This window comes from Chitinophagales bacterium (genome assembly GCA_016787225.1).
Taxonomy (GTDB): Bacteria; Bacteroidota; Bacteroidia; order Chitinophagales; family JADJOU01; genus CHPMRC01.
Window position 1 is genome coordinate 115,343 of sequence record JAEUUY010000008.1, and the last position, 52,389, is coordinate 167,731.

General features: G+C 35.1%; 48 protein-coding genes and 1 tRNA gene (1 of these 49 running past the window's edge). 28 read left to right on the forward strand and 21 right to left on the reverse strand.

All coding sequences use genetic code 11. The annotated features are described in order from the left end of the window. A protein-coding gene (locus tag JNL75_02435; protein MBL7788674.1) for a lipocalin family protein crosses the window boundary here: on the reverse strand, nucleotides 1-14 show its 5' end (the start). 352 nt of this gene lie to the left of the window's left edge; only the first 14 of its 366 coding nucleotides appear in the window; the start codon lies at nucleotides 12-14; its stop codon lies off the left edge, out of view. Nucleotides 15-104: 90 nt separating this feature from the next. Continuing rightward, on the reverse strand, nucleotides 105-1,463 hold the full coding sequence (locus tag JNL75_02440; protein MBL7788675.1) for a hypothetical protein: 1,359 nt from the start codon (nucleotides 1,461-1,463) through the stop codon (nucleotides 105-107). A 225-nt stretch (nucleotides 1,464-1,688) separates the two neighbouring features. On the opposite strand from JNL75_02440, the gene JNL75_02445 reads away from it, so the two are divergent. The 10 genes from JNL75_02445 (at nucleotide 1,689) to JNL75_02490 (ending at nucleotide 11,147) form a co-directional block, all read left to right on the forward strand. After that, nucleotides 1,689-3,014 (forward strand): adenosylhomocysteinase, encoded by a 1,326-nt coding sequence (locus JNL75_02445; GenBank protein MBL7788676.1) that lies wholly within the window; start codon nucleotides 1,689-1,691, stop codon nucleotides 3,012-3,014. Between the two features lie 94 nt (nucleotides 3,015-3,108). Further along, nucleotides 3,109-3,612: a hypothetical protein gene (locus JNL75_02450; GenBank protein ID MBL7788677.1), complete on the forward strand. Its 504-nt coding sequence runs from the start codon at nucleotides 3,109-3,111 to the stop codon at nucleotides 3,610-3,612. A 123-nt stretch (nucleotides 3,613-3,735) separates the two neighbouring features. Continuing rightward, a complete protein-coding gene (locus JNL75_02455; GenBank protein ID MBL7788678.1) occupies nucleotides 3,736-4,449 on the forward strand; it encodes an RluA family pseudouridine synthase in 714 nt (237 codons plus the stop codon). A 179-nt stretch (nucleotides 4,450-4,628) separates the two neighbouring features. Beyond that, nucleotides 4,629-6,440: a translational GTPase TypA gene (typA, locus tag JNL75_02460; GenBank protein ID MBL7788679.1), complete on the forward strand. Its 1,812-nt coding sequence runs from the start codon at nucleotides 4,629-4,631 to the stop codon at nucleotides 6,438-6,440. Between the two features lie 58 nt (nucleotides 6,441-6,498). Beyond that, nucleotides 6,499-7,248 (forward strand): peptide chain release factor N(5)-glutamine methyltransferase, encoded by a 750-nt coding sequence (gene prmC, locus JNL75_02465; protein ID MBL7788680.1) that lies wholly within the window; start codon nucleotides 6,499-6,501, stop codon nucleotides 7,246-7,248. A 183-nt stretch (nucleotides 7,249-7,431) separates the two neighbouring features. Beyond that, the gene (locus JNL75_02470; protein ID MBL7788681.1) at nucleotides 7,432-7,755 is read left to right on the forward strand and encodes a transposase; all 324 of its coding nucleotides are present in this window, start codon (nucleotides 7,432-7,434) and stop codon (nucleotides 7,753-7,755) included. Nucleotides 7,756-8,034: 279 nt separating this feature from the next. After that, complete coding sequence (locus JNL75_02475) at nucleotides 8,035-8,415, forward strand: hypothetical protein (GenBank protein ID MBL7788682.1); 381 nt, start codon at nucleotides 8,035-8,037, stop codon at nucleotides 8,413-8,415. Further along, nucleotides 8,412-9,779: a hypothetical protein gene (locus tag JNL75_02480; protein MBL7788683.1), complete on the forward strand. Its 1,368-nt coding sequence runs from the start codon at nucleotides 8,412-8,414 to the stop codon at nucleotides 9,777-9,779. Before JNL75_02475 ends, JNL75_02480 begins: the two co-directional genes overlap by 4 nt. Further along, nucleotides 9,736-10,242, forward strand: coding sequence for a hypothetical protein (locus tag JNL75_02485; GenBank protein ID MBL7788684.1), 507 nt, complete (start codon nucleotides 9,736-9,738; stop codon nucleotides 10,240-10,242). The genes JNL75_02480 and JNL75_02485 overlap by 44 nt, the downstream gene beginning before the upstream one ends. 356 nt (nucleotides 10,243-10,598) lie before the next feature. Next, nucleotides 10,599-11,147 (forward strand): transposase, encoded by a 549-nt coding sequence (locus tag JNL75_02490; protein MBL7788685.1) that lies wholly within the window; start codon nucleotides 10,599-10,601, stop codon nucleotides 11,145-11,147. 141 nt (nucleotides 11,148-11,288) lie between these two features. Here the strand turns inward: JNL75_02490 and JNL75_02495 are convergent, their stop codons facing one another. After that, nucleotides 11,289-11,888, reverse strand: coding sequence for a Uma2 family endonuclease (locus tag JNL75_02495; protein MBL7788686.1), 600 nt, complete (start codon nucleotides 11,886-11,888; stop codon nucleotides 11,289-11,291). Nucleotides 11,889-11,932: 44 nt separating this feature from the next. Here JNL75_02495 and JNL75_02500 point away from each other — a divergent pair, with 44 nt between their 5' ends. The 9 genes from JNL75_02500 (at nucleotide 11,933) to JNL75_02540 (ending at nucleotide 20,970) form a co-directional block, all read left to right on the forward strand. Further along, nucleotides 11,933-12,595: an HAD-IA family hydrolase gene (locus JNL75_02500; protein ID MBL7788687.1), complete on the forward strand. Its 663-nt coding sequence runs from the start codon at nucleotides 11,933-11,935 to the stop codon at nucleotides 12,593-12,595. Nucleotides 12,596-12,661: 66 nt separating this feature from the next. Beyond that, nucleotides 12,662-15,028, forward strand: a complete 2,367-nt coding sequence (locus tag JNL75_02505) for a TonB-dependent receptor (GenBank protein MBL7788688.1) — start codon at nucleotides 12,662-12,664, stop codon at nucleotides 15,026-15,028. 12 nt (nucleotides 15,029-15,040) lie between these two features. After that, the gene (locus JNL75_02510; protein MBL7788689.1) at nucleotides 15,041-15,826 is read left to right on the forward strand and encodes a DUF4249 domain-containing protein; all 786 of its coding nucleotides are present in this window, start codon (nucleotides 15,041-15,043) and stop codon (nucleotides 15,824-15,826) included. Nucleotides 15,827-15,900: 74 nt separating this feature from the next. After that, on the forward strand, nucleotides 15,901-16,407 hold the full coding sequence (locus JNL75_02515) for an OmpH family outer membrane protein (protein ID MBL7788690.1): 507 nt from the start codon (nucleotides 15,901-15,903) through the stop codon (nucleotides 16,405-16,407). Nucleotides 16,408-16,514: 107 nt separating this feature from the next. Then, on the forward strand, nucleotides 16,515-17,099 hold the full coding sequence (locus JNL75_02520) for an OmpH family outer membrane protein (GenBank protein ID MBL7788691.1): 585 nt from the start codon (nucleotides 16,515-16,517) through the stop codon (nucleotides 17,097-17,099). A gap of 8 nt (nucleotides 17,100-17,107) precedes the next feature. Next, nucleotides 17,108-17,905 carry a glutamate racemase gene (murI, locus tag JNL75_02525; GenBank protein MBL7788692.1) on the forward strand — a complete coding sequence of 266 codons (798 nt, stop codon included), beginning with the start codon at nucleotides 17,108-17,110 and terminating at the stop codon, nucleotides 17,903-17,905. Nucleotides 17,906-17,964: 59 nt separating this feature from the next. Beyond that, on the forward strand, nucleotides 17,965-19,134 hold the full coding sequence (locus JNL75_02530; protein MBL7788693.1) for an AhpC/TSA family protein: 1,170 nt from the start codon (nucleotides 17,965-17,967) through the stop codon (nucleotides 19,132-19,134). Between the two features lie 9 nt (nucleotides 19,135-19,143). After that, a complete protein-coding gene (gene rfbA / locus JNL75_02535) occupies nucleotides 19,144-20,013 on the forward strand; it encodes a glucose-1-phosphate thymidylyltransferase RfbA (protein ID MBL7788694.1) in 870 nt (289 codons plus the stop codon). A 3-nt stretch (nucleotides 20,014-20,016) separates the two neighbouring features. Then, nucleotides 20,017-20,970 (forward strand): NAD-dependent epimerase/dehydratase family protein, encoded by a 954-nt coding sequence (locus JNL75_02540; protein MBL7788695.1) that lies wholly within the window; start codon nucleotides 20,017-20,019, stop codon nucleotides 20,968-20,970. Nucleotides 20,971-21,002: 32 nt separating this feature from the next. Here JNL75_02540 and JNL75_02545 read toward each other — a convergent pair whose 3' ends face one another. Beyond that, nucleotides 21,003-22,373 carry an OmpA family protein gene (locus tag JNL75_02545; protein ID MBL7788696.1) on the reverse strand — a complete coding sequence of 457 codons (1,371 nt, stop codon included), beginning with the start codon at nucleotides 22,371-22,373 and terminating at the stop codon, nucleotides 21,003-21,005. 62 nt (nucleotides 22,374-22,435) lie between these two features. Then, nucleotides 22,436-23,317 (reverse strand): thymidylate synthase, encoded by an 882-nt coding sequence (thyA, locus tag JNL75_02550; GenBank protein MBL7788697.1) that lies wholly within the window; start codon nucleotides 23,315-23,317, stop codon nucleotides 22,436-22,438. Between the two features lie 179 nt (nucleotides 23,318-23,496). Between thyA and odhB the strand changes: the two genes are divergently transcribed. The 6 genes from odhB (at nucleotide 23,497) to JNL75_02580 (ending at nucleotide 30,488) form a co-directional block, all read left to right on the forward strand. Continuing rightward, a complete protein-coding gene (gene odhB, locus JNL75_02555) occupies nucleotides 23,497-24,768 on the forward strand; it encodes a 2-oxoglutarate dehydrogenase complex dihydrolipoyllysine-residue succinyltransferase (protein MBL7788698.1) in 1,272 nt (423 codons plus the stop codon). A gap of 2 nt (nucleotides 24,769-24,770) precedes the next feature. Next, complete coding sequence (locus JNL75_02560; GenBank protein MBL7788699.1) at nucleotides 24,771-26,126, forward strand: hypothetical protein; 1,356 nt, start codon at nucleotides 24,771-24,773, stop codon at nucleotides 26,124-26,126. A 75-nt stretch (nucleotides 26,127-26,201) separates the two neighbouring features. After that, complete coding sequence (locus tag JNL75_02565) at nucleotides 26,202-27,995, forward strand: ABC transporter ATP-binding protein (GenBank protein ID MBL7788700.1); 1,794 nt, start codon at nucleotides 26,202-26,204, stop codon at nucleotides 27,993-27,995. Beyond that, nucleotides 27,995-28,348, forward strand: coding sequence for a group III truncated hemoglobin (locus JNL75_02570; GenBank protein MBL7788701.1), 354 nt, complete (start codon nucleotides 27,995-27,997; stop codon nucleotides 28,346-28,348). Before JNL75_02565 ends, JNL75_02570 begins: the two co-directional genes overlap by 1 nt. 66 nt (nucleotides 28,349-28,414) lie before the next feature. Further along, complete coding sequence (rmuC, locus tag JNL75_02575) at nucleotides 28,415-29,758, forward strand: DNA recombination protein RmuC (protein ID MBL7788702.1); 1,344 nt, start codon at nucleotides 28,415-28,417, stop codon at nucleotides 29,756-29,758. A gap of 10 nt (nucleotides 29,759-29,768) precedes the next feature. After that, the gene (locus JNL75_02580) at nucleotides 29,769-30,488 is read left to right on the forward strand and encodes a hypothetical protein (GenBank protein ID MBL7788703.1); all 720 of its coding nucleotides are present in this window, start codon (nucleotides 29,769-29,771) and stop codon (nucleotides 30,486-30,488) included. Here JNL75_02580 and JNL75_02585 read toward each other — a convergent pair. The 6 genes from JNL75_02585 to JNL75_02610 form a co-directional block, all read right to left on the reverse strand. Further along, nucleotides 30,450-31,106, reverse strand: coding sequence for an NUDIX domain-containing protein (locus JNL75_02585; GenBank protein ID MBL7788704.1), 657 nt, complete (start codon nucleotides 31,104-31,106; stop codon nucleotides 30,450-30,452). The genes JNL75_02580 and JNL75_02585 overlap by 39 nt on opposite strands. 4 nt (nucleotides 31,107-31,110) lie before the next feature. Then, entirely contained in the window at nucleotides 31,111-31,686 is a 576-nt protein-coding gene (locus JNL75_02590; protein MBL7788705.1) for a hypothetical protein, read from the reverse strand. 154 nt (nucleotides 31,687-31,840) lie between these two features. Beyond that, on the reverse strand, nucleotides 31,841-36,721 hold the full coding sequence (locus tag JNL75_02595) for a T9SS type A sorting domain-containing protein (protein MBL7788706.1): 4,881 nt from the start codon (nucleotides 36,719-36,721) through the stop codon (nucleotides 31,841-31,843). 65 nt (nucleotides 36,722-36,786) lie between these two features. Next, nucleotides 36,787-37,326 carry a YbhB/YbcL family Raf kinase inhibitor-like protein gene (locus JNL75_02600; GenBank protein ID MBL7788707.1) on the reverse strand — a complete coding sequence of 180 codons (540 nt, stop codon included), beginning with the start codon at nucleotides 37,324-37,326 and terminating at the stop codon, nucleotides 36,787-36,789. Nucleotides 37,327-37,955: 629 nt separating this feature from the next. Next, complete coding sequence (locus JNL75_02605; protein ID MBL7788708.1) at nucleotides 37,956-38,594, reverse strand: Type 1 glutamine amidotransferase-like domain-containing protein; 639 nt, start codon at nucleotides 38,592-38,594, stop codon at nucleotides 37,956-37,958. Between the two features lie 44 nt (nucleotides 38,595-38,638). Next, on the reverse strand, nucleotides 38,639-39,445 hold the full coding sequence (locus JNL75_02610) for a TonB family protein (GenBank protein ID MBL7788709.1): 807 nt from the start codon (nucleotides 39,443-39,445) through the stop codon (nucleotides 38,639-38,641). A gap of 166 nt (nucleotides 39,446-39,611) precedes the next feature. Between JNL75_02610 and JNL75_02615 the strand changes: the two genes are divergently transcribed. Then, nucleotides 39,612-42,584 carry a hypothetical protein gene (locus tag JNL75_02615; GenBank protein ID MBL7788710.1) on the forward strand — a complete coding sequence of 991 codons (2,973 nt, stop codon included), beginning with the start codon at nucleotides 39,612-39,614 and terminating at the stop codon, nucleotides 42,582-42,584. A gap of 226 nt (nucleotides 42,585-42,810) precedes the next feature. Here JNL75_02615 and JNL75_02620 read toward each other — a convergent pair whose 3' ends face one another. From JNL75_02620 to JNL75_02635, 4 genes are all read right to left on the reverse strand, one after another. Beyond that, nucleotides 42,811-43,389 (reverse strand): porin family protein, encoded by a 579-nt coding sequence (locus JNL75_02620; GenBank protein ID MBL7788711.1) that lies wholly within the window; start codon nucleotides 43,387-43,389, stop codon nucleotides 42,811-42,813. Nucleotides 43,390-43,670: 281 nt separating this feature from the next. Beyond that, complete coding sequence (locus JNL75_02625) at nucleotides 43,671-44,033, reverse strand: nuclear transport factor 2 family protein (GenBank protein MBL7788712.1); 363 nt, start codon at nucleotides 44,031-44,033, stop codon at nucleotides 43,671-43,673. A gap of 69 nt (nucleotides 44,034-44,102) precedes the next feature. Further along, nucleotides 44,103-44,606, reverse strand: a complete 504-nt coding sequence (locus JNL75_02630; protein ID MBL7788713.1) for a hypothetical protein — start codon at nucleotides 44,604-44,606, stop codon at nucleotides 44,103-44,105. Nucleotides 44,607-44,848: 242 nt separating this feature from the next. Further along, a complete protein-coding gene (locus tag JNL75_02635; protein MBL7788714.1) occupies nucleotides 44,849-46,162 on the reverse strand; it encodes an aminotransferase class III-fold pyridoxal phosphate-dependent enzyme in 1,314 nt (437 codons plus the stop codon). Nucleotides 46,163-46,226: 64 nt separating this feature from the next. Here JNL75_02635 and ung point away from each other — a divergent pair, with 64 nt between their 5' ends. Beyond that, nucleotides 46,227-46,895 carry a uracil-DNA glycosylase gene (gene ung / locus JNL75_02640; GenBank protein MBL7788715.1) on the forward strand — a complete coding sequence of 223 codons (669 nt, stop codon included), beginning with the start codon at nucleotides 46,227-46,229 and terminating at the stop codon, nucleotides 46,893-46,895. 20 nt (nucleotides 46,896-46,915) lie between these two features. Here the strand turns inward: ung and JNL75_02645 are convergent, their stop codons facing one another. From JNL75_02645 to JNL75_02655, 3 genes are read right to left on the reverse strand one after another with little or no spacing between them, the layout of a single operon-like run. After that, complete coding sequence (locus JNL75_02645; GenBank protein MBL7788716.1) at nucleotides 46,916-47,464, reverse strand: outer membrane beta-barrel protein; 549 nt, start codon at nucleotides 47,462-47,464, stop codon at nucleotides 46,916-46,918. After that, complete coding sequence (locus tag JNL75_02650; GenBank protein MBL7788717.1) at nucleotides 47,464-48,711, reverse strand: hypothetical protein; 1,248 nt, start codon at nucleotides 48,709-48,711, stop codon at nucleotides 47,464-47,466. The genes JNL75_02645 and JNL75_02650 overlap by 1 nt, the downstream gene beginning before the upstream one ends. A 1-nt stretch (nucleotide 48,712) precedes the next feature. After that, nucleotides 48,713-49,432 carry a hypothetical protein gene (locus tag JNL75_02655; GenBank protein ID MBL7788718.1) on the reverse strand — a complete coding sequence of 240 codons (720 nt, stop codon included), beginning with the start codon at nucleotides 49,430-49,432 and terminating at the stop codon, nucleotides 48,713-48,715. An 85-nt stretch (nucleotides 49,433-49,517) separates the two neighbouring features. Here JNL75_02655 and JNL75_02660 point away from each other — a divergent pair. After that, nucleotides 49,518-49,599, forward strand: a tRNA-Leu gene (locus JNL75_02660). Nucleotides 49,600-49,658: 59 nt separating this feature from the next. On the opposite strand, the gene JNL75_02665 is transcribed toward JNL75_02660, so the two are convergent. From JNL75_02665 to JNL75_02675, 3 genes are all read right to left on the reverse strand, one after another. Beyond that, nucleotides 49,659-50,297: an SdpI family protein gene (locus JNL75_02665; protein MBL7788719.1), complete on the reverse strand. Its 639-nt coding sequence runs from the start codon at nucleotides 50,295-50,297 to the stop codon at nucleotides 49,659-49,661. Nucleotides 50,298-50,302: 5 nt separating this feature from the next. Then, complete coding sequence (locus tag JNL75_02670; GenBank protein ID MBL7788720.1) at nucleotides 50,303-50,557, reverse strand: winged helix-turn-helix transcriptional regulator; 255 nt, start codon at nucleotides 50,555-50,557, stop codon at nucleotides 50,303-50,305. A gap of 103 nt (nucleotides 50,558-50,660) precedes the next feature. After that, nucleotides 50,661-51,905 (reverse strand): DEAD/DEAH box helicase, encoded by a 1,245-nt coding sequence (locus tag JNL75_02675; GenBank protein MBL7788721.1) that lies wholly within the window; start codon nucleotides 51,903-51,905, stop codon nucleotides 50,661-50,663. Between the last annotated feature and the right edge of the window lie 484 nt (nucleotides 51,906-52,389).

Consider the following 52,389-nt stretch of genomic DNA (forward strand, 5'->3'; position numbering starts at 1 on the left):
ATTGTTTTACTCATTACGTTGGTTGATTTTAAAAATATTAAAACCCATGAACTCAATTTTTATTGTGTTCATGGGTTTATCTTGAGTTATTTAAGTATCAGAAACTATTTGAATCGCTTGCCAAATCCAGCTCTAATTCCAAAATGTACATCAATTGCCTTATTCGTATTGGATGCAAGGGCTGAAACTATACTACTAGACCCTGCATATAGCGGACCTAATTTAAATCCAGCTCCTATAGTAGTTCCTTGAACATCCGCAAAGGTAAATGGAACATATACTTCTACGAATCGAGAGGCAATCCTTGGTGTGACTGTGAGATAATTCAAAGCTTGTAAACTTCTTGGATCATCTGAACTGGTCGCTCGTCTATTTAGATTTAAGGTTAGGAATAGAGGTTTCCAAACATGAATATCAGCTTGAAAATTAAAAGCCATCGGTAGTTTTACTAAGACATTGCTATCAGTTGGTATTTCGGTAGCCACATTATTAGTTTTTACACTGGCTATAAATGCATCCATACTACTTAATTGTATTTTAGCTGGATCATGTGGACCTGGATTGAAAACAAATTGTCTGGAATTTGTTCTATTTAAACTGAAATTCATAGAACCGACATCTAGTATGGAAGCACCTAGCTTTAGTCTATATTCACCTGGCTTTTCTCCTAACAACTGATAAGAAATACCCGCATCAAAAGCTATACCTGTAGGACCACCAACTAAATTACTAGAAATATTGTTAGTAGGATCTCCTGAACCATTGTATTCGACGCCTAATTGACCAGAAGCATTGTTTATTAATATTTTATTACTAGAATTTTTATTTAAACTAAATCTAAAATTGTTCAAGTATGCATTCGCATAGAGTCCAGAGAAGAGTGCCTTCACGGTTCCACCTATTTTTAATGAGCTTTGCTTGTCTCTATATATTTCTCTTGACCCAGTAACACCTATTTCAGCCCAACCTACCATATTCATAGACATATTGTTTATATTGGGTGATGTGTAAGGCAAGGTAAAACCATTCGCTACAGAACCATCTATGAGTGACTGCGCCAATGCTACATCGACATTATTCAAATTAACAAACAAACGACCTCTCGTAATCAATCCTATTGTCGTCTTTTTATTTAATGCTATAGCCAATGAAGGTCCTATGATATCAGCATCAACTCTCATATTGAAACCAGCTATTGAAGTTTGATTAAGAAACCGCTGTTTAATATCATCTGAATTGCTTAATTCACTAGATGTGAAGTTGATCATGTTATTAGAAATGTTCATATCAAATCCTATCAAATTGATATCAAATTTTTGAGGCATTCCTGCCAGTTCTGCTGGATTGACTAGTGTTGTTAAAATACCTCCTCGATTAGAAGTCTTAATTGCATTGAATGAGTTTTGACTAAGTAACATTGTCGTACATCCAAAAATTGAAATGATGAGCGCTAATTTTTTCATGTTAAATATTTAAGTTAAATGATAGATTAAATAGTTTTATTCTTTAAATGTTGAACCTTTATTCATAATGAATTGATTCAAACTAAGTTTAATTATATACAAATTTTAAGTTAATAGGCGTAAAAATAGACAAAATTTATATAATGTATCTTTTTTGTTAATTTTCAGTCGGTTTTAATGAGAATAGTTATATTTTTGTATTCGTAAATTTTAAATTACAAATAAATGACAACTCAAACACAATCAACAAACAATGCCATGAATTACAAGGTAAAAGACATTTCCTTAGCAGAATGGGGAAGAAAAGAAATCAAATTGGCAGAGGCCGAAATGCCGGGTCTTATGGCTCTTAGAAAAGAATATGGAGCCTCTAAGCCTTTAGCAGGTGCTAGAATAGCCGGATGTTTACACATGACTATTCAGACCGCTGTATTGATAGAAACATTAAAAGAATTAGGTGCTGATGTCACTTGGTCATCGTGTAATATATTTTCTACCCAAGATCATGCTGCTGCGGCTATTGCTGCCGCAGGTATTCCTGTTTTTGCATGGAAGGGTCAGAATGAACAAGAATTTGACTGGTGTATAGAACAAACTTTGAATGCTTTTGAAGGTGGTCAATATTTGAATATGATATTAGATGATGGAGGTGATTTGACCAATATGGTTTTAGATAGATACCCTCATTTGGTCAAAGATATTAAGGGAATTTCGGAAGAGACTACGACAGGTGTCCATAGACTGCACGAAAGAGTCAAAAAAGGAACACTTCCTTTACCTGCCATTAATATCAACGATTCTGTTACTAAATCAAAGTTTGACAACAAATATGGCTGTAATGAATCGCTTGTAGATGCAATCAGACGAGCTACAGATATCATGATGGCTGGTAAAACGGCTGTGGTATGTGGATACGGAGATGTAGGAAAAGGTTCTGCAGCTTCGTTGAAGAGTGCTGGTGTGAGAGTAACTGTAACGGAGATAGATCCTATCTGCGCATTGCAGGCAGCTATGGAAGGTTTTGCGGTGAAGAAATTAGAAAATTGTGTAGGAGAGGCTGATATTATCGTTACAGCTACTGGGAATAAGGATATTGTCACTAAGGATGCTTTCTTAAAAATGAAAGATAAAGCTATCGTTTGCAATATCGGACACTTTGATAATGAAATCGATATGGCATGGTTAAATAAAAACTATGGTTCTAGCAAGGTAGAAATCAAACCACAAGTAGATTTATACAATGTAAATGGCAAAGAAGTCATCGTCTTGGCTGAAGGTAGATTAGTAAATTTAGGCTGTGCCACCGGTCATCCTTCATTTGTTATGTCGAACTCTTTCACGAATCAGACCTTGGCTCAAATTGAATTGTGGACTAATGCCAGTGCCTACAAAAACGATGTTTATGTATTGCCTAAACATTTAGATGAAAAAGTAGCTCGATTGCATTTGGAGAAAATTGGTGTAGAGTTGGAAACTTTGAGACAAGATCAGGCCGAATATATTGGTGTAACGGTTGAAGGACCTTATAAACAAGAGTTTTATCGATACTAGTATTCAGATATTAGTTTCTAGAAAATAATTAAAGGGTAGCAAGTGATTGCTGCCTTTCTTTTTTATGTAGCGAAATCAATTTAATTGTATACTAATGATAAATAATGAAGAATTTAATTTCATAACTGAAAAAATGATGATTGATGGATTAGACTATCATTACAATAACTATATTGAACACAGGGAATCTCTTCATTATTATATAAAAGATATGGCAATTGAAAAGCTTGACTTCAATCGACAAAAATTTTATTCAATGAGACATGAAGTGGTATCATATATAAATAGAATGGGACAATTTAAGGCTTTTGCAGATTATCATAATAAAAGTGAATTATTACCCACTATTTTAAAGTTTATGCCCTTAAGAGATAAAATAACTGCTCACAGAGCGATTGATAAACCTCGCAAAAATGACAATGTACCAAGTGTAATAATGGCAAATAATCAAGTCCATGGACCAGTTGTTGCATTGTGGGGTGGTAATAGATTTATATTACAATATAAAACTGATAAAGGAGATTTATTGAATTTCGATCTAATTGAAGAGCATCAAAAGATTTATAAAGAAGCTTTACTCTTATTTAATGATATATAGATTTTTAATTTGTCACGAATTTACATACTCCTAGAAAAACATGTTGTTTCTGAAAATGTTTAAAAAAAAATATCAAGTGGATAAACTTTAGATTGTTATTAAAATTCTACAATTTTTACACCAATGAAACCCATTATTACCCTTTTCGAAGATGATTATTACTTAGCAGTAGATAAGCCTAGTGGGGTGCTATCAATTCCTCCCCGTGCAGGGCAAGAAGCCGATGTATTTTCTTTTTTCAAAACGAAGTATGAAGACTTGCGTTTAGTTCATCGAATAGATAAGGAAACATCAGGTGTCTTGATTTTTGCGAAAGGAGAAGAAGCTCAACGCGCCTTGTCCATGTTATTCGAAGATCATTCTATCTTCAAAGAATATAAGGCCATCGTGTCGGGAATCCCCAAGGAAGCTGAAGGCACCATAGAAAACTATATAGACGAACACCCCAATATAAAAGGAACCTATCGAATCGCTTATCAAGGTAAAGGAAAAATAGCCATATCACATTATCAGGTAGTAGAGACATATAAACGACATAGTTTACTCGCCTTTCAGATAGAGACTGGTCGTACGCATCAAATAAGAGTACACTCACAGTTTTTAGGTTGTCCATTGGCTTATGACCCTATATATAATCCTCAAAACGGAATTTTTCTCTCTCGATTTATCAAGAATTATAAAGGCAAGGAGGATGAGCGGTCTATCATCCAACGATTATCACTCCATGCGGAAATTCTTAGATTCTACCACCCATTTACCAATGAAGTGGTAGATATTCAATCTCCACTACCTAAAGATTTTCAGAAGGCTTTGGAGATACTGAGAAAGTATAGTTGATTTATTTTTTTGACTTTGAGCATTAAGGAATCGTCAATTTCTAATTTTTAGTCTCTGTTCTATTTAAATTACGCTACTTTTGCACCCCACTAAAAAAGGTAATTATTAATTTTCAATTACTTAGTTGCAAATAATTGAAAAATTACTAGTTGCTAGTTATTCATTATTAATTAGAAAAAGTGAGTGTAGAAAAAATTAGAAACATAGCTATCATAGCCCACGTTGACCATGGTAAGACTACCTTAGTAGACAAAATGCTGCATGCAGCTATGCTTTTTCGAGATAATCAGCAGATGAATGAATTGATACTCGACAATAATGATCAAGAACGTGAGCGAGGGATTACTATTTTGGCAAAAAATGTGGCGGTCAACTGGAAAGGTTATAAAATCAATATCATAGATACACCTGGCCACTCTGACTTCGGAGGAGAAGTAGAGCGAGTATTAAATATGGCCGATGGAGTATTACTATTAGTAGATGCTTTTGAAGGCCCAATGCCACAAACGAGATTTGTGACGCAGAAGGCATTGTCACTTGGTAAAAAAGCAGTGGTTATAGTCAATAAAGTAGATAAGCCGAACTGTACTCCAGAAAAAGCGCATGAAGACGTTTTTGATTTGTTTTTCAATCTAGAAGCTAGTCAAGAGCAGCTGGATTTCAAAACCATTTATGGCTCAGCTAAGCAGGGTTGGATGAGTGATGATTACACTAAGCCAACCGATAACGTCAATATTATTTTTGACACTATCGTAAGTGAAATACCGCATCCAAAAATCGATGAAGGTAATTTACAATTACAAATTACTTCGCTTGATTTTTCAAGCTATACAGGTCGAATAGCCGTAGGTAGAATACAGCGAGGCTCTATCGAAGAGAATCAACCTATTTCTCTTATGAAAGCAGATGGCTCTATCAAAAAAATGCGCACGAAAGAGGTATATCTTTTCGAAGGAATGGGTAAAACCAAAGTAGCTAAAGCCGAAGCAGGTGAAATCGTAGCCGTGACTGGTATCGAAGACTTTGAGATAGGTGATACCATAGCCGATTTTGAAAATCCAGAGGCGATGGAGCGCATCAAAATCGATGAGCCGACCATGAGTATGTTATTTACGATTAATAATTCACCATTCTTTGGCAAGGAAGGGAAATTTGTAACTTCTCGTCATATACGAGAAAGATTATATAAGGAATTGGAGAAAAATTTAGCACTTCGCGTTCAAGATACGCCTTCCCCTGATTCTTTTCTGGTATATGGTAGAGGTATTTTGCATTTATCGGTATTGTTAGAGACCATGCGCCGTGAGGGCTATGAATTGCAGGTAGGACAGCCGCAAGTCATTATTAAGGAAATCGATGGCAAAAAATGTGAACCCATAGAGACTTTGACAGTCGATGTACCCGAAGAATATGCAGGTAAAATCATAGAATTGGTATCGCAGCGAAAAGGAGAGATGAAAGCCATGTACACCAAAGGCGATATGCAGCGCTTAGAGTTTGAAATACCTACGAGAGGTCTTAATGGCTTCAGAAGTACCGCCTTGACTCAGTCTGGTGGCGAGGCTATTATAGCGCATAGATTCAAATCTTACGAACCTATGAAGGGTGAAATTCCAGCGAGAATCAATGGCGTAATGATATCGAAAGAAGCTGGTATGGCTACGGGCTATTCCATGGATAAGCTCAAAGACAGAGGACGATTTTTTATAGAACCCGGCGACCAAGTTTATACTGGACAGGTAATCGGCGAACAAATACGCCCTGGTGACCTCGTAGTCAATGTGTGTACGGCCAAGCAATTGACTAATTTCCGTGCAGCAGGTAAGGATGATAATGTAGGTCTGCCACCCAAGGTCAATTTTTCACTCGAAGAATCTATGGAATATATCGAAAAAGACGAATATTTAGAGTTAACTCCTGTTTCAATGCGTTTGCGTAAAATTCATTTAGATGAAAACGACCGCAAGAAAGCGGCAATGAAGGCAGGATAGTTAATTGGAAAATGAATTAATTTGAAAATGAAAGGTTTCAATTTTAATTCGTGAATTTGTGGCCCTGTTATCCGATATTTTTTCCGAATCTGAAAAACGCTTTCTTTTACAGTATATAGAAAAGGAGAATCCAACGATTCCTTTTGTTGAAATAATAACTCGCTTGAACCTTGGCGAACCGATAGACTATATACTTGGGTATACTTATTTCTATGGATTAAAAATAGAGGTCAGTGAGGATACTTTGATTCCACGTCCAGAAACCGAAGAATTGGTCGAACTCATCGTAAATGAAAATAAAACAAAGTCAGGTTTGAAAATTCTTGATATTGGCACGGGTAGTGGTTGTATTGCTTTAGCTTTAAAATCTAAACTAGTGAATGCAGAAGTTTCTGCCATAGACGTCTCCAGTGCAGCATTGGAAATAGCTAAGAGAAACTCAAGTCAACTAGATTTAAATATCAATTACATTCAACTAGATATATTAAATTATAATCGTTGGTCACAATTAGACAACTTTGATATTATAGTCTCCAATCCTCCCTATATTCCTATTCATGAGAAGGAGGAGATGACGGCTTCTGTCTTAAATTATGAACCTCATTTAGCTTTGTTTGTAGAGAATGATCCTCTCATTTTTTATCGTAAAATTTTAGCATTCGCTTCTCATTATTTAAATAGGGATGGTCGTGTATATTTTGAAACCAGCCAAACGTTACAGTTAGAAGAATTTGAGAATTTTCGAATCGAAAAAAAGAAAGATTTGAGCGGAAATTGGCGGTTTTTGAAGTGTTCGGTAAATAATTAAATTATGAAAGAAATAAAAGCTATATTCTTCCCTCTCTAGTGCGAGTTTGTAACCCCGCTATCGGTAGTCTGCGATTAAATGCTAGTGCACGAGTTCGGCAGCGTTTGGCGAAGTTTTTAACTTCGTCAGTGCGTTAGTAAATTTGTAATTTACAAAAGAAAAGCTATTTTTGTAACTATAAAAATGAGCACAGGATACAAGATTTTAGACCAGAATGCATTATTCTATTTGACGTTCCAGATAGTAGATTGGGTAGATATATTTACACGAAAAATTTATAAAGATATTGTTATAGAAAGTTTCAGTTATTGTATGGAGCATAAGGGATTGAACTTATATGCTTATGTCATCATGTCTAATCATATTCATTTGATAGCTAGTGCTAGAGAAGGATTTGCATTGAGTGATATCATCAGAGATTTCAAGAAGCATACTGCTAAACGATTTTTAGAAGAAATAAGCAAGCCAACAGAAAGTAGAAATGACCCCGCTAGCGGTAGTCTGTGATTAATTGCTAGTGCACGAGTTCTGCAGCGTTAGGCGAAGTTTGCAACTTCGTCTAAGTGTTAGTAAATTTGTAATTTACAAAATAAAAAAGCTAATTTTGTAACGATAAAGATGAGCACAGGATACAAGATTTTAGACCAGAATGCATTGTTTTAATTGACGTTTCAGATAGTAGATTGGGTGGATATTTTTACACGAAAAATTTATAAAGATATTGTTATTGATAGCTTCTTGTATTGTATGTAGCATAAAGGATTGGATTTATACGCTTATGTAATTATGTCGAATCATATTCATTTGATAGCTAGTGCTAGAGAAGGATTTGCATTGAGTGATATCATCAGAGATTTCAAGAAGCATACTGCTAAGCAATTTTTAGAAGAAATAAACAAGCCAACTGAAAGTAGAAATGATTGGATGTTAAAACGATTTGAATTCGCTGCTAAAAGGCACAAAAGAAACAGTGAGTTTCAAATATGGACGCACGAGAATCATGCTGTGGAGCATGTTTCGAATAAGTTTATTGATCAGAAACTGAATTATATTCATGAAAATCCAGTAAGAGCAGGTATCGTATATAAAGCAGAAGACTATATGTATAGCAGTGCGTCGAACTATATTTTAGGAGAAGGAATTATAAATGTCAAGATATTGGAATGAAATCAAAGATTTCAATACACAGCGACGCAGTCAGAGACTGCGCCGAACAGGGGAGCCTGACCGCTTTTCAGAGTGTAGTATTCGAAGAGACCGTAGTGACACCAAGGTATGCCCCAGAGAATCTCATGTGGCGTGAGCAGCACCTCTATGGCAGCAGTAGGTTAGGTATGCTGAGACCCGATCTAGATATAGTCGATATCACGGCGCTGCCACCAGCAGACTGGTTAGCCATGAAGCAGTACGAACTCACCAATCACCTCGGTAATGTCCTCTCTACCGTCAAAGACGAAAAACTACAGCTAGACCTCAACTGCGATGGACTGGTAGATGCCTACGAACCTATTGTGCTTAATGCTACGGATTACTACCCCTTCGGTATGCCGATGCCGAATCGGACATACTCCTTATCTTCAAGCAATTATAGGTTTGGGTTCAATGGGAAAGAGAAAGATAATGAGATATATGGAGATGGGAATGCAGTCGATTTTGGTGCGAGAGTGCACGACCCAAGATTAGGAAGATGGTTATCAGTTGACAAAAAATTCCAAAATTCACCTTATTTTACTCCTTATAATTTTGCAGCTAATAATCCAATCGTATATATAGATCCCGATGGGAATACTGAATTTTATTTTAATGGAGAACACATTGGGTCTGATAAAATAGAAAATGGTCTTATTGGAATAGTTACAGATTTAGCTATTAAAATTGAAATTGGTGAAAAAAAAGTATATCCTTCATCAATTGAAAATGGAAAAGCATTTAATGGGGGATTTGCACTTCATTTAGATGTTTTGAAACAAGGTCTTGAAGATTTTAAAAGAGCTGAAAAGTCATGGAAAAAGGGGAAAATTCGAGAACAAACTTCTGTAATGATAAAAAATTCGTCAGGAGGTTACGATGTAACCTTTACAGGCGAAGGTCCAGATGCAAAAAAATCTGATTCAAGGGCTTCAGCATCAATTCCTCCTGGCGACGTCTCAAGTCATTCTCATCCATTGGACGTAGAGGTAAGTAAGGATGGTAAATCATCTTATTATGACGCTCTCATACCATCTCCACCTAGAGCGGATGGAAAAGGAGGAGATAAACTGGCATTCAAAGAATATTCAATTAATTTAATTGTAGGGAAAAATGGAGTGCCCAAAATTCATAGTGAATATGAGCAACAAACAGATATTAATGGAGCACCGAAAAAAAATAGCGATGGAGAGCAACTATATACAAAAAAAATTAATTATACAATTATCGATGGGAGGGAATCAGCAATTAATGTATTTGACTCTCAATCACAATTAGTTGGTACCGTAAATGTAGATCATGCAAAATCCATTGTTAAGAATGAGAACAAAAGAAAGAAATAGATTTTTCATAAGGCTTATTCTTTTTTGGTTTCTAGTATTAAAATTTAGTCTAGTTTTTGGAATTGAAATTAAAGTAGTTTCAGGAGATGGAATTGAAGTTGTTGATTCAATTTTAATTTTTTCGAATCAAGATAAAATTACTTACAAATTCGAAGCTATTACTAGGGAAAAACTCAATAAATTAGATTGTGTAACAATTTTAGCGATAAAAAATAAAAAAATTTGTATTCGAATTGATTATGATAAAATATTTTGTGATACAATTAAAATCAAATTAAATCAATTCCCTGATTGCACGCCAACAAGTAATCTTATTGGAACCTATCAATCTTGTCAGGGTATGGGTCATACTTATGGTTTTTTCTCATTTGATTACCCCTGTTGCCCTAATGTTGAACTTGCTCCATATTACTACATAGGAAAGAAAAAGTATTATTTTTCAAAAAAGAAGAAAAAACGATAAGCCTTCCTAGCTCGGCGTAGTGTGGCGTGATTTTTTGGCGAAGTTTGCAACCTAGCTCGGCGTAGTGTGGCGTGGTTGTTTGGCGAAGTTTGCAACTTCGTCAGTGCGTTAGTAAATTTGTAATTTACAGAAAGAAGTTAGAAGTGTCAGGCATTGCGCTTGATATTTTTTATTGCGGATATTTATCGGGGTCCTTAGCTCGGCGCACTGTGGCGTGGTTGTTTGGCGATCCCGATAACCTAGTTCGCCGTATAGTGCAGTCGAAGTCGTGCTGTGTTCGGCATAGTTTTTAACTATTTCGGAGCGTTCGTAAATTTGTAATTTACAAAAGAAAAGCTATTTTTGTAACTATAAAAATGAGCACAGGATACAAGATTTTAGACCAGAATGCATTATTTTATTTGACGTTCCAGATAGTAGATTGGGTAGATATATTTACACGAAAAATTTATAAAGATATTGTTATAGAAAGTTTCAGTTATTGTATGGAGCACAAGGGATTGAACTTATATGCTTATGTCATCATGTCTAATCATATTCATTTGATAGCTAGTGCTAGAGAAGGATTTGCATTGAGTGATATCATTAGAGATTTTAAAAAATATACTGCTAAGCAATTTTTAGAAGAAATAAACAAGCCGACAGAAAGTAGAAATGATTGGATGTTAAAACGATTTGAATTCGCTGCTAAAAGGCACAAAAGAAACAGTGAGTTTCAAATATGGACGCACGAGAATCATGCTGTGGAGCTTGTTTCGAATAAGTTTATTGATCAGAAACTGAATTATATTCATGAAAATCCAGTAAGAGCAGGTATCGTATATAAAGCAGAAGACTATATGTATAGCAGTGCGTCGAACTATATTTTAGGAGAAGGAATTATTAATCTCAAGATATTGGAATGAAATCAAAGATTTCAATACACAGCGACGCAGTCAGAGACTGCGCCGAACAGGGGATTCGTACACGTGTGGTTACAAACTCGGGCTAGCATGGGGCTACCAAATAAAAATGATTACATTACCAATTAAACTATCCCTTATTACCTACTTCACTCCCACAAATAATTTCTTCAATGGAAATTTCAATTTTGGAAATAGATAAGAAATGGCATTTTCTGTTTCAATTATAGGTTTTTTACCTATAAATTTTCCATTTTCCAATACATAGATAAGCAATTGGCGCTCTGTAGGGTGAATCATCCAGTATTCTTTAACACCTGCTTCTTCGTAGAGTTCGTATTTGATATTCATTTCCTTATTCGAATTGCCTGGCGACAAGATCTCTACGACTAAGTCTGGTGCACCTAGGCAGCCTCGTTCATCGATTTTATCTTCATCACAAACGACAATCAAGTCTGGCTGAACTACATTATAGATATCTTTATCTTTAGTTGATTGTTTTTTGTTTAGCAATCGAACATCGACGGGCGCAAAAAATAAACTACAAGAATGGTTAATGAAATAAGCATCAAAAATTCTAGTAAGATTAAGTAGAATTCGCTGATGTGTGGTACTCGGCGCAGGGGACATCTCTGCTATTATTCCTTTAAACAGTTCTACCCTCTCTTTGATTTTCCACAAGAGATAGTCTGCATAAGAGTATTTCTTAGTTAGGTCTAATTGGGAGAGTTTAGTGATATTCATAACACAAAAATAAATAAAATTAAATACCTTTATCCAAAAATCAAATGCAAAAAATTCAAGCTATTTTATTTGACATGGACGGGGTTCTCGTCTTCTCTGAGCCTTTTTGGAGAGAGGCGGAGCATAAGATTTTCAAGGAGAGATTTAATATCGAACTCACGGAAGAAGATGTGAACCAAAGTACAGGATTGAAGACTACTGAAGTGGTCAATATGCATATGTCAAAATATGGTTTTACCTGTGATCTATCGGAGATAGGACATGAAATAGAAAAAGAAGTAGTGCGGTTAGTCTATGAGCGAGGCGAGCCTATGGATGGACTGAGAGAACTCACAGAATGGATAAAAGAAAAAGGATGGCGACGCTGCCTAGTCACTTCGTCCTCGCAGTATGTGTATGAAAGCATTGTCCGTTTTGTGGGCTTAGATGACTATTTTGAGCGTAAATTTACAGCTTATGATGAGGAATGGGGCAAGCCTCATCCTGCGGTCTATCATTCAGCCATAAACTACCTAGGACTGGCAAAAGAAGATATCATAGTCATCGAAGATAGTATGAATGGCGTCAAAGCTGCCTATGCTGCTGGATTGAAAATTTTAGGACTTCCAGAACAACACAATAGAAGCAATGAAATCTATAATTCAATGATTTTAAATTCATTTCAGAGCCATAATGAAATATTAAATTATTTGAAATCTAATTGTTAAAATCTTAAAGATTTTTACTCTATTTCTCTGTAGCGTACCTCTTAAATTTGTTCTCTATTTATTTTTATGTCATACAGATTATTATTCTCCTTTTTTCTATTACTATTTTCATTTAGTATACAAGCTCAAAATGTGAATCTCAGTGGAACAGTTTCTGATGCAGAGAGCGGAGAGACTATTACAGGTGCTATCGTTTCCATCATGGAACTTCAAGGTGTAGGCACAGCCACCAATGCCTATGGTTTTTATTCCTTATCCATACCAGTGGGTTCTTACAAAGTGCGTATAAAGTTTTTAGGTTATGATGAAAAGATAGAAGAGATAAATGTATCTGCGAGTCAGAAGAAAAATTTCACTATAAAAAAGAAGTCTACAGCTATAAAACAAGTGACAGTTTCTGGAAAGAAAAAACAAAAACTTACAGAAGAAGTACAGATGGGAAAAATTCAAGTGGATTTGAAGGAAATTGAAAAAATTCCTGTTATTCTAGGTGAACGCGATATTTTAAAATCTATTCAACTCTTACCCGGAGTCATGCCTCAGCAGGAAGGTGCTTCTGGTATTGTCGTGCGTGGAGGCGGTATTGATCAAAATTTGATATTACTCGATGAGGCACCAGTTTATAATGCCTCCCATTTACTTGGTTTCTTTTCTACTTTTAACTCTGACGCTTTAAAAGACTTGACTTTGTACAAAGGGAATATGCCGGCGGAATATGGCGGTAGATTATCCTCGGTCATAGATGTGAAAATGAAAGAAGGTAATAATAAAAATTATGAAATAGGAGGAGGTATAGGACTTATCGCTTCACGATTGTATGCCGAAGGTCCTATCCAAAAAGATAAGAGCTCATTTTTTGTTTCAGGCAGACGAACCTACGCAGATGCTTTCTTATTTCTCGCTTCAGATTCAGTAGCTAAGAAAAGTACCTTATATTTTTATGATTTAAACTTAAAAACAAACTTTAAAATCAGTGAGAAGGATAGAATTTATTTTTCGGGATATTTTGGGAATGACCATTTCGGACTGGCAGATGCCTTTGGAATACAATATGGTAACGTAACGGCTACCACTCGATGGAATAGAATAATAAATGATAAGTTATTCTCCAATACTTCGTTTATATATAACAATTTTAATTATCAGGTCAAAATAGGTATCAATAACTTTGATTTAAAAGTTAACTCTATCTTGAATAATTATAGCTTAAAGCAAGACTATGACTACTTTTTAAATAGTAAAAATAGAATTAAAATTGGAGGTATTTCTACCTGGTATAATGTAGTACCAGGCGATATAGAAAGCAATGATACCTTGGTAGCGAAGCGTGGTCTTAATAGAAGCAACGGCTGGGAAAACGCTGTCTATATTCAAAATGAACAAACAATAAGTTCAAAGTTAAAGATTAATTATGGACTCAGATTATCATTATTTACAGTAGCTGGAAGTAATAATTTATATTCTTTTGACGCATCAGGACGTGTGCTCGATACTACTATTTTGAAAAATAGGCAATTGGATAGAAGTTATTTCAATCCTGAACCTCGTATATCTTTAAACTATAGCCTAGCCGAAGACAAATCTATCAAATTTGCTTATTCTAGAAATGTGCAATACATCCACCAGTTAAGTAATACGAATGCTGGATCTCCCACAGATCGATGGGTATTATCGACTAGAAATGTGCGCCCAGCTATATCAGACCAAGTTTCAGCGGGATATTTTTTCAATTTTGGGGGTGATATGTTTGAGGCTTCTATAGAGGGTTATTTTAAATATATGCAGAATCAGATAGATTATAAACCAGGAACCATCCTCACTGCGAATGAAACTGTGGAGAAAGATTTGGTTTATGGAATCGGTAGAGCCTATGGCGCAGAATTTTATGTGAAAAAACGAGTAGGAAAATTGACGGGCTGGGTTAGTTATACCTTAGCTAGATCCGAGAGAAGTTTTGACGGTGTTGATGGTGGAGAATGGTTCCCGTATCGTTTTGACCGCACACATGATTTAGCTGTGGTAGCCATGTATGACTTATCTAAGAAAATTAATATTTCAGGAACTTTGGTCTATTACACAGGAAATGCTACAAATTATCCAACAGGGAAATACAGTATTTCGGGCGATGTCTCTGCTGATCCTACTTCCAATGGCTTGGTTTATACCTCTTATGAAAAAAGAAACAAAGATAGATTCCCTAATTATACAAGGGTAGATTTAGCTCTGAACTGGTTACTTAAAAAGGGTAGAACTTGGGAGCATGAATTGAGCTTCTCTGTTTACAATGTGTTAGGAGCTAAAAATGCCTTTGCCATTGATTTTCTAAATAACATTCAAACAGGTGAAACCTTTGCTGAAAAAACTTATCTTTTTGCACAGGTTCCTTCCATCACTTATAATTTTAAATTTAAACCTAAGAAAGCAGTCAAATAAAATTTAATGAGTATGCGAGTCAAATTATTATTACCATTAGGATTATTGTTAGTCCTCTATTCATGCAAGGAGCGTATAGATGTATCACTAGCTGAGAATGCCAATAAACTGGTCATTGAGGGTGAAGTTCACGATGGACCAGGTCCTTATTTTGTAAAATTGTCTAGGTCTGTAAACTTCAATAACACTTCAAATCTTGTTCCACATTCACCAAATTGGGTTTTGATATCTGACAATGAAGGAAATCGTGACTCTTTAATAAAGCATGCAGACGGCTTATATAAAACGACTACCCTTCAAGGTAAGGTAGGTAATACCTATTATCTTACGGTAAATGACCCTAGTGGAGTCTATCGAGCAGAATCTAAATTAAATCCTAGTCCAAAGATAGATAGCTTTTATTACTTCTTTTTTCTGACACAGGATAATATAAACCCAACGATAGTGATTAATGATCCTATTAATGAAGAAAATTTTTATCGATATTTCTCACGAAAAAACGGAAAGACCGCAGAATTTCAGTATGTCGTAGAAGATAGACTCATCAATGGTTCTCGTTGGAGATTTTCTACTTTTCGGGAAGATTTTAAAAAGGGCGACTCTGGAGAATTTGTTTTCTTAGGCATAGATAAGGCCAATTTTAATTATTGGAAAATATTGGTGCAAAATCAGGCAGTCGTCAGTGGTGGAAATGAAAGTGCTGCGCCTACAAACCCTCCTACCAATATATATGGAGGAGAAGTTTTGGGATATTTTAGTGCCCATTCCAGACAAACTTTGAAGTTTAAGGTCCCATAAACATTTAAGCATTTTTAAAGGTCATCTAATAAACCTTGTTTAAATTTGAGTTTCTAAATATTAAAATTAACTATATGAATAGAATTTATTTTATACTAGCGTGCTCGCTATTTATTAGTATGGCAAGTGCTCAAAAGGTTGCTATTGTTGAATCTGAGTACATTTTTTCCAAATTAAAATCTTATCAAGCTGCTAACGAGAAAGTGGAAAAACAATCACAAGAATGGCAGAAGGATATCGAAGATCGCATGAGTGAGTTAGAGTCTATCTACAAGAAATTTCAAGCAGAACAATCGCTTTATACAGCACAAATGAAGCAGGAGAAAATTCTAGAAATAGAAGCAAAGGAAAAGGAGGTAGCTGCCCTCCAACAAAAAAGATTCGGACCTAATGGAGAGTTGTTTAAAAAGCGCCAAGAGTTATTACAGCCTATTATGAGTCGTATGATAGAGGAAATTCAAAAAATAGCTCAAGCTAAGTCTTATGACCTCGTTATAGATAAAAGTAGCGGTAACACTGTCCTTTATAGTAATCCGAGATTAAATATAAGTGAAGATGTCATAAAAGCAATGGGGAATTAGATTATTTCCGTATAATTGCACCAAAAATAATTACAATTAATTTTAATAAACAACAAATGATCACCATGAAATGGAAAACGAATTCAATTTTTAATAAAATCAACACAATGAGTAAAAAACAATTTTTTATTTTACTGGCAGCTATGATGACTCTTTCTGCTAGTGCACAAATGAAAACGGCTACCGTCAATTCAAACGAATTAGTTATGAGTATGCCGGAAACAAAAGCGCTTCAAGCTAAAATTCAAGAAAAAAGTGCTGAATTGAGCAAGCAGCTTGAAACCATGTATAAGCAGTATGAAACTAAGATGGCAGAGTTAAAGGGTATCAATCCTCAGAAAATGACGGCTATCGAAGAAGCTAAGGTTGCTGAATTGCAAGATCTGCAGAAGAGAATTGAAAAGTTCGAGCAATCTGCCCAAAAGGAAGTTCAGCAGATGGAGCAGACGCTTTCAGTTCCTATCCTCGAAAAAGCAAAGAAAATGATAGAGCAAGTAGCGGCAGAAAGAGGCTATACACATGTTTTTGATGTATCTGCAGGTGGTATGATCGTTTTTCCTAAAGGAGATGACATCACAGATGCTACTAAAACCAAAATGGGCATACCATTGACACCAGCTAATGCTACTCCAGCCGCTGGAACTGGAACTGCTCCAGCATCTGTGCCAAGCATGGCTCCTAAGAAAAAGTAATATTTTCCATGAACTCTCAGAGTATTGGGATTTTTGATAGTGGTATTGGCGGCCTTACGGTCGCCAATGCTATTTCTAGTCTACTCCCAAATGAACACATCGTTTACTTTGGAGACTCTGAGCACATGCCCTATGGTGAAAAGTCACCTGAATTGATTCAAGAATTTGCTGTAAAAATTACAAACTATCTCATAGAAGAAAAGAACTGCAAAGCGGTGGTCATTGCCTGTAATACCGCTTCTGCTGTTGCCTATAATCATCTAAAGAAAGTTTATGAAGGTAGAGTTCCTATTATAAATGTAATTGACCCTATGATCGAATTAGTAGTAGCTAACCCCTTTGAAAAGGTTGGCATCATTGCTACAAGAGGTACTGTAGATTCAAGTGTGTACCAGGATAAGCTCGATAGACGAGCTCCAAACCAAAAGTATGCCGTGCTAGCTACACCACTTTTAGCCTCCATGATTGAGGAAAACTTTATCCATGATGAAATCTCTTCTACAATTATAGCGAAATATCTAAGCGAACCAATCTTGAAAGGAATAGACGCATTGGTCCTAGCATGCACACATTATCCCTTAATAGCGGACGATATATCGGAATTTTATCATCATAAAGTTAAATTATTACTTTCAGGTCCTGTAGTAGCAGATAAATTGAAATATATTCTGGAAAAAGAAAGTATGCTCAGTGTAAAACGCAATAGCGAAAATGAATACATCGTATCTGATTTAGCTAAAAATTTTGAAAAATCAGCTGAAAAGTTCTTTGGAACTAAGATAAATCTAAAAGAAGTCAAGCTTTAATCGAATATTCAATATTTTTGTCTATATAATAAACTGGAATAATTAAAATCAAATTTAAAATGCAAAGAATACTTTTAGCCTTATTGACCATAATTCTCACCAACTGTAATGCCATAGGGGGAGACGATTATGTCATCAACGGAAAACTTAACAATGCCAATGCCAAGTCTATTTATCTAGAGCGCATCTCGCATACCGAAATTAAAATGATAGATAGTGCTGTATTGAAGAATGGAATTTTCACATTGAAAGGTCCAATTGAAGGCTTGGGTTTCTATAGATTGAGAATAAAGTCAAACACTCCACAGGGTGAACTTTTTTGGTTTATGAGTTTAAACAAAAAGGAATTAGTCCAAGTAACACTAGACGAAAAGAGCCCAATGAATTACACTATTACCAGCAATGAATCTCAGAAAGAATTTCAAGATTTAGTAAAGAATTTTAATGCGCAACAATCAGAAACTATGCAGCTGTATCAACAGTACAATGCGTTAGCTCAGAAAGACCCAAATTCAAAAGAGGCTCAGGAAATAGGTACACAAATCAATGCTAAAACTGAAAATTTTAATCGTTATTTGACGGGTGTGATTCAAACATCAAAGAATTCCATGACTAAGTATTATCTTTATTCAGTGATGCTTCAGCAGTTTCAAAATCAGCCAGTTCCAGAGCAGTTAACTCAAGACATTCGCGTTTTCGCAGAAAAATTGAATAAAGAAATGCCTGGTTCGAACTATGCCAATGATTTTCAGGCAATCGTCAATAATTTAGATGCACAAAAGAGAATGGCAGAAGCCAAAACTAAGCTGGATGTAGGAGCTCAGGCGCCAGATATTGATTTGGTTAAGGAAGATGGATCGAAAGTGAAATTATCCTCCTTTAAAGGAAAAATAGTATTGATGGATTTCTGGGCAAGCTGGTGCAGACCATGCAGAATGGAGAATCCAAATGTAGTGGCAGCTTACAATAAGTATAAATCCAAAGGATTAGTAATTTTAAGTATCTCTCAAGACCAAGATTTAACTAAGTGGAAGGCAGCTATCGGACAAGATGGATTGACATGGACAACTCATTTTTCAGATAATCTCGCAGGAGGTATAGCTTCTAGTACCTATGATGTGAGTTATATCCCTAAGACCTATTTATTAGATAAAAATGGGAAAATAGCAGCAAAAGACCTAAGAGGTCCTGCTCTGGAGGCAGAAATAGAAAAGTTGACTAAAAAATAATAAGAACGAATGAAGGGAATCATCCTTGCAGGAGGTAGTGGGACAAGACTCTATCCTATTACCTATGCTATTAGTAAACAAATCATGCCTATCTATGATAAGCCTATGATATACTATCCATTGTCAACTCTTTTGTTGAGTGGTATCAGAGAGATTTTGATTATTTCTACACCCTATGATTTACCGCAGTTTGAAAGATTGCTTGGTGATGGCAGTCAGATTGGTTGCAAGTTTTCCTATGCTGTACAAGAAATTCCCAATGGATTGGCACAGGCTTTCGTGATTGGTGAGAAGTTTATAGGAAATGATAAATGTGCTTTGGTATTAGGTGACAATATTTTTTATGGCGCAGGATTAGGAAAATTGTTGGAAAAAAACAATGATTTAGAAGGTGGAATGATATATGCATATCGAGTATCAGACCCAGAAAGATATGGGGTTGTAGAGTTTGATGTAAACAAAAAGGCAATAAGTTTAGAAGAAAAACCTAGTAACCCAAAATCAAATTATGCTGTTCCGGGTTTGTATTTCTATGATAATTCAGTAGTAGAATATGCTAAAAATTTGAAGCCAAGCGCAAGAGGCGAATATGAAATAACCGATTTGAATAAAATATATTTAGAAAAAGGGAAACTTAGTGTAAGCATATTGGAGCGTGGCACAGCTTGGCTCGATACGGGTACGCATGAATCATTGATGCAGGCGTCACAGTTTGTACAGGTCATTGAAAATAGGCAAGGATTTAAAATTGGATGTATCGAAGAAATAGCCTATCGTAAAGGATTCATAGATAAATCACAACTGCTCAAAATTGCTGAACCATTGACAAAAAGTGGATATGGACAGTATCTATTGAATGTAGCTAACGAACAGTTTTAAATAATGCCACATAGTCATCAACACAATTTTGAGCGATATATTTTAGTAACAGGCGCAGCAGGTCAAGTTGGCAGTTGTCTTGTAGATAGATTAATTGAGAATCCTCATAACTTCGTAGTAGCAGTTGATAATTTTTTAACAGGAAAAAAGGAAAATTTACCACAAAATTCACCTATTAATTATAAATTTATTGTCTGCGATGTCAATGATAAGAAGCAGATAGGAGCAGTGATGACATCCTTCCAGTTTGATTATGTTTTTCACTATGCTGCGGTAGTAGGTGTAAAAAGAACAATTGAAAATCCATTATGGGTTCTTAATGATATTAACGGTATTGAAGAGATTTTAAAACTCAGTGTTTCCACTGGCGTTAAACGAATTTATTTTTCATCCAGCAGTGAGGTTTATGGAGAGCCATTTGAACATCCCCAGAATGAAAAAACGACTCCACTAAACTCACGATTACCTTATGCGATAGTAAAAAATGTCGCAGAAGCCTATATAAAGAGCTATCAAAAAGAATTTGGATTAGACTATACGATATTCAGATTTTTCAACACCTATGGACCCAAACAAAGTAATGATTTTGTAGTAAAGAAGTTTCTTAACTTGGCTCTCAAAAATGAGCCTATAACTATTTATGGCGATGGTAGTCAATCAAGAACACTTTGCTATATCGACGATAATATTGAAGCTACTGTAAACTGCTTATATCAAAATTTGTTTATTAATGAAACCATAAATATAGGTAATTCTAATGAAATTTCGATACTGGAGTTAGCAAAGTTTATCATTCAAAAAACAAACTCGAAATCAGAAATATTACATTTACCTGCTTTAGAAGAAGGCGATATGACTCGTCGCTGCCCTGATATTACCAATATGAAAGTTGCAATAGGGCATGAATTGACAGATTTGAATCAGGGATTAGATAAAATTTTATCATTTCGTTTGTAGGAACACACCTAGAGGCGAGCCCTAACGGGTTGTTATTCCAATACTACAATCTCTACACGTCTATTTCTAGACCTACCATGTTCAGTTTCATTACTAGCGAGAGGATTGTCGTAGTTATTTCCAATATAATTAATCCGATCTTCTGCCACTCCATTTTCTACTAACAAGTTTTTCACCGCCTTGGCCCTTTGTTCTGATAGCTTTTGGTTATAATCCATGGTACCTATATTATCGGTATAGCCAAGCAGGTGTATTCGATAATCTTTATTTTTATTGAGGTAAATGGCTAATTCACGAATATTAATCTGACTAGAATCTGGAATTTCATATTTATTATATTCAAAATTGATGTTTGTAATTTCAAATTTTTCCTCAATTTGTTTAGGGGAATCAATAACAATCGGTGATTCAATTTTCAGCTGAAACAGACTATCAAAATTAATTTTAGCGCTAATGTTCTCATAGTTTTTGAAGAAAGGGGCATTTTTATTCTTCTGAGCTGTAAAGGATTGGTACTCCAGAAATACTCCACTATCAAACATAGGATCTCCTATATCTCCTATGGCTATTTTCATATGGTATACTTTATAAGGTATCAAGAAACAGCTAGCTGTCAATTTTCTCGTCAATCCATCGAATTCAAAATTATTGAAGAGCTCATCATTTAGGTCTTTTCGCTCTGTTTCATTCACTGCAAAATCTTTGGATTTAGCCCCAAATAATTTTATTATAAGTTCTTTGAAAAAAGGTTCTCTTGGTTCTAAATCATCTACAATATCCTTCTTAATTTTTGAATTAACAAAGCATTCATTATTGATAAACAATTCATTTTTTCTAAGGTGATTGATATTATTGATGGTAACAGGAGTATTGGTTTCAGGTACCAGTGCTATATTTCTATAGAAATTGCCATCGCCAGTAATTATAAATCCGAATACGTCGTTAAAACGACTACCGACATACTCTTTGTATTCTTCTGAGGCGAAAATATAATTGAATTTAATCTCATTTTCCAATGCTATAAAGTCAAATTCGATATATGCTTGATCACAAACTTTACCTTTGGAAAGTTTACCTAAATCTCTATCACCTTTGAATCTATAATTATTATCCCAGGCAAGTCCGCTGGTGCCAGGGGTTTTATTTCCTCCTCCTATAGTACCTAGATTTCCTGTTGATAGTACTATCCCATCCTTAATCTCAAATTTATCCAAATGTATATTGAATCGGCCAAGTGCAGATTTTAGTCCTCTATATTTGAAATTGTTAATTTTAATTTTGGTTGTATCTAAGATATGGTATAGATATTGTATGGGTCTTAGACTCGTATCAATTTTAATTTTTTTCTGAGCACAAAGATTCGAACTAATTATCAGAAATAGTAAGAAAGAGACCTGCTTCATTTATATAAAAGGTTATTCTACTTTAATTTGATGATGATACTATTTATACGATATTTTTTGTATTAAACGGCAACTTCTGCTTTTATTTTAGGGTGAAATCTATAATTGAGAATCTCGATATCATCGTATTGAAAATCAAAAATAGATTCAATTTTTCTTTTAAAGTGCAGACTGGGAAGTGGCAAAGGCTCTCTGGTTAATTGAAGTTTCGCCTGCTCAAAATGATTATGATATAAATGCACATCGCCAAAACTGTGCACAAAATGTCCTAGTTCTAAGTCTAAAACATGCGCAATCATGGCGGTAAATAATGCATAAGAGGCTATATTGAAGGGAACACCAAGAAATACATCGGCACTTCGCTGATAGAGCTGACAACTTAGCTTATTATTAGCAATATAAAATTGAAATAAGCAATGACAAGGTGGTAAAGCCATATTCCCAATTTCTGTAGGGTTCCATGCCGATACGATGTGCCTGCGCGAATCAGGGTTGTTTTTTAATTGATGCATTAAGTCAGCAATTTGGTCGACTTTTACACCATTTAGACCTTCCCAATGCCGCCATTGACGACCATATACAGGTCCTAATTCTCCCCATTGATTGGCAAAATCACTACTTTCCTTTATTTTATTAGCAAATTCTTTGATAGTTTCCCCTTGAAAAGCTTGCGATTTTTTATATTTCTCATATGGCCAATCATTCCAAATTCCTACACCATTATCAACGAGGTATTTGATATTGGTATTCCCCTGAAGAAACCATAACAATTCATGGATAATTGACTTTAAGTGAAGCTCCTTTGTCGTCATAAGAGGGAAACCCTGACTCAAATCGAATCGCATTTGATAGCCGAAAAGACTCCGTGTACCCACTCCCGTGCGATCACTTTTGTCCGCGCCTTCCGCGATAATTCTCTCTAATAATTCATGATAAACCTGCATACACTATAGCTTAGATGACAAAGATACAATCCTAGTTTAAATTAAAGAAGAAGAACATCCACAGGCTAGGCATTAAGTGTGGGTGATATACTATACAGTTTGTCCTGTATTTCAATTTAGCAAATCTTAGCGACAAAATTTCGGTTTTCAATTTATCTTTGTGTTTTATTTTAAGAAAAATGATATTAGACGTCGTTATCCCCAATGTAGCTGAATCTATCACTGAAGTAACTCTTGGAACTTGGCTAGTGAAAGATGGTGATTATGTAACACTAGACCAGCCTTTGTGTGAGGTGGAAACGGATAAGGCATCACAGGAACTGATAGCTGAAAAGGCTGGGAAGATAAAGCTGATATTGAGTGAAGGCGAGGATGTCAAAGTGGGAGGATTGATAGCTCAGATAGATACATCTGTTAAGGCACCAGAATCTTCATCTGTGCCTATTATTGCTGCCGATGAGAAACCATTTGTGACTCAAGAAGCAGAGAAAAAAGAGAATAAGAACGATATAGTTTCAACCAATCATTATGCTAAGGGTACACCATCGCCATCTGCTCAGAAATTGATTACAGAAAATAGACTCGATGTATTCCAAATAAAAGGTAGCGGTAAAGATGGTCGAATTACCAAGGAAGATGTCATAACTGCTATCAAGAATGGCACTAGTTCTGCACAGGAAGGCTTTAAAACGCTATCCCAATCTCAGGCTATCTTTAGCAGAGGCGAAGAGGTGAAGAAAATGCCACGGATTCGCAAAGTCATATCCGAACGATTAGTTCACGCAAAAAATAGCACGGCAATGCTCACCACGTTTAACGAAGTGAATATGCAGCCGATTATGGATATTCGTGCGAAGTATAAGGATAAATTTAAGGAGGTACATGGAATAAATCTGGGTTTTATGAGCTTTTTTACGAAAGCTTGTAGTTTGGCTTTGATGAAATATCCAGAAGTGAACGCCTATATTGATGTAGAAAAAGGTGAACTTATATATCACAATTATGCAGATATATCCATAGCGGTATCGACACCAAAGGGTCTTGTAGTACCTGTTATTCGCAATGCAGAGAGCTTGACTATGGATGGCATAGAAAAAGCTGTAGCTAATTTAGCAGCTAAAGGAAGAGATGGCAATTTATCTATGGAAGATATGGAAGGAGGTACTTTTACTATAACGAACGGGGGTGTTTTTGGTTCGCTGATGAGCACACCTATCATCAATCCGCCACAATCCGCTATCCTAGGTATGCATAAGATACAAGAGCGCACTATGGTCGAAAATGGTCAAATAGTCATAAGACCTATGATGTATGTCGCCTTGAGTTACGATCATAGAATTATTGATGGTAAAGAAAGTGTAGGCTTCCTAGTCACAGTAAAAGATTACCTCGAAAATCCAGAGAAAATGCTGATCGGTTCTGATCCCGTGGAAGCGTTGTTAATGCTCTAGCCATGCGATTTATCAGGTGGTTTGGGGTGTTATCTTTTTTTGTCTATAGTTTATTAGCTAATTATTACTACCTAGAGCGGGCTACCATGCTCGATAATGCTTTTCAACTGTGTGAAATCATTCGAAATGGAGATTTGGCAATTCAGGTTAATAGGTATTTAGCGTTTTTTACACAAATCTTTCCTTTTATTGGTTACAAGCTTGGCTTGGAATTAGACACTATTGCTAGGATTTATACCTTATCCTTCCCTATAATTTATGGATTGTGTTTTGTCTTGATAGCTTTCGTATTTTCGAACAAACGTATATCCATTTTATTTTTATTGTATCACTATTTAATAGTTTCACATTCTTTTTTTTGGCCGCAGTGTGAATTGGTTCAAGGAGTTTCTTGGTTTTTTGTTTATGTAGCTCTATTAGAGTGGCTTTTAGTAAAAGTGCGTTTTAATTGGTTTACTATATTTTTCGGACTTTTATTCTTAGTGTCATTAGTGTTCATGCACCCGTTATTATTTTTTGTGGGCACATTTTATTTTGCCAATCAAATACTTAAGGATGTTAAAAACCGAAAGTTTTATTTGATTCAGTTTGTAGCGTTAATTACTATAACTATTGTAAAAAAACTTTTCTTTGAGAATGCATATGACGACAATTTCACAAAAAAACTTTTAGAATTTATTTCTAATTTTTCTCAAGAAAGGAAGGGCATTAAAATAGAAACAATTTATAGTAATTTTATATCGAACTATATATTCTTGAACCTCTATCTAACGATAGGATTCTGTTATCTTCTGTACATCAAAAAATGGTGGCAGTCAGCATTGATGCTTTTTTACAGTGTTGGATTTTTGTTGTTAATTTATATTGCCTATGAGATACAGATGGATTTGTTTTATGCTGAGGTACAATACAATTTAATATCATTGTTTATCTCCGTAGTACTTATTGACTATTTCTCTTTTCAAAGTAGACCTACGATAACAAAGTTGTTTTTGATAGTCCTGATAATAGGTTTTTGTTTTAGAGTTATAAATGTATCAAGAATATATACGAAGCGTCTAGCCTATTTAGATAGTATAGTAAATAAGTATTATGGTGAAAAAGTGTTGTTGAAGGAAGACCATTATAATAGAAATATTTTAAAATTGAGCTGGGGTAGTTCATTTGAAACTTGGTTATTGTCTACCATAAGAAAAGGAAAGTCCAGTTCTATCATTGTCACCTATCAATCACATAAATATTTAAATGATTTAAATAAGAAAAATTCATGGATTACAGAGTGGGAAACAATTGATTATGATAAGCTAAATCCTAAATACTTCTTATTTAAAGATACTAGTTGCTACGTTTTAAAGTAAATTAGATTGAATTAAATTCAATTATTTATTTTTACCATACTTTAAAGTAACTGCCATTAATTATTAAGGACAATCATGGAAAAGAAAAAACTCTTAGAAGTAAAAAATTTAGTCACTACATTTAAAACAGATGAAGGAGAGGTGCGCGCGGTCAATGATGTGAGTTTTACACTCTATAGAGGAGAGACTATAGGAATTGTAGGCGAATCAGGTAGTGGTAAGTCGGTGACTTCCTTGTCTATTATGCGCCTCATACCCAATCCGCCGGGAAGGATAGAATCAGGTGAAATTTTATATTACACAGATGATGGAGAAGTGATAGATATAACCAAGCTTGGCGATAAAGATTTAAGAAGAATTCGAGGAAATGAAATATCTATGATATTTCAGGAACCTATGACTTCGCTCAATCCTGTATATACCTGTGGTGATCAGGTATCAGAAGCCATTATATTGCATCAGAATAAAACAAAAAAAGAAGCGGATGAATTGACGTTAAAGTTATTCGAACAAGTTAAACTCCCCGATCCAAAACGAATTCTAAAGGCTTATCCTCACCAGTTATCAGGGGGTCAGAAACAACGGGTTATGATTGCTATGGCTATGAGCTGTAAGCCTGGAATATTGATAGCAGATGAACCAACCACCGCATTGGATGTGACTGTTCAGAAGACTATTTTGAATTTGATGAATGATCTCAAAAAAGAGATAGAAGCCTCTATTATTTTTATTACACATGATTTAGGTGTTATAGCTGAAATAGCAGATCGAGTCATTGTTATGTATAAAGGTAAAATTGTCGAAGAGGGCAATGTCTTATCTATTTTTGAAAAGCCTCAGCATCCATATACCAAAGGACTATTAGCATGTAGACCTCCATTGACCAAGCGACTCAAAGTATTGCCTACTGTTAAAGATTTTATGCGTAAGGATGAAACAGGAAAGTTAGTAGAGATAGAGTCAGATTTGAATAAGGCGATAGAAAAGGTAATTGTAACACCTGAAGAAACTATTCAAAGAAGAAAGAAATTAGAAGAAGCTCCTAAGCTTTTAGAGGTAAAAGATTTGAGGGTTTGGTTTCCATCAAAGTTAGACTTTTTTGGGAATCCAAAAGACTATATCAAAGCTGTCGATAAAGTCAGTTTTAAAATGAAAGAAGGGGAGACCCTTGGTTTAGTGGGTGAGAGTGGTTGTGGAAAAACCACTTTAGGTAAGGCTATTCTTAGATTAAATCCTGCATATGATGGTGAAATAATTTACAAAGGTCGCAATGTTTTGGATCTTTCTAAATCTGATTTAAAAGAGTTGAGAAAAGAGATGCAAATTATTTTCCAAGATCCTTATTCATCCCTTAATCCAAGAATGACTATAGGCGATGCTATCATGGAACCTATGACTGTTCATGGGATATATAATAATCCTAAAGAGCGCAAGGATATGGTATTATCCCTACTCAATAAGGTTAATCTATTACCAGAGCAATTTAACAGGTATCCACATGAGTTCTCTGGTGGTCAGCGTCAAAGAATTTGTATAGCGCGAGCTTTGGCTCTTAACCCTAGTTTTATTATTTGTGATGAATCCGTATCCGCCCTTGACGTATCTGTACAAGCCCAAGTCCTTAATTTGCTCATAAAACTCAGAGAGGAGTTTAAGTTTTCGTATATTTTTATTTCGCATGACCTCTCTGTAGTGAAATTTATTAGTGATAGAATTGTGGTTATGAATAAAGGCGAAATCGAAGAAATTGGGTATGCCGATGATATCTACAATCATCCAACCACGGATTACACAAAAAGGCTCATTAATGCCATACCTAAAGGTGAAGTAGAAGATATTCGGCGTAAAATGGGTTTAGCTTCTGCCTAATGCCCCGCGATATAGGATCTGAGGAGGACGTAAAATTGTTTTCCGATTTATTTTATAAAAAGCTATTGTCAGATGATAGAATAAATCACCTATTTCTGGATTTAAATCTAGAGGAACATATGCCTAAAATTTATGATTTCTGGAATACATTGCTTCTTGGAACGAATAGCTACAGGAGAAATATGATGGAAGCGCATCAGCATTTAGTATTGAAAAAAGAAGATTTCCCTATTTGGTTACGTCATTTCGAATCTACTCTTAGAGAAAATTTTGAGGGTGATAAAACAGATGAGGCTATCTCCAGAGCTAATACAATAGCTATGACCATGCGTTACAAATTGTTAGGCTCATAATAATTTATATAAAAGACATTTTTTGACACTTGGTTGTAGTATTCTTGTGATTTAAAAATCAAAATTATGCAAGAAAGTATCGTATACTATTTAATTCCATTCCTAGCATTTCTGGGTGGATTAGTTATCGGTTTTCTTTATTCAAGAACTAAGATTGAAAGGCAACTTAATACCACCGAATCGAGTTTGAAAATTAGCCAAGCAGAATTGGATTATCTAAAGAATGAACTCAACTTATCCAAGGCTTCTCTAAATGCGTTAAGTATAGATAAAGAGTCTTTATCTATTGCCTTGGCCAAAAAAGAAAGTGAAGAGCTTAATTTACTTACAAAATTATCAGAACAAAAGTTGGAGCTACAAAATCTCCAAGAGCGTTTGACCAAAGATTTTGAGATATTGGCAAATAAAATATTAGAAGAAAAGTCCAATAAATTTACGGAACAAAATAAGGAAAATTTAAAAACGATTTTATCACCGTTGCAGGAAAAAATTCAGCTTTTTGAAAAGAAGGTAGAAGATACACATAAAGAAAGTATCGGATTTAATGCAGCCCTGCATCAGCAGATAAGGGGATTAAGAGAAGTTCATGAGCAGATGAGCAAAGAAACACTCAATCTTACGAAGGCACTTAAAGGCGATAGTAAAATGCAAGGTAACTGGGGAGAAATGATTCTTGTGAAAGTACTTGAAAAATCAGGGTTAGAAAAAGATCGCGAATATTTTGTTCAGAAAAGTTTCGAAACTGCTGATGGCTCTCGGGTGTTTCCAGATGTCATCATCAATTTACCGGATGGTAAAAAAATGATAGTAGATTCTAAAGTATCTATGGTCAGCTATGAACGATATGTTAACGAAGAAGAGGATGCACCTCGTGAAGAAGCATTGGCCTCACATTTACAATCTATCAAAAGACATATAGAACAGTTAAGCGAAAAGAATTACCATGACCTTTATCAAATGGAGTCCCCTGATTTTGTACTTATGTTTATACCTATAGAGACTGCATTTTCTATTGCCATAAATTCTGATGCGAGCCTTTATAATAAGGCATTCGAAAAAAATATTGTCATCGTGACACCGTCAACGCTGCTAGCTACACTAAGAACAATAGATACGATGTGGACCAATCAAAAACAACAAGAAAATGCAATAGAAATTGCTCGTCAAGCTGGAGCACTTTACGATAAGTTTGAAGGGTTTATAACAGACTTGATTCAAATTGGTAAAAAAATAGATGACTCTAAAAAAGAGTATTCAGAAGCCATGAATAAATTAGTAGATGGGAAGGGCAATATTGTAAATAGTATAGAAAAACTTAAAAAAATGGGTGCCAAGGCGAAAAAGTCTCTGCCAGAAAGTGTATTACGAAGGGCAGATATGGCGTCAGAAAATCCTGAACTAGATTCTTAAACAAGTAAATATGCGAATGAAGATTACTTATTCATTTTTAACCATCCTTATTTTCGGAAGTGCAAAATCCGAGTATAAATTGACCTATTCAGATACCTTGATGCTTAAGGGTACAAAATCTTATAAAACTCTTGATTTGATCAATGCTAAGGAGAAATTGGATAGCTGCATCATGCTGAATCCCAAGAACGATGAATGCAAGTATTATCGTGCTAAGATTGAATATGACATGCAGTCATATCAAACGGCTTCAATTATGTTTAAAAATGTTCTAGCACTCAATGAAAAAGATGCAAGTAGTTGGCATATGCTAGGTTTATGTTTTACTCATCTGAAACATTATGATTCAGCGGAATTTTGTTATAGAAATGCAGTTAATTTGAACTCTAAGCGCTCAGATTTTTTTGCCAACTGGGCTAATAACCAATTTCTACGGGGCAGACTTGATCATTCCGAGGAATTATATAGTACCGCAATTCTTCTTGATGATAAGAATCCTGCCTACTACACAAATAGATCTGAGGTCAGGGAGAAAATGGGTGATAAGGTAAGCGCTAAAGACGATTTGGAGTTAGCACTTCAACTAGACCCAAATAACCAAGCGATTAAAGGGAAATTAAATAGTTCAGTAGGTATATCTACTAAGATAATCTATGGAATTGTTTTTTGTGCCTTATTTATTTTCACTGTTTTATGGATTCTTCGTCGAAAGAGAGGCGGTTCTTTCTAGTTTAAAGTACCTTGCCAATAATTCTGCTATGGACTCATAGCATTGTGGTAAAATTGTTTCAATATTTTTATAATCCACCCATTCTACTCTGTCTATACCTTCCTCTGTCTGTGGGATTAATTTTTGATTGGAATCTGCGTGCATTATATACCAATAATTGGATTTTAAAATATGTTTATTCTCAAGTATATATGTATGGTATGTGATATTTAATAAAGAATCAAGCTTGGTTATTTTTATTCCACATTCTTCTTCTACTTCTCGTACTGCGCCTAATTCTGCAGTTTCATTTGCTTCTACTTTTCCCTTTGGTAAATCCCACTTTCCATTTCGAAAGATAAATAGTATTTGATTTTTTTCATTCAAAACCAAGCCTCCACCTGCCTGAATACGAGTAAATTTTTTTGCTAATTCTTCAAATACATGTTCAGTGTTTGAATGAAAAATGATGTGATTTTTAATTGGAGAGTTGTTTAGTTCTCTAATAATTTCATGCAGTTTTTTAGGTTTCGTATAATTATAGATAACCGCTTTGTTCTTTCCAATTTCTTCAAAAGAAAAAGAGCATACATTACTTATAATTCGCAATGTATGCTCTCCAAATTTTATGTTGAACATGGCTTTATTCTTCAATAACCATTGCCTTACTTTTCTTCGAATTGATATTTAATTCTCCAGATTCTGCGTTATAGCTAGGAGCTGGCCTAGTTTGTGCAGGAGGATTGTAGCTTGGTTGTGGCTGGTTTGGGTCATATCTATAGCTATAATCTCTTACGCCATTGATATATCTAGTCACAAATGAACCAGCTAAGTTTAATTTTCTTAACTCTTGTGATAGACTAAATGCATCATTTGGATTTTGAAATCCTCCGATATCATATATCATTTTACCATTGACCATAGCTCCTGCTACTACTTTAGGACTTGCTAATGATGCTATAGCACTATTTTGAATTCCTAGTTGAATTCTATATTCTTCCCCTCGGTTTGAAGAACTGTTTGAATTTGATTTAGCAGATTCTTCCCTTTCTGACATAGTAGATTTCAGGCGATTAATCTCATCTCTTAATTCTTCATTTACTCTTATTAAACTCTTTATTTCATTTCTCAATGCGGAAATAGTTGCATCCTTATTATCTTGAGCAGATAGACCTAAACTATAGAATAATGCTAGTATTATTAAAATATTTTTCTTCATATAATTTCTTTTAAATTAAAAATTTTGTGTACACCTTTCAATTGAAAGCAAACTCAAATATATTCTGCAAATATACATTTACAGAGCTATTAAGCTAAAAAAAATATAAGGGAACTCAACAGTGTATACAAATAGCTACATGGTTGATTGTGCATTATCTTTCAATCGTAATTTTATGAATATAAGAGTTCTCTTTGTTGGAAATCAATACCATATAATTGCCATTAGGAAGAAATCCAAGATCTAATTCTAAAGGAGTTATGCCTATGAAATGATCCTGAGAGAACAATTGTACTCCCTCAATATTGTAAATACTGATGGTAGAATTTAAATTTGTACTATTTGCAGGTAATTGTATGAAAATCTTATCTTTGATGGGAATAGGATAGATACTGATAGTAGAGCTTTCAGAGTTATTTATACGACTACGCTCCATGAAGAATTCATTCGAAGCAGAATAACAGTTGTTGCTGTCCAATCCAGATACACTATAAGTTCCAGTGACCCCTACTTCTAAATAGTGTCGTTTTTCTTTTGGTAAAAATACTTTATTTAAGTACCAAAAATAAGATTTAAAACCCATGTCTGTAATGAGAACAAAAGGTGTGTACTTTGATAGTGTTAATGGTTTTGGTGTATGAACAATTAAGTTTAAGGTTACGATACTATCACATCCACCTGAATTTTTTATGGTATCGATATAAAGTCCAGCCTTTTTAAGAAACTTGCCATGAAAGTTGAAACTATCATAGGAGCATATTGCTCTAGTTATAGAGGTGTTGTGCACGGTATCTATATATAGCACCATGGTTAAAAAACTATCGCAGCCCTTAGAGTTCACAAGGGTATCCATATAGCTACCATTGTTATTGCGATAGACTCCATTAAACCAAACACCACTATTAGAACAGAATTTTCTATAAATCGTATTATATGAGGGGGGGAAATATTTAAGCCTCAAAATAATAATGCTATCACAATTTAGGAAAGTCTTTAAGGAATCGGTATAGATACCAGGAGTGGAAATGAAACCGCCTTTAAAAAATACAGAACCACCTATACAAACGCTCGTATCGATGATCCTTGTATAGGTAGGATAGACCGCTAGATTTAAGGTGACAAAACTATCACAACCTTGAGAATTGGTTAATGTCAGTTTATATATCCCGGAAGTAGATCTCGGTACACCACCAAAAATATAGCTGTTGCCTTGGCAAATAGAGGTAGAAAATGTGAAACTAGTAGTATCTTTCGAAGTGTAATTTAATGTAATGAAGCTATCACATCCATATTGGTTAACTAAGGTATCTCTATAAATACCAGTGAAACTAAGAAATGACCCATTGAAGAAGTATGGGTTGGTCTTACATCGAGACTCGCTATAACTATAGAATGACGGACTTCTTACTAAAAGATTGAGGTCGAGAAAACTATCACAACCATTTGAATTCATAAGCGTATCTCGATAAAATTCTGTAGTCTTTCTATATACACCATTGAATAGAATAGAGTCTCCAAGGCATATCTCTTTGTTCAAAGTATTAAAACTCGTGGTATTGACAAATAAGTTTAGGGTAATAAAGCTATCGCAACCTTTACTATTTGTTAAGGTATCCAAGTAGATTCCAGCAGTATTACGCGGTTGTCCATTGAAAAAATAACTTGAGTTTGAACAAATCGTCTGATTGAAACTGAAATTAGAGATGGATTTCACGAAGAGGTGCAGTGTAATGATACTATCGCAATTTTTGCTATTGATAAGGGTGTCATAATAAGTCCCAGCTGTATTTATGTTGTTTCCATCAAATAAATAAGTCTTATTGGAACATATAGTATCATAAATGGTTCTATACGTTCTTGGATTTACAGTCAAGTTTAATGTTATAATACTATCACAGCCTGTTGCATTCACTAGCGTATCACGATAAGTGCCTGAAGTATTTCTAGGAATTCCTTTAAAAGTATATGTTTGATTATCACATATTGAGACTGCGAGATTCGTGCTCGAAAGTGATTTGATAGTTAAATTTAGAATGACAAAGCTATCACACCCTTGACTATTGACCAAGGTATCTCTGTAGGTTCCTGCAGTGGTGCGATTCTGTCCTTTAAACCAATATGCCAAGCCATTGCATATCGCCGTGTCAATAGTTTTTGTACTATTCAATTTGACGGTTAGGTTAAGAGTAAGGAAACTATCACAACCTCTTGAATTAATAAGTGTATCCAAATAAGTGCCACTAGTGGTTCGCCATATCCCATTAAAAAAATACGGGTTTTTTGGACAAATGCTAGTATCTATGGTACGATTGCTTGTGTTTTTAACAAATAAGTTTAGATATAAGAAACTATCACATCCAGAAGAATTTGTTAGTGTATCTCTATATATCCCAGCTATTGTTCTAGGTAGTCCATTAAAGAATAAAGATTGATTAGAGCAAATAGTATCAAATCTTGTAAAAGAAGTCGTATCTCTCACAGTCAGATTGAGGGTAATAATACTATCACAGCCTTTACTGCTCAATAATGTATCTCTGTATGTGCCAGAAATAGTTCTCTGTTGTCCTTTGAAAAAATAGGAAGCAGGTCTACAAATATCGATATTTAATGTTGTAAATTTTTTAGGGTGCACAAAAAACCTGATAGCCAAACTCCAAGCAGAATCGTAAAGAAGTCCAGCAGCATTGCTTATCATTAAGCATTTGACACTATCCCCAGTAGCAAACCCACCCGCTTTAAAACTAGTGGTTGTGTCGACTAAGACATTATTTCGAAGCCATCTATATCTTGGGTTACTACCACCATTGACATTACTTTGTGTAAAAATTATGGAGTCTCCTTGACATATGGTATCCCCTTTATTGCTAAAAATCTCAATGTAAGGTATAGGATCTTCAGACATTTTGACTAAGAAAACATCACCTGCTCCACCATAGGTATTCTGATGACCTGATGACGAAATTTGCGTGCTGGAAAGTGTTTGACCAGAATAGTAAGTATTGCCAAAGCCATCTGGTACACTTGATAAAAGATAATCATCGTTGGTGCCACCATAATAACTTCCCCAGAATCGAAAGCCAGAAGGATTGAATTTAACGATGTATCCTTCAATATTCCCCTTAGACGTATTAAATAATCCAGCAGATGCTATGGCATTCGTGGACAAGGTGTAGCCAGAAAGATATACATTTCCTGCTTTATCCGTAATGCAATGTGGTCCATAGTCCCCATTCGTCCCTCCATAATAGGTCCCCCATAGTCTAGAACCAGAGGTATTAAATTTCACTAGATAAGCATCATTACTGCCGCCAAAGGTATTTTGAAATCCTCCATTGGCTATATCGCTGGTAGAATATGTAAATCCTGAAAGGTATACATTGAGGAAAGTATCGACACAAACCGAATTGCCATAATCTGGTTGACTGCCTCCATAATATGTGCCCCATGCTCTAGTGCCATTCGGATTAAATTTGACTAAGAACGCATCTCGTGCCGCATTCTTAGTATTCTGAAATCCGCTACCTGAAATATTCGTCGTAGAAAGTGTAGTACCGCCTAGATAAACAGAACCATTTTTATCCACTGCGCATTGTCCTCCTTCATCCAAGGCCGTTCCTCCATAAAATGTACCCCACTGTCTAACCCCAGAGGCATTAAACTTAACTAAAAAGGCATCCGAAAATCCACCAAATGTGTTTTGAAAACCTCCCGCAAAAATATTGTTGTTTGATTGTGTCGTACCTGCTAGATATACATTGAGTCCTGTATCTGTAGCGCAGGTGACATGTTCCTCTATATTTCCTCCGCCATAATAGGTGGCCCATTGACGAGTACCACTGGAGTTGAATTTGACTACAAATGCATCGAAGTCTCCACCATGAGTGGTCTGGTGAGCACCTGTTGAAGCTATACTTGCTGTGGACATAGCTCTACCTGCCAGATATACATTGTTGTTTTTATCTACATGACAGTAGGTGCCTCTATCATCATCTGCACCTCCATAATAGGTCGCCCATTGGCGAACTCCCGATGAATTGAACTTCACGAGGAAAGCATCATTGACAGCAGAGAAGGAGGTTTGATGACCACCAGAGGCTATGCTGGTAGTAGAAGCAGTAGCACCACACAAATATACATTTCCAGAACCATCTATAGTTATATAACCACCTGTCTCAGCATTGCTCCCGCCATAATAGGTAGCCCACTGAAGTATAGGGTCTATAATCAAAGTTTCTTTCTTATTATAGTCCCCGAGCCTGAAGCTGAGGACATCTTGATCTAGACTAAAATATGTCTCAATTTTAGTATCTCCTTGAAAACTTATCGGTTTCGCTTCACTTATCTCACCAAGAGAGTTTTTTAAAAGCAACTGACCATCTTGGTTAATTGTCATTTCCTCTGCCCATTTAATTTTGAATCGTATGTGAGCGGGATTGCCACCAGGATGCACAACAAAGTCGTATTTTATGAAGTTATCGGTGGTTAGTGATGCGTGATCAGTATTTTCTGACCTTTCATGTGACTGGCTGCTGATCGCTAACTTCTGAGTATTAACTTCTGACGACTGTGGACTGACAGCTGAGGACTGATATATAACCCAATCAATATTGGGGTAAATATTTTTGTAAATTATTTTTCGGTAGCTCGGTACCTTGAGCACATTATATTGGTAATAATTCGTATAATCATAAGTAGAGTCTTCGTTTAGTATTTCAGCATTTGAATTGACTCCTTCCAGTAACATATCCATTCGGTATGTCTCACGTTTTAAATTAGCTATATCTTTAGAAAATGGCTTTAAATTTTCTATTTTCTCAAACTGATAGGTTAGTCCTTGTTTTGTTAAGAAAATTGTAAGTTGACCAGACTTGTAGAAATAATTGACTAGATTCTTATCTTCACCAAGGACTTGTCCCATATTTTTTTCAAAGCCGGAGGAAGATAATCGGTAAGGACTTGGATTTATTGAATTAGGATTATTTGCAATTAAATTGCAAAAAGTAAAAGCAACAAATAAGGTTAGAATTTGCTTCATCTTGTCTTTTACCTTTTATTTTTACCTAGGAGTAAATTGACTATCACAAAGATAGGGAAATTATCCTATCTTCTATAATAAAAAACTAGACTCGCTTTTTCTATCGTATGCGCATTGATGTTAAAGCCTACAATGGCTGCATTCGTATCTCTATTTAGGTCGAGCTTATCAGTATCCAGGGCATAGATGGTAATAGTATATTTATGAATGCCATGCCCCACTGGGGGACAAGGCCCACCGTAACCATAGCTCCCATAATCCGTTTTGCTTTGTACAATAGATTCTGGCAATAGTTTCTCAGAAACATCACCTGCTTTTTCCACCAACTCCTTCATATCAGCAGGTATATTAAATACCAACCAATGCCACCAACCACTGCCGGTAGGAGCACTCTCATCGTGAAGGGTGATGGCGAAGCTCTTGGTTCCCTTAGGAGCATGCTCCCAGTAGAGTTGTGGTGATATATTCTCCCCTTCACAGCCAAAGCCTTTAAACACATTTTTCAACGTTGCCTGTCCGCCTAGATCTTTACTTTTCAGGGTAAAGGTTTGAGAAAAAATACTAAAAGCGGAGAATAGAAAAGCGAAAGTGATATAAAACTTCATATGATGTGATTTTAAAAATGAGATAAACAAATTTAGGGAAAATAAATTAAGTAGGGATTTGAACTGCTAGCCTAAGTCAAAGGTCGAAGTAAACTTCGTCTGAGTGTTCGCAATTTTGTTATTTAGGGTCTGCTGAAAAACGCCAAAACAATTGATAGCCATAAGATTGCAAAAACTTTTCCCCCCTGAATATGCAAATTGTAAAAACAAGTTTACTGGAGTTCACGCCCAAATATTTTGCAATTACCGACAAGAATTTTAGGCTACTCAGAAGCACACCAACTACTTCGCCATCTTCTACCAATAGCGGTTTTAAAATGGTCCAACCCATTTTAAAACCTTGCTATGGTAAATGCCGTAGCAGTATTTGTTTAGTACAATGAGCCATGCGACATTGGACTATTACTAATACGCTTACGGTATTCACCTCGCAGTATGTCTATACAGCTTCGGCTTGATGGCTCGTATTTGGCTCATTTCTGAGTTTTTCAGCAGACCCTATTTAATAAAATCAAGTTAGCTTGGTGCTAAAATGAGAAAGAGAAATTCAATCAGAGATTTCAATACACTTTTACGCATTCCTGAGATTGCGCCGAAAGGGGATTGTCAAATTGGACTTAGTTTCAGAATTAATCAAGAGTATCCTCCACAATCCACACTTCTCCATCACGCATGACTTTAAAAAGCCAACCATTATCTATACAACGCTGCACTTCTTTACCTATCATTTCGGACTCGTGATGATCAGAATTATAATGCGGCAGAATGCCATAATCGAACAAGCCTAGTCCTTCCCAGATATTTTCTTGCATCTGTGGATAGGGGAAATCATTGGGCATATCTACTTCGGAAATATATTTCAAGGAATCACATAGAATACAAACGCCCGCACTATACCCTCCCCAGAAAAAGTTTTTTCGATAACGAAGTTTTTTCTGATAGATTTCATCAAAACCACTCAAACGCATAGCCATACGAAGAATAAAAGTGTGCCCACCAGCTAACCATATACCGTCTAGTTCTGATAGCTTTTTATTCAAAGCACCTCTCTTTCCAAAATAATCTTTCAAATCTAAGTGTTCGTTATGATATCCTAAATTATCTAAGAATTCCATTTCCTCTTTTAAATGCCTTGCTCGTATTTCAGGACTCGCTGTCGTCCAATCTTTAGAGTTATTAATATGCCCAATGCGTGCTCCTTTTGGCAGCATATTTGAAAGTTCATAGACTTTTTTGCCGAATTTATAGGAGGAGAGGTAGTATTTCATATCCCTATTTTAATAAGGTTGAGCAATAAAGATTTTCTAACATATTACTTTAGCGAAAAATTGATAGGGATATCAAAAAACACGGATACAGGTATATTGTCCTGTAACCCTGGTTTCCACTTAGGCATTGATCGAACTACTCGCAGTGCCTCTTCATCTACCTCTGGCGACACAGCTTTTGTCACTTTCGCATCTGTCACCTCACCATTGGGTGTAATGACAAATCTCACAATTACATTTCCTTCTATTTCCTTTTTTAAAGCACTCTTTGGATATTTTATTTTTTTCTGAAGATAGGTCATCAAAGCATCATCGCCGCCCGGAAATTCTGGCATTACTTCATATGGAAAGAAATCAATCTCTTGTCCAGTGGAGTCATAACATTCACCTCTCAGAAAACCATCGGCCTTATAAACTTCCTTTCTTTTTAGTTTGCCATTAGGATAGTACATTTTTAACAAACCATCTAACTCCCCGTTTCGGTATTCTTCTGTCTTATATAAAAATTTTAAGCTGTCATAAAACTTCCATTGACCATGCTTCTTATCTAGTATATACTCTCCTTCAGATTCTTTAACGCCGTTCTTATCATAATACTCAAAATGACCAAATCTACCATCTGTTTCCAAATTCTTAACTTGACCTAGCATTTGAATTTTACCACTTAAGTAAAAGTCTCGCACTACATAAGATGTATCTGGATTTAAGCTTAATTTTGCCAATCGATAATAGGTAAAACTATCTCGATTTTTCGTTTTTTGCCAATCTGCATTGTAAAAAATAGTATCTATATCTTGGCTAAGTGCATTATGGTATAAAAATAGGCCGATAATAAGGTAAAAGAAATTCATTTGTTTATTCTTATAAATTCTACAGATTTTTAAATTCTAATTGATTGAAAGTTTAAATAGTAAAAATACTACAGTTCGTTATCTTGTTGTGAATTTTTAATGAAACTACTGGTCTTTAAATGAGAATTTTTCAGTTATTTTGCATATTCAATTGATTCGAAGCATTTTGAAACTTATAACTTTTATTCTTGCCACTATTTTTTATCTTTCATTGAGAGCTGGGGATGCTCCTAATAAAGAAAACGAGATATTGGCTCTAATAGAAGCAGAATTTCTTAAGGCATCCATTAACTATAACTCAAAAGATTCTTTATTTTTTAATGATTTCGAAGAAGTCCTTGTATCTCTGGCTATTACAGACCAATATAATACAGATACAAAAATGGACTATTATAATTTTCTTTTTTTACTGATTAAAGATGTCAATACGAATCTTTTTGCAGTAAAGAAGTTGGAAGAACAAGATTACAGAAGAGCCATACGCATGATGCCTTCTATATTTTATTATAAGCAACAAGGCTTGCTGGAAGAATACCTCAGACAGAATCAACAAGAGGCTATAAAAACACTTCCTTATATCTACAAAGATGTAGATGCTAAGAAGTTTTTAGTTCAGTTTGCGATAGAAAAGCCTAAGCTATTTTATGGTCAAATAGAGGATTTTTCTCAGTTAAGTGACTTACAACAAATATTAAACTTAGTCATAAGTTTTGATCCTGTATCCTGGGTTCGTATGCTCGACAAGAATCCATTTCTTTCAGATATGGCAGCTAGCTCACAAAGCCAATTGGTCAAAAAAGTCTTGGATATAAAATCAAGAATGGGAGTCCATTCTGAATTGTATTATTTACTAGATGATATTGTTAAAAATTCATTTAATGACTCCCACGAATGGGATTTTAAGCAAAATCAGTTCATACTTACAAAAAAGTTATTGGCTGCTGCCCTTGATAATAATGCTTATGCCAGATATTCTGCGATGAATTTTCTATCCAAAAAGGGGGTATGGGTATTCGATGATTATTTTGACAATGGACCAGGCGGTATGAGTCAATTTAGTACCAAAGAGATTATGACTCTTTTAATCTTAACTTCTGAATCATCCAATCCGTCTGAATTAGGAGCCGTGCTTGAGTATTTATCAAAGTTTGATGATGATTTAACTTCCGTAGAGACTTTACAGCTTATATCTTCTGATGCATTGAAAATTTTTATTCAAAAAGTATATAAATCTAATCTTGAAAATGAACTAAAAAAAGCCCTAACAGAATCTGCTTTCAACTACTGCTCGGATATAGTTAATAATAACAAAGTGCGATTAGCAGAGAGAAATGAGGACTGGTTCAAGAGAAAATACAACTACGAAACCGAACTTAAACAGAAGAAACAAGAAATTACAAAGGCTATTACTAATACTTTTCATTTGAATAAAACCCAGCTATCACTCCTATCATGGGCGCGTAATATTAACAAGGTTGATAGCAATTTAAGCTCAATACTTAAAAGTTCGATTGGGAATAGATTTGTTGATTATTTAGCCGCTTACCACCCGCATATTATACTAAGAAATAAGGAAACTTTAAAAAGCAACCCAGAGTTTACAAATATTGTCAACAAGCTAGCTTATTTCTCTCCTAATTCTATTAAAAAATACCTAGGCAATTCTGAGCATATCATTACTAAACAGATTATGACTTCGAATGAACCTATTCCTAAGACATTGGTACAAATTTTCAATCAATATCAATTTAACTCCAAAGCTTATTCATTGATTCATAAAATATTAAACAGGGAGATAAGCGTAGATGAGGCGCATAGAATAGGGCAATCAGATGTTCAATATCTCAAGGCATTAATGAATATTACAGTTCAAAAAAATCCAATAGGATTGCATAGTGTCGAAGAGGAACAGAATCAACTTTCTCTTAAATTTATTAGATCCATAAATGATAATCCCACTCAATCGCACCCCAATCTGAAAGAAATAAGACAATTCAATGCTAAGGAAATTTACTCCCTCATGGTCTTAGGTAAAGAAGAAATTTTTCAATTTGCATTTGATAATTGCTATTACGTTTTACAACAAAATCTAGGGGAAACTAGTATTGTAGACTTTTTTCCTAAAGTAAATTATTTTAAGTTTCGCGAGTTCTCTACACTTCTAGCAAATTTTCATAAGTTTCCGGAACTACTATACAGAAATAGTACACCAGATGCACGTCAGGAATTTCTTGAAAAACTTACAAAAATAGATTTTAGCGATATTAATTGCATAGAAGAGGCGGCCGTGCTATGCGAATTTATTAATAATTGTGAGCATACGGAAATTCAAACTATAATTCAAACAATAATCAAGGCGGAGTACGATGCTGCAGAGTTGAGAAAAGATCAATTAGCTATGGCTGTATATAGTCTTTTAGCCAGCAATATTGGCCAACGTGCCCTAGTGCACGCTGATTGGTTTAAAGATAAAAAGAATAACTTTTCTAAGTATTCCTTAAACTATATAGACGTAGCAGAATTGAAGAGTAAACATAATAAAATCATAGAAGTCAATTTTTTTTATAACGATGGAGATGGCGTAGCCTCTTTTAATAATTATATTCAAATGTTTCGATTAATGCCAAAATGGTATATTCAAGACTTAGGCAGTTATTATTACATATCTTCATTAGAGGGCAATGATTATGATATATTCGCCAATAAACCACAGCAGGAAATTTCAGGACAGCAAGCTATACGTGATTATCTCGTCTATAATAAATTGGAGCCATCTATTATTGTGCATAGAGGTCATAGTTATCATAGTCAGAAAACGATAGATCAAATGGTGGGTAGCCCTAAGTTCATTTTTATGGGTAGCTGTGGGGGTTATTATAAAATCTCGGAACTTCTCGTGCGATCTCCTGATGCTCAGATATTATCTACCAAGCAAGTCGGCACAATGAGTATCAATGACCCTATGCTAAAATCCATTAGGGAAACTTTAAGAAATAATAAAAACATAGATTGGCCAAGCTTTTGGGCAGAACAAGAATTAAAACTGCGTGGTAATAAAGATTTTAAAATGTACATACCGCCACATAAAAATAATGGAGCATTATTCGTGAACGCCTTTTTTAAAGTAGTTGGATTATAGTAAATAGCGAGATTATTTACTATAATTTTTTATACCGAAGTGAAAAACAATATAGCCCAATCTTCGTTTCTCTCGATTGTTCTATTTGTTTTAATTTTTGGTATTTATTTCCGCACGTGCGGAATAAAATCTATATCTATTGGTATAAAATATAAATCACATTGGTATTAAATACAAAAAAAGACCGAGCCTAGGCTCGGTCTTAGAAGTTTGCCAGAGAATATCTTTATTTCTTAGGCTTTATGACATACATTAATGTAAACCTGAAGTCAGTTATATTAGTAACTGGATTTACTCTGAACATTGTGGTAGCATCTCCACCACTTGGAGCAGAAATATTTAGGCTTAATAGATTCAAATTAGCACCCAATGACCAATTGTTATGAATGAAATAATGAAAACCAGGATTGAAGTTCACTCCAATATTTGTTACTCCTGTAGGAAAACTACCATTAATTCCACCATCAAGATAGAAAGATAATCTGTTAGCTGGAGTAAAGAAATATCTTGCACCTGCATCAAATCCAAACAATGAAGTAGATGCGCTAACACCTGCTGTTTCTGTTTTTTGATTGACATAAGAAATACCGCCTCTTATGCCCCATTTATCCTGAATCATATACATAGCTGACGGACTAAAGAAGATATCTGTATGTTTTGTGGTTACTAAACCAGCAACTTTTGTATAATTGTCAAAACCTAACCCAGCGGTAAGGGCAATATTACCTTTTGCTACTCCAGTTATTTCTTGTGCGTTAAGTGCTAATGTACCTAATGCGAAAATTGATAAAATAATTTTTTTCATGTTGTTAAAATTTTAGATTTAAAAATTAAATATGACACAAAAATAAAATGAAAGAACCCATTGTCAAGGCTTAATTTAAGATGTTTGTGACCTTGTTAACATTTTAATTCTTTTAATGTTTTCTAAGTTGAAAACAAATTGTAAAAATAAATTACAAAACTAACATTATTAAATAGTTAATTCATTCTTAAAATAACTCAATACAAACAATAATTTGTATTCTCAGAAGTACAATTTATTCTTGGAGACCTTTAAAAAAATGGCTATTATAAGCTTTTCTTCTAAGAATCTTTTGGTATTGGCAAATTATGTATTTTCAGAAAATTCAATCGATCCCAATATCCTCGCTGAAAAATAATTTTATCCTCTCGAAATTGAAAGAAGCCACAGCCTCTTAGTCCATATGGGTCTTTCCATTCTAGCATGCCCCAATCTCCATCTTCAAAAATATTTTCAATTTCACAAATCATATTTGCCTTGGTGAATTCTTCGATAAACATCTGTCGTATGGCTTCTCTGCCATAAAGAGGCTCAGTATTAACCTGATGATTGATGGCATCTTCATGATACATAGCTGCCAAGCCATCGATATCTATTTTATTAAAAGTTTCGACCCAGAGAAGGATGAGGGATTTGGGAGACATTATATTAGTTGCGAGTTATCAGATATGAGTTACTAGTAAGAAATTAAAAGAATAAAGTTGCGAGTATTGTTAATTTGAAAATTGCTTAGGGAGAAGGTTGTTAGGGCATGGATAACGTAGATTTAGACGATTTAAAGTAACACAATTAGCGTGTTCATATTCTCTAACTGCTAAATAACCTGAATTTGGATGAGCTATTGACGGGTGTTGCCAAGCCTCATAAATCATAGTGTCTTTGTATATGAAAGATGTATAAACTTCATTTGCTTTTGTAGCAGTGTAATCTTGAATCGTCCTGTTACTATCAAAATAAACATAAAATCTTCCAATAATCATAGAGTCATTTCTAAAGTAATAGTTTGATTCTTCAATCCTATTTTTATATTTACCAGCGAAGTAAATTTTGACAACTTTATTGTCAGAATAGTATTGCTGAGAAATGAAACCTTTTATGGGAATAGAATCCATTTTTAGTTTACCCTTGGCTAATTCCTCATCAATTTTTTCTTTATAATCCCAGCAACTGAGTACTTTGTTTCGATGAGCTATACTAGTTCGAGTAATAAAACTCACATATCTATATTCACCAGTAAATTGTATGATCTTATCGCGAATAGGATAATAATAATATAAACTATGAATTAAGTTAAAATCTATTCTACTGAAATAGGCTAAAAAACCAACTAGTATAATAGTGTATATACTTATAAATGCAGGGTTTAGAAAATTTATCCTCTTTCTATTAATATCTAAAATTTAAACAATCAATTATAAGCATAAAACAATGGAAGAATCACTGAAGACTATCCACTTATCTAATACTTCACCTTTCTAAACACAGGCTCTAGCACCTGCCCTTTCAGCGCTGTCTCCACCGTATTGGATTCTATGAGTTGTTTGAAAGTTGGGAAAATATCGTCATAGACATCGAGGGTATATTGAATATCCGCATCACTGTGCGATAGACACATATTGTGAAAGCTTGACCAGAGGATACCTCGTTTTATCATTTCTTGTTGTAGATATGTTTTCAGAACGAGAGCATCGCCTGCTTTCTCAGTAAAATTAACAATAGAACGACACGGATAGCCACCGATAGTGATATATTCCGTCATTCCATGCTTTTCTCTCAAAGTATTGAAGCCATCCTTGATTTTTTGACCTTGTGTCGCTAAGTACTGAGGTACATTTTTTGCTTTCATTTCATCTAAGGTAGCGATTGTAGCCGCTAGTGATAACGCCTCACCACCGAAGGTCGTGAAATAAAATACATCGGACTCGAATAGGCTCATTACATCGTCTCTTCCCGTCAAGAAGGCTACTGGCATGCCATTGGCGCAAGCTTTCGAATAAACAGCGAGGTCGGGTTTTATGCCGAAAAATTCTTGTGCACCACCTAGAGCCAATCGAAATCCAGTCCACATTTCATCGAATATCAAAAGTGTTCCATTAGCCTTGCATAACGCTTGAACTTCGTGTAAAAAATTATCTTTTGGCTCTTCGAAAATGATAGGCTCTAAAATCAAACATGCTAGGTCAGGGGTCATCACTGCTTTGACACTTTCAATATTGTTGTATTGAATCATAACGGTCAAATCTTTGATAGCCTGAGGAATACCGGCATCGCGCGTCGTAGTACCGATATACCAATCGTGCCAACCGTGATAGCCACATACTGCTACCTTATTTCTTTTGGTAAATGCTCTCGATATTCTCACAGCAGCACTGCAAACGTCTGCTCCTTGCTTCGATATACGAATACTCTCTGCATTTGGTATAATTTCATTCAATCTTTCAGCTACCTCTAGCTCTAATCGATGCATCAATGAAAAGGTGATACCCTTGTCTAACTGCTCTTTAATGGCATTGTCCACTTTGTCATAAGCATAGCCAAGTGATATAGGGCCTATACCCATGCAGTAGTCCAGATATTCATTGCCATCGACATCCCAAATCTTAGAACCCTTGGCACGCTCTACATAAACGGGCGAAACTCCATAGGTAAACTGTCCAGGCCCTTTGGCTAGAGTCTGTGTTATAGGATGCATGAGTTTTTTAGCTCTATCATACATTGCTAATGACTTACTAATATTGGGAAAATCCGCTTTCATTTTTGATTGATTAGACATAAGATTTAGTTAACTTTGCAAAGGTAATTTCTTATATATTAAAAATACATTAATTATTTAGAAGGTGGCAAATTTCCCTCAGAACAACTGGTTGCCTATTTTTCAATCTGCCCAGCAGTTGGGTTTATTTGAACTAGTCACTCAAAAAATTATGGAAGAAAAGGAGAAAGGGAAAATAATTTTTCCAACTTCACATCAAATTTTTCGAGCATTCGAGCTTTGCGATTGGGATAACCTCAAACTCGTATTATTGGGTCAAGATCCCTATCATGGAGTAGGTGAGGCTAATGGTCTTTGTTTTTCTGTGAATGAAGGTATCCGAACGCCTCCATCTCTAAAAAATATTTTCAAAGAACTCAAAAATGAATATTCTAACTTCAACCTAAATCGTTCAAGCGACCTCTCTGATTGGGCACAGCAAGGTGTCCTGCTCATAAATTCTGTATTGACTGTGAAAAAAGACCAGCCGGCTAGTCATGCGCATTTGGGTTGGCAAGGATTTACGGACTACATCATATCTGAAATTTCAAGTAAAAAGTCTGGAATAGTGTTTATGTTATTGGGAAATTTCGCCAAATCGAAAATTCATTTAATTGATACTACGAAACATAAAATCATTGAAGCCGCTCATCCTTCTCCATTTTCAGCTCATAGAGGTTTTTTTGGATCAAATGTATTTAAAAATTGCAATGAATTTTTAAGTACAAATGGACACCAAGAAATAGTCTGGTAGACTATAGCCTTTGAATCGAATTAAAAATTAATACCCACGAATACAGGCACAGCTATATTCCTATCTTCAGATTTCGATGAGTAGAAAAATTTGGTTTCGACACCTACAAACATTTCATTTTTAAATTTATGCCGATAACCTAAACCAAAACTCACATCAGACACGGAGAAGGTATGTGTATTTTGTTCTCCCTTTATAGATGTTATTTTATTTCGAATAAAACTAGGACCAAAGCTAAAATTAGCATAGAACTGTTTATTAAGTTTCATTTCAATAGCGGCGTGCACTGGAATAGCCGTCATATGTATTTCTGAAGTAGCACCTGCAGAAAAGTCATTGAGTCTGTAGAGTCTGATATATCCAGATTCGATGCCAAATGAAAGTCGATAACGTGTATTCCACATAATTTTTCCATAAAACGAATAATTGATGGGATCAAGATTATCTTTAAAAATTTCTAGATTATTGAAATAATAATTAGGACCAAATGCTAACTGGGTGCTAAAATCTTTTTGAGAAGATAGATTGAGAAAAATAAAATTGAAAGTAAGACACAGTAGTTTTTTCATCATTCTTGGCTGTAAAATTCATAAGCTAAGATGGAAGGATAATTGGTCAATATGCCATCAAAATTCCCTACATTTAAATATTTTCTCATCACGGTATTCAAATCCACTGTCCATGTAACGACCTTCATATTGCGACTATGAGCCTCAGCTACTTCAGCATCAAGAGTCCCTAAAGTCCAGCGAGGGGCATACACAACTGAGTTGAGTTCCTTAGCTCTAGCAAAACTAATTTCACATAAATTCGGTCTTTCTTTACTGTTCGGCACTTTTAGAAATTCAGTTGCGATATCTTCTGTCGGCAATCCATTCAGAATGATGACATCATTATTCTTACCTCGAGCGCGCTGGATAGCCTTATACATGACAGGTAGTGTATAGCTAAAGAATCGCTCGCTCCCTCCTTTATTATCCAACCATACAAACTTAATATCGGTAGAGTCCATAATAGTATTGAGCATTTCTTCTAAACTAGGAATAACTTGTCCATCGACCAATCGAACATATCGCCTGAGAAATTCATAATTAAAATCTTCAATATTGCCCACAACAGGTCCTTTCTGGGTGAGACGAATATTGATATCATCATCGTGATATACAATAGGCACATTATCCTTGGTTAGTTTGATATCTATTTCTACTCCATTGGCCCCCATTTCAGAGGCTCGCTTCACAAGATCTAATGAATTTTCGGCGAAAGGAATATTGTCGGAATTTCGACCACCAGCGCGATGGGCTATTATTGAAAATTTAGCATTAGTCAATACTTTATTTGAGAAAAAACGCTCAAAAGTGATTTCTAAAAAAGAAGGTTTGCCATCAGCTAGTATGTTTTGTCCTATCCATTTCGAGACGGTAAATTTTTTAGATAGGATATCGTCTGCTCCATTTTCTTTTGTGATGGTAAGGTAAATTTTGCCCTCTTCCTGTGTCAGCGGAGATCGCCAATAACCCGCCAACTTTATACTCGAATCTATGAAATTCACACCTACATCGAGAACGGCATAGTTCCCGTTGAGATTAGAAAATAATGACAATTTGTTTTGTTTCCACAAGATGACGAATTTATCTCCTAAGCCAGTATTCTTGGTAGGACTGCTATAGTTTCCTATCAAATAATTTCTCAACTCTAATGGCAGAGGTACTGTATTATTTAAGTAGGTTCTATCGTACTCAGGATTAAAATTATATTCATTCTTTTGACAACCAAAAGTAAATATCAATATAAATAAAACTGCCGTATATTTCATTTTAGAAATTAAATAAGGTGGTCAATTCTGGGATATAATAGATATTCTTAGTATAGCTAAATGCAGGCCAACCAAGAATATGAAATTTCATAAAATTGCTGGTGTAACCAATGGAAAAAGACTTGTTTTTAAACATTCGTTGTTCCAGAAATAGTGACATATGATAGCCATTGAGTGATTCTATATTGCCAGAAAGGCTTGTAGCACCTGCCTCGAATTGTAATTTATTGGTAAAATCAATGCCTCCTTTGCATGTAAAAGTCAAATCTTTATGCAAATACCCAAACTTAAAATAAGGTCTATGTCCCCATACTGTCAATGTATTGTCATAGCCCATATCATAAAGCATTCCCAATCCAAAAGAGGTTTGATAACCAAGACCTAGAAAAAATTTCTTCCCTAGTCTCGTATTCCATGACGGTCCTATCGCTATATCTGAAGCAGCTATTACCGTTCGTAAATCTGCATTAACAGCAAATCCTTTTTTGAGAAAGAAATTAGATTTGTAGTACACCATAGGTAAACTCAATGCAGTTTCTAGCCAGTCTTTGGGTAGATAAATTAATGAAAAGCCAAGCGCTTGTTTATACTTCCAATCCCTAAACTCATACGGTAGGTGAATAGAATGTTCTATAATGTCGAAGTTCTCGAACTTAGTTTCTTGAGCGAAAATCAAATTCCCCAAAAGAAAAAAACAAAGAGTACAGCCTAGTCGCTTCAAATAATAGTTATTCTAAGCAAAATTAAGAAACCGAGTTTAAATTTTCTTTTATATTTGCATTCCTTTTATCATGAAGGTTTTCACTGGCCTAGTGGAGAAATTGGTAGACTCGCCATCTTGAGGGGGTGGTGCTGCAAGGCGTGCTGGTTCGAATCCAGTCTAGGTCACACAATTGTAATCAATGGAGTGCGAAGTCGCCTTTTATACCATTGTAAATAGTTTATATTTAGCCAAGTTTTTTGTATATGAAAAATGAATAAACCAAGGGTATAACGGAGCTTACTATAACTAGACTCAAAAAAGCTTTATTCTTCCACTCAGCTGAAAAAGGCAGAAAACAAAGTATAACTAAAATAAATCCAGTAATAAAAAACAAACGCCCCGCTAGTACATGAGTCTTTTTCCAGACTTCTTCACTTTCCAATGTCCATGGCGTTCTAATTCCAATAAAATAATTAGGTTTCATGCTGGTCATATAATTTCCTAATATGAGGAATAGTATGCCTATAAATAAGTTTAAACTTGTGAACATATTTTCTGTGGAAATTTTCGAAATAGCGCTACCAATAATTAATAAACTAAACATTGAAAATAAAATCGTCAGCCAAAGTGCCAAGTTATCAAACTTAGAACCCATAGCGGATATGCGACCTTTGGGGTCATACTTTCTGATAAATAGCATCACACCATAAATTATGAGTCCAAGAGCAGCAGTGATAAAGGCCGTCCATTTGGGATCATAACGATCGACCTCACCTTTAAAGTTATAATGACCAGGAATTTTTTCTGGCAAATCAGGGTAAAAATAGATGACCACTAGAATAGGTATCAAGGCGATTATTAAGGGTAAAATTTGTTTTTTCATTTTCGTTATTTTTTAAGGTGAATAATCCATTCGATAACTTCATCCAATAAGGTCGTATTGATAGAATAGACCACGAACTGGCCTTTTTTGATCGAAGAAATGAGTTCAGCATTTTTCAAAATTTCTAAATGATGAGAAATACTCGGTTTGGTCATTTGGAATCTATCCGCAATTTCACCAGCATTCATATCTCGTTCACGCAGCAGTTCCAGTATTAGTCTGCGCGTTTCATCATCCAGTGCTTTAAATATGCTTTTCATCAACGGCAAATATATAGACATTTAGATAAATATCTAAATAAAAATTTAAAACGCATTAAATCAGCAATTTAAATTTAGGAAAAGAGTTTTCTAAAAAGTATCTCTAAAATCTCCTTCGGTCCGTTTTATTACCCGATTTATTCTTATCGGAGGAGTTTCGCTCGTGGCGGGGAGGTCTAGGAGTTTGCTTGGGTTTAGGTTCTATGGTAAAAATTTCCATAGGAAAAGGGTGATCTTCAATCACCGGTATTTTCTTTCCTATCAATTTTTCTATATCTTTTAAATAGGCCTTTTCTTCAATATCACAAAACGAATAGGCCGTACCTCTAGCACCGGCGCGCCCTGTTCTGCCTATGCGATGCACATAGGTCTCAGCTATATTAGAGGTATCAAAGTTGATAACATATTCAAGTTCATCTATATCGATACCGCGGGCTGCGATATCTGTGGCTACTAGTACCCTAGTCGTTTGATTTTTAAAATTGTTTAATGCTCGTTGTCGATTGTTCTGAGTTTTATTACCATGAATAGCCTCGGCAGTAATCTTATTTTTATTGAGAAATCTTACCACCTTGTCAGCGCCATGCTTCGTTCTGGTAAATACTAATACGGTCTTAATTTGAGTGTCCTTTAATATCTCTAATAAAAGGTTACCTTTATTATTTTTATCTACAAAATAGAGATATTGCTGAATAGTATCAGCTGTGGAAGATATGGGTGTTACCTCTACCTTCTTTGGGTCTACCAATATGGTATCCGCAAGTTTTACAATTTCTGGAGGCATAGTGGCTGAAAAAAATAGCGATTGTCTTTTGGTAGGAATCAATTTGATAATTCGCTTGACATCGTGCACAAAACCCATATCTAGCATACGGTCAGCTTCGTCTAAGACAAATATTTCTAACCAACTCAAATCGACAAATCCCTGGCCTATGAGATCTAGAAGTCTTCCAGGTGTGGCTATCAAGATATCAACTCCATGCTGTAAGGTATCGGTTTGAGCTTTCTGCCCAACCCCTCCGAATATGACAGTAGAATAAAGACGTGAAAATTTGCCATAGGCTTTAAAGCTATCTTCAATTTGTATAGCTAGCTCTCTTGTTGGAGTCAAAATTAAGCTTCTTATCTTTCGTTTTTTCTCATTGAAAGGACTTAAGCTCAATAACTGTATAATAGGTATCGCAAAAGCTGCCGTCTTGCCGGTTCCAGTCTGTGCACAACCTAGTACATCGTCTCCGTGAAGCATATAAGGAATGGCAGCCTCTTGTATAGGCGTAGGGTACCTATAGCCCTCATTAGCCAATGCTTTTAATATATTATCATCTACTCCTAAGTCCTGAAATGTTATGCGATTCAATTTATACTTGTATTATAATAAAAAGAGCGCAAGGTACAATAAATGTATCAGTTTGAGTTATTGATAACATAGGATTATTGAAAATGGTCAGATCATTACGGTTGTCAAGAATCCAGCTTAGATATTTTTTTAAAAGATAACTAATTGATAAATAGAATAAATAGAAAATAATTCCAATATTTTTAAAAATACATATTTGGTTTTAAAAATAATTATACTACATTTGCACTCCGTTTCGGGGAAATCATGAAGAAATTGAGTGGTTAAAACGATTCGGAAACCTTGGTAAGACAGGGTAAATAAAGGTGTTCATTGACATATTGATATAGCAAGAAAAAAATGTAGGGACAAGGCAAGCCTTGTCTCGTGTACAAATAAATTTATTTATTTGTACGAAAAGAGTAGGCCATAATGTCGCAAAAGCATTATGGTTTGAAAAATCCTGACATTAATCGTCAGGATAAAGAGAAAAAGC

What these genes read in the sequence shown, in the direction of transcription:
- JNL75_02440 (MBL7788675.1), bottom strand. Translation starts at nt 1,463, where the DNA reads ATGAAAAAATTAGCGCTCATCATTTCAATTTTTGGATGTACGACAATG.
- JNL75_02445 (MBL7788676.1), top strand. Translation starts at nt 1,689, where the DNA reads ATGACAACTCAAACACAATCAACAAACAATGCCATGAATTACAAGGTA.
- JNL75_02450 (MBL7788677.1), top strand. Translation starts at nt 3,109, where the DNA reads ATGATAAATAATGAAGAATTTAATTTCATAACTGAAAAAATGATGATT.
- JNL75_02455 (MBL7788678.1), top strand. Translation starts at nt 3,736, where the DNA reads ATGAAACCCATTATTACCCTTTTCGAAGATGATTATTACTTAGCAGTA.
- JNL75_02470 (MBL7788681.1), top strand. Translation starts at nt 7,432, where the DNA reads ATGAGCACAGGATACAAGATTTTAGACCAGAATGCATTATTCTATTTG.
- JNL75_02475 (MBL7788682.1), top strand. Translation starts at nt 8,035, where the DNA reads ATGTCGAATCATATTCATTTGATAGCTAGTGCTAGAGAAGGATTTGCA.
- JNL75_02480 (MBL7788683.1), top strand. Translation starts at nt 8,412, where the DNA reads ATGAAATCAAAGATTTCAATACACAGCGACGCAGTCAGAGACTGCGCC.
- JNL75_02485 (MBL7788684.1), top strand. Translation starts at nt 9,736, where the DNA reads ATGCAAAATCCATTGTTAAGAATGAGAACAAAAGAAAGAAATAGATTT.
- JNL75_02490 (MBL7788685.1), top strand. Translation starts at nt 10,599, where the DNA reads ATGAGCACAGGATACAAGATTTTAGACCAGAATGCATTATTTTATTTG.
- JNL75_02495 (MBL7788686.1), bottom strand. Translation starts at nt 11,888, where the DNA reads ATGAATATCACTAAACTCTCCCAATTAGACCTAACTAAGAAATACTCT.
- JNL75_02500 (MBL7788687.1), top strand. Translation starts at nt 11,933, where the DNA reads ATGCAAAAAATTCAAGCTATTTTATTTGACATGGACGGGGTTCTCGTC.
- JNL75_02505 (MBL7788688.1), top strand. Translation starts at nt 12,662, where the DNA reads ATGTCATACAGATTATTATTCTCCTTTTTTCTATTACTATTTTCATTT.
- JNL75_02510 (MBL7788689.1), top strand. Translation starts at nt 15,041, where the DNA reads ATGCGAGTCAAATTATTATTACCATTAGGATTATTGTTAGTCCTCTAT.
- JNL75_02515 (MBL7788690.1), top strand. Translation starts at nt 15,901, where the DNA reads ATGAATAGAATTTATTTTATACTAGCGTGCTCGCTATTTATTAGTATG.
- JNL75_02520 (MBL7788691.1), top strand. Translation starts at nt 16,515, where the DNA reads ATGAGTAAAAAACAATTTTTTATTTTACTGGCAGCTATGATGACTCTT.
- murI (MBL7788692.1), top strand. Translation starts at nt 17,108, where the DNA reads ATGAACTCTCAGAGTATTGGGATTTTTGATAGTGGTATTGGCGGCCTT.
- JNL75_02530 (MBL7788693.1), top strand. Translation starts at nt 17,965, where the DNA reads ATGCAAAGAATACTTTTAGCCTTATTGACCATAATTCTCACCAACTGT.
- rfbA (MBL7788694.1), top strand. Translation starts at nt 19,144, where the DNA reads ATGAAGGGAATCATCCTTGCAGGAGGTAGTGGGACAAGACTCTATCCT.
- JNL75_02540 (MBL7788695.1), top strand. Translation starts at nt 20,017, where the DNA reads ATGCCACATAGTCATCAACACAATTTTGAGCGATATATTTTAGTAACA.
- JNL75_02545 (MBL7788696.1), bottom strand. Translation starts at nt 22,373, where the DNA reads ATGAAGCAGGTCTCTTTCTTACTATTTCTGATAATTAGTTCGAATCTT.
- thyA (MBL7788697.1), bottom strand. Translation starts at nt 23,317, where the DNA reads ATGCAGGTTTATCATGAATTATTAGAGAGAATTATCGCGGAAGGCGCG.
- odhB (MBL7788698.1), top strand. Translation starts at nt 23,497, where the DNA reads ATGATATTAGACGTCGTTATCCCCAATGTAGCTGAATCTATCACTGAA.
- JNL75_02560 (MBL7788699.1), top strand. Translation starts at nt 24,771, where the DNA reads ATGCGATTTATCAGGTGGTTTGGGGTGTTATCTTTTTTTGTCTATAGT.
- JNL75_02565 (MBL7788700.1), top strand. Translation starts at nt 26,202, where the DNA reads ATGGAAAAGAAAAAACTCTTAGAAGTAAAAAATTTAGTCACTACATTT.
- JNL75_02570 (MBL7788701.1), top strand. Translation starts at nt 27,995, where the DNA reads ATGCCCCGCGATATAGGATCTGAGGAGGACGTAAAATTGTTTTCCGAT.
- rmuC (MBL7788702.1), top strand. Translation starts at nt 28,415, where the DNA reads ATGCAAGAAAGTATCGTATACTATTTAATTCCATTCCTAGCATTTCTG.
- JNL75_02580 (MBL7788703.1), top strand. Translation starts at nt 29,769, where the DNA reads ATGCGAATGAAGATTACTTATTCATTTTTAACCATCCTTATTTTCGGA.
- JNL75_02585 (MBL7788704.1), bottom strand. Translation starts at nt 31,106, where the DNA reads ATGTTCAACATAAAATTTGGAGAGCATACATTGCGAATTATAAGTAAT.
- JNL75_02590 (MBL7788705.1), bottom strand. Translation starts at nt 31,686, where the DNA reads ATGAAGAAAAATATTTTAATAATACTAGCATTATTCTATAGTTTAGGT.
- JNL75_02595 (MBL7788706.1), bottom strand. Translation starts at nt 36,721, where the DNA reads ATGAAGCAAATTCTAACCTTATTTGTTGCTTTTACTTTTTGCAATTTA.
- JNL75_02600 (MBL7788707.1), bottom strand. Translation starts at nt 37,326, where the DNA reads ATGAAGTTTTATATCACTTTCGCTTTTCTATTCTCCGCTTTTAGTATT.
- JNL75_02605 (MBL7788708.1), bottom strand. Translation starts at nt 38,594, where the DNA reads ATGAAATACTACCTCTCCTCCTATAAATTCGGCAAAAAAGTCTATGAA.
- JNL75_02610 (MBL7788709.1), bottom strand. Translation starts at nt 39,445, where the DNA reads ATGAATTTCTTTTACCTTATTATCGGCCTATTTTTATACCATAATGCA.
- JNL75_02620 (MBL7788711.1), bottom strand. Translation starts at nt 43,389, where the DNA reads ATGAAAAAAATTATTTTATCAATTTTCGCATTAGGTACATTAGCACTT.
- JNL75_02625 (MBL7788712.1), bottom strand. Translation starts at nt 44,033, where the DNA reads ATGTCTCCCAAATCCCTCATCCTTCTCTGGGTCGAAACTTTTAATAAA.
- JNL75_02635 (MBL7788714.1), bottom strand. Translation starts at nt 46,162, where the DNA reads ATGTCTAATCAATCAAAAATGAAAGCGGATTTTCCCAATATTAGTAAG.
- JNL75_02645 (MBL7788716.1), bottom strand. Translation starts at nt 47,464, where the DNA reads ATGAAAAAACTACTGTGTCTTACTTTCAATTTTATTTTTCTCAATCTA.
- JNL75_02650 (MBL7788717.1), bottom strand. Translation starts at nt 48,711, where the DNA reads ATGAAATATACGGCAGTTTTATTTATATTGATATTTACTTTTGGTTGT.
- JNL75_02665 (MBL7788719.1), bottom strand. Translation starts at nt 50,297, where the DNA reads ATGAAAAAACAAATTTTACCCTTAATAATCGCCTTGATACCTATTCTA.
- JNL75_02670 (MBL7788720.1), bottom strand. Translation starts at nt 50,557, where the DNA reads ATGAAAAGCATATTTAAAGCACTGGATGATGAAACGCGCAGACTAATA.